The organism is Catenulispora yoronensis (assembly GCF_039531695.1).
GTDB classification, from domain to species: Bacteria; Actinomycetota; Actinomycetes; order Streptomycetales; family Catenulisporaceae; genus Catenulispora; species Catenulispora yoronensis.
In genome coordinates this window covers 1-57671 of the sequence record NZ_BAAAQN010000017.1, presented here as the reverse complement: position 1 = coordinate 57671, position 57671 = coordinate 1, and the positions used below count along the sequence as shown (strand labels likewise).

27 protein-coding genes and 1 pseudogene (1 of these 28 running past the window's edge) are annotated in these 57671 nt (G+C 66.5%); 11 read left to right on the top strand and 17 right to left on the bottom strand.

All coding sequences use genetic code 11. From position 1 onward, the window contains the following. Both ABD481_RS16295 and ABD481_RS16290 read right to left on the bottom strand, forming a co-directional pair. Positions 1 to 46, bottom strand: partial view of a ferredoxin gene (locus ABD481_RS16295; RefSeq protein WP_344666506.1) — the 5' end (the start) only. It extends 152 nt beyond the left edge of the window; only the first 46 of its 198 coding nucleotides appear in the window; the start codon lies at positions 44 to 46; the stop codon falls past the left edge of the window. Positions 47 to 50: 4 nt separating this feature from the next. Further along, a complete protein-coding gene (locus ABD481_RS16290) occupies positions 51 to 1256 on the bottom strand; it encodes a cytochrome P450 (protein WP_344666505.1) in 1206 nt (401 codons plus the stop codon). Positions 1257 to 1704: 448 nt separating this feature from the next. On the opposite strand from ABD481_RS16290, the gene ABD481_RS16285 reads away from it, so the two are divergent. Continuing rightward, a complete protein-coding gene (locus ABD481_RS16285; protein ID WP_344666504.1) occupies positions 1705 to 2871 on the top strand; it encodes a 3D domain-containing protein in 1167 nt (388 codons plus the stop codon). On the opposite strand, the gene ABD481_RS47390 is transcribed toward ABD481_RS16285, so the two are convergent. The 4 genes and pseudogenes from ABD481_RS47390 to ABD481_RS16270 form a co-directional block, all read right to left on the bottom strand. Beyond that, positions 2784 to 3548: a DUF72 domain-containing protein gene (locus ABD481_RS47390; RefSeq protein ID WP_425559189.1), complete on the bottom strand. Its 765-nt coding sequence runs from the start codon at positions 3546 to 3548 to the stop codon at positions 2784 to 2786. The two genes, ABD481_RS16285 and ABD481_RS47390, sit on opposite strands and share 88 nt — an antisense overlap. A 517-nt stretch (positions 3549 to 4065) precedes the next feature. Continuing rightward, positions 4066 to 5232, bottom strand: a pseudogene (locus tag ABD481_RS16280) (alginate lyase family protein); the annotation flags it as partial. A 213-nt stretch (positions 5233 to 5445) separates the two neighbouring features. After that, positions 5446 to 5658 carry a hypothetical protein gene (locus tag ABD481_RS16275; RefSeq protein ID WP_344666502.1) on the bottom strand — a complete coding sequence of 71 codons (213 nt, stop codon included), beginning with the start codon at positions 5656 to 5658 and terminating at the stop codon, positions 5446 to 5448. 148 nt (positions 5659 to 5806) lie between these two features. Beyond that, a complete protein-coding gene (locus ABD481_RS16270; protein ID WP_344666501.1) occupies positions 5807 to 7381 on the bottom strand; it encodes a glycoside hydrolase family 75 protein in 1575 nt (524 codons plus the stop codon). A gap of 489 nt (positions 7382 to 7870) precedes the next feature. On the opposite strand from ABD481_RS16270, the gene ABD481_RS16265 reads away from it, so the two are divergent. The 5 genes from ABD481_RS16265 to ABD481_RS16245 all read left to right on the top strand — a co-directional run bounded on the left by ABD481_RS16265 (position 7871) and on the right by ABD481_RS16245 (position 15642). After that, positions 7871 to 11824, top strand: a complete 3954-nt coding sequence (locus tag ABD481_RS16265; RefSeq protein WP_344666500.1) for a SpoIIE family protein phosphatase — start codon at positions 7871 to 7873, stop codon at positions 11822 to 11824. Positions 11825 to 11897: 73 nt separating this feature from the next. Next, positions 11898 to 12230: an STAS domain-containing protein gene (locus tag ABD481_RS16260; RefSeq protein ID WP_344666499.1), complete on the top strand. Its 333-nt coding sequence runs from the start codon at positions 11898 to 11900 to the stop codon at positions 12228 to 12230. A 131-nt stretch (positions 12231 to 12361) separates the two neighbouring features. Next, entirely contained in the window at positions 12362 to 12778 is a 417-nt protein-coding gene (locus tag ABD481_RS16255; protein WP_344666498.1) for an ATP-binding protein, read from the top strand. After that, on the top strand, positions 12771 to 13097 hold the full coding sequence (locus ABD481_RS16250; protein ID WP_344666497.1) for a hypothetical protein: 327 nt from the start codon (positions 12771 to 12773) through the stop codon (positions 13095 to 13097). Before ABD481_RS16255 ends, ABD481_RS16250 begins: the two co-directional genes overlap by 8 nt. Positions 13098 to 13854: 757 nt before the next feature. After that, positions 13855 to 15642: a DUF6461 domain-containing protein gene (locus ABD481_RS16245; RefSeq protein WP_344666496.1), complete on the top strand. Its 1788-nt coding sequence runs from the start codon at positions 13855 to 13857 to the stop codon at positions 15640 to 15642. Between the two features lie 69 nt (positions 15643 to 15711). On the opposite strand, the gene ABD481_RS16240 is transcribed toward ABD481_RS16245, so the two are convergent. From ABD481_RS16240 to ABD481_RS16220, 5 genes are all read right to left on the bottom strand, one after another. Further along, positions 15712 to 19026: a TIGR03767 family metallophosphoesterase gene (locus ABD481_RS16240; protein ID WP_344666495.1), complete on the bottom strand. Its 3315-nt coding sequence runs from the start codon at positions 19024 to 19026 to the stop codon at positions 15712 to 15714. 327 nt (positions 19027 to 19353) lie between these two features. After that, a complete protein-coding gene (locus ABD481_RS16235) occupies positions 19354 to 20643 on the bottom strand; it encodes a DUF2399 domain-containing protein (protein ID WP_344666494.1) in 1290 nt (429 codons plus the stop codon). Then, a complete protein-coding gene (locus tag ABD481_RS16230) occupies positions 20640 to 24878 on the bottom strand; it encodes an SbcC/MukB-like Walker B domain-containing protein (RefSeq protein ID WP_344666493.1) in 4239 nt (1412 codons plus the stop codon). The genes ABD481_RS16235 and ABD481_RS16230 overlap by 4 nt, the downstream gene beginning before the upstream one ends. Beyond that, positions 24875 to 26278: a DUF2398 family protein gene (locus ABD481_RS16225; protein WP_344666492.1), complete on the bottom strand. Its 1404-nt coding sequence runs from the start codon at positions 26276 to 26278 to the stop codon at positions 24875 to 24877. The genes ABD481_RS16230 and ABD481_RS16225 overlap by 4 nt, the downstream gene beginning before the upstream one ends. Continuing rightward, positions 26275 to 27813 carry a DUF2397 domain-containing protein gene (locus tag ABD481_RS16220; RefSeq protein ID WP_344666491.1) on the bottom strand — a complete coding sequence of 513 codons (1539 nt, stop codon included), beginning with the start codon at positions 27811 to 27813 and terminating at the stop codon, positions 26275 to 26277. The genes ABD481_RS16225 and ABD481_RS16220 overlap by 4 nt, the downstream gene beginning before the upstream one ends. A gap of 289 nt (positions 27814 to 28102) precedes the next feature. Here ABD481_RS16220 and ABD481_RS16215 point away from each other — a divergent pair, with 289 nt between their 5' ends. The 3 genes from ABD481_RS16215 to ABD481_RS16205 all read left to right on the top strand — a co-directional run bounded on the left by ABD481_RS16215 (position 28103) and on the right by ABD481_RS16205 (position 32717). Next, positions 28103 to 29788, top strand: a complete 1686-nt coding sequence (locus ABD481_RS16215; RefSeq protein ID WP_425559188.1) for an alpha/beta hydrolase — start codon at positions 28103 to 28105, stop codon at positions 29786 to 29788. Between the two features lie 715 nt (positions 29789 to 30503). Continuing rightward, a complete protein-coding gene (locus tag ABD481_RS16210; protein WP_344666490.1) occupies positions 30504 to 32228 on the top strand; it encodes a condensation domain-containing protein in 1725 nt (574 codons plus the stop codon). A gap of 276 nt (positions 32229 to 32504) precedes the next feature. Further along, on the top strand, positions 32505 to 32717 hold the full coding sequence (locus ABD481_RS16205; protein WP_344666489.1) for a hypothetical protein: 213 nt from the start codon (positions 32505 to 32507) through the stop codon (positions 32715 to 32717). A gap of 103 nt (positions 32718 to 32820) precedes the next feature. Here ABD481_RS16205 and ABD481_RS16200 read toward each other — a convergent pair whose 3' ends face one another. The 5 genes from ABD481_RS16200 to ABD481_RS16180 form a co-directional block, all read right to left on the bottom strand. After that, positions 32821 to 35553: a cell wall-binding repeat-containing protein gene (locus tag ABD481_RS16200; protein ID WP_344666488.1), complete on the bottom strand. Its 2733-nt coding sequence runs from the start codon at positions 35551 to 35553 to the stop codon at positions 32821 to 32823. Between the two features lie 772 nt (positions 35554 to 36325). Further along, positions 36326 to 36619 (bottom strand): hypothetical protein, encoded by a 294-nt coding sequence (locus tag ABD481_RS16195; RefSeq protein WP_344666487.1) that lies wholly within the window; start codon positions 36617 to 36619, stop codon positions 36326 to 36328. An 814-nt stretch (positions 36620 to 37433) separates the two neighbouring features. Next, positions 37434 to 37814 (bottom strand): hypothetical protein, encoded by a 381-nt coding sequence (locus ABD481_RS16190; RefSeq protein ID WP_344666486.1) that lies wholly within the window; start codon positions 37812 to 37814, stop codon positions 37434 to 37436. 52 nt (positions 37815 to 37866) lie between these two features. Continuing rightward, positions 37867 to 38427, bottom strand: a complete 561-nt coding sequence (locus tag ABD481_RS16185) for a suppressor of fused domain protein (protein WP_344666485.1) — start codon at positions 38425 to 38427, stop codon at positions 37867 to 37869. A gap of 78 nt (positions 38428 to 38505) precedes the next feature. Beyond that, entirely contained in the window at positions 38506 to 46398 is a 7893-nt protein-coding gene (locus ABD481_RS16180; RefSeq protein WP_344666591.1) for an RHS repeat-associated core domain-containing protein, read from the bottom strand. Between the two features lie 479 nt (positions 46399 to 46877). Here ABD481_RS16180 and ABD481_RS16175 point away from each other — a divergent pair, with 479 nt between their 5' ends. Then, positions 46878 to 54686, top strand: coding sequence for a LamG-like jellyroll fold domain-containing protein (locus tag ABD481_RS16175; protein WP_344666484.1), 7809 nt, complete (start codon positions 46878 to 46880; stop codon positions 54684 to 54686). A gap of 364 nt (positions 54687 to 55050) precedes the next feature. Here ABD481_RS16175 and ABD481_RS16170 read toward each other — a convergent pair whose 3' ends face one another. Then, positions 55051 to 55221 carry a hypothetical protein gene (locus ABD481_RS16170; RefSeq protein WP_344666483.1) on the bottom strand — a complete coding sequence of 57 codons (171 nt, stop codon included), beginning with the start codon at positions 55219 to 55221 and terminating at the stop codon, positions 55051 to 55053. Between the two features lie 148 nt (positions 55222 to 55369). Here ABD481_RS16170 and ABD481_RS16165 point away from each other — a divergent pair, with 148 nt between their 5' ends. Beyond that, the gene (locus ABD481_RS16165; RefSeq protein WP_344666482.1) at positions 55370 to 57556 is read left to right on the top strand and encodes a tetratricopeptide repeat protein; all 2187 of its coding nucleotides are present in this window, start codon (positions 55370 to 55372) and stop codon (positions 57554 to 57556) included. Positions 57557 to 57671 lie beyond the last annotated feature (115 nt).

Below are 57671 nucleotides of genomic sequence, written 5' to 3'. Positions count from 1 at the left end.
AGTTGCCAGCCCCGGTGCAGACCTCACGGTCCGCCTCGATCCGCATCAGCTCACCACCTCACCATCATCCGTCGCAGCCCGTACACGACCGCATCGTCCCAAGCGTCCGCATCGCAGACTTCTTCGGCTAGCGCCAGCGCCGGGAACCGCTGGATCAGTTCGGTCAGCGCGACGCGTATCTCGATCCGCGCCAGTGGCTGGGCGATGCACTGGTGCACGCCGAAACCAAACGCCAGATGGGGATGCGGCTCCCGGTCCACGTCGAACTGGTCCGGGTCGGAGTAGACAGCCAGGTCGCGATTGGCCGCGCTTGTCATGGCGATCGCCCCTTCGCCGGCCCGGATGAGTTGGCCGCCGATCTCGACGTCGGCAGTCGCCAGCCGGGGCACGCCGGTCCGCAGAATGGTCACATATCGCAGCAGTTCCTCGACCAGATTGTCCACCAGCGCGGGACGTTGCCGCAGTCGTTCGCGCAGCTCAGGATACCGCAGGAGCACCAGAGTGGACAATCCGATCATGTTCGCCGTCGTCTCGTGCCCGCCCATGAACAGCATCAGCGCCACGCCGACGACTTCCTCGGTCGTGAGCTCACCGGCGGCGACCCGATCAATCGCGAGCCGCCCGATCAGGTCATGCGATTCGCCCTCGCTCTGCTTGCGTGCGACGAGGTCGGCCAGGTAGTCGTGCACCGCCTGGGAAGCGTCGCCGCGCTGCTCGGGCGAGAAGGAACGATCGACTATGACGCGGCTGCGGCTCTGGAAGAAGTCATGGTCCTCATACGGGACACCGAGCAGTCTGCTGATGACCATCGACGGAGCGGGCAGAGCGAACTCGTTGATCAGATCGGCCGGCTGCCCGGCAGCGCGCATCGCGTCGAGCGCGCCGACCATGATCTCGCGGATCGATGGCTCGAACTGTCGCATGGTCTTGATCGTGAAACCCGGGATGAGGATCCGGCGCAGGTGCGTATGTCCGGGCGGATCCATCCCGACCATGAACCCGGTCGGGGACGTCGGAAGCGCCACACGGCCATGGAACCGGGGGAAGCCGGGGGCGAACACGCAAGACGAAAACGCCGGGCTGCGCAGCAGCTGGCGCACGGCCTCGTACCCGGTGACCAGCCATGCGGTCTGACCGGTCGGCAAGAGGACGCGACTCACCACCGGATACCCGGATGCGTCGGGCGGACTGATCAACTCACCGATGGGGCGAGGAAACGGATAAGCGGGTATGTCAACGCCTTCCGGCGTCCGCATGCTCCACCATCGACCTCCCCCTGCCGAGAAACCCTTACTGGCAGATCGCGTCGAGCGACGGCTCGACCAGTGCTCTGAGAACGGTCTGGTGCGGTGATCATTCTGGTGCGGTGATCGGCCTGGTGCGGTCCGAACCTCTGTGCCATTCGCATACTGCGCCGACGCATTGGGTGTCTAGAGCCAGCTTTACCCTGAATTGCCGTCCCTGGGCGTTAGAAGCCGTGACGTGCAGCCGCCTGACACAGGCTGTCGGCCGGTTGCTAAAGAAATAGCAACGCCTCAGCCATGAATTGGTCTAGACCCTTGAAGGGTCTAGACCAATTCGAGAGGCTGCGCCACGCAGTACGTCACCACGGCTCAGCATCGTCGGGCCGCCGCGACACGACCGGTTCCGCCACAGTTCCGTCAGTCCGTATCAGGAGACGTGATCACCAGCATGATCAGTAAATTGTCCAGCAGATTCAAAGCAGGTGTCGTCGCCGCCTGCGCCGCGGCTCTGGGGGTCGCCGCGCTGGTCGCCGCCCCGCTGATCCCCACAGCGTCCGCCGCCGGGGCGACCGGTCCCGCCGCGAACCTGCCGTCCTGCGGTTTCTGGGCTCCGGACGTCACCGCGCCGGCACGGTCGGTCACTCCGTGGACCAAGCCGCTCCAGACGGCCGGCGCCGTCAACTTCTCCACCCGTCAGGCCGCTCCGACGATCACCAGCACCATGGCCAACGGCCAAGTGACGATCACCGTCGCCCCGGTGGCCAACGCCGTGGCCTACAAGGTGTGGCGCGACGGCGTCACCATCGGCTACATCAGCTACTGGGGCCAGACCACTCCGTTGACCGTCACCGACACCACGCCGTGTGCGAGCTCGTACTACGACGTGATCGCCATGTATGACACCAACAACAACGATGCTTCCTACGGTCAGCTCTCGGTGCCCTACTGGCTCAACAACGACGGCAGCATCTCTCCCGGGACCGGCAGCGTCGCGCCCGGCACCACACTCAGCAACTTCATGGTCACGTCCTACGACAACCTCGGTCCGACCGCCACCGGGTTCAACGCCCAGATCGGTGTGTGCGCCACGGACCCGCGGTACATCCCGTGGGGTACGTACTTCACCGTCCCGGACTACGGCACCTGTATGGCCGGGGACCTGGGCACCTGGATCCAGGGCAACATCGTGGACATCTGGCTGCCGTCCGGCCAGGCGAGCGACTGGGGTGTCCAGAAGCGGAACCTGACGGTCATCGCGAACCCCTACGGCGGCACGCCGCAGCCTCCGACCAGCAGCGGGCCCACGACGTCCAGCTCGGGTGGGAACACCTCCACGAGCCCGGGTGGACCTTCGAGCTCAAGCCCGACGAAGACGACCCCTTCCAGCTCGACCCCAAGCTCGACCCCGAGCTCGAAGCCAAGCTCGACCGCAAGCTCGACCTCGAGCCCGTCTCCGAGCGCATCGGGCACCTGCGCGACCGCGTGGAACGCGAGCACTTCGTACAACAACGGCCAGGTCGTCTCGTACAGCGGCCACAACTACACCGCTACTTGGTACTCCGCTGGTGCGGTGCCGAACGCGTCCACTTCGTGGGCGGTGTGGAAGGACAGCGGAGCTTGCCACTGACGGGCCGATGGCAGACAGCCAATAGCTGACACAACAAGCACGACCGGGACTGGTGCGAATGGCACCGGGACCGGTCGTGCGCCACGTCGACGCCTATCATAAGCCTGTTGTACGTACACTGACTCACCCCCGACCGCTGAGAGCCCAAGGCATCCTGGCGCGCTACGCTCGGCCCAAGCCGCCAGCTCAGGATCCGAGTATTCGTAGCGGTAGCGCTCCTCCTTTCCGCCTCGTTCCCAACCCGGGCTGTGACAGTGCAGCCGGTTGACCACCTTGTCCGCGGTAATCGCAAGCACCGGGGGTACCGCGGCGGGAGCCTGCTGCGGCATATCAGCACACACATAGGCGGCGTTGTGCGCACGAAGCATCTCCCACGTGCGCTCCCGCTGCCCCGGTTCCAGCCAGGAGCTGTCCCGGAACTCCACCGCCGCTGGCAGCGGTTCGCAGTACCGCGGGCAGAGTGCCGCCGGTTGCCCAGGCTTTGGCCGATCATGTGCGTCGGCACCCGCAACGCCGAAAGGTGTCGCCGACGGTGCACCCTCCCGAGGCCCTCCCCGCGGATCTCGGCCTAGCGCTAATGGGATCCAAGGCGAACTTCCGCGAAGCGCCTCACTCCCGACTGAGCCGCTCAGTGGGCTCGCGACCCCAGGCCCTCCTGGCCTGAGGTCGCGACTCACCTCCAAAAAAGGCTGACGGTGGCGGGTCTTAGCAGGCTCCGTTGTCCTGCCAGATGTTCCAGGCGACGGCCGAGCCAGGGGTGACGCCGGTGCTCCAGTACAGCGCGGTGTAGTTGTGGCCGCCGTAGGAAGCGTTGTCGCCGGGGACGTACGACGCGGTCGCGCTCCACGCCTTGAAGCAGCTGCCGCTCGGGCCGGCTGTGACCGTAAGGGTGTAGGTGGCGGTATGGCTGCCGGAGGCGGCCGTGCCGGTGACGGTGACCTTGTAGGTGCCGGCGGGGGTGGTCGAGCCGGTGGCGATTGTCAGGGTGCTGTTCGAGCCCGAGGTGACCGTGGCCGGGCTGAAGGTCGCGGTCGCGCCGGTGGGCAGGCCCGAGGCCGACAGTGTCGTCGACTGCGCCGCGCCGGTGGTCACCGCAGTGCTGACCGTGGTGGTCACCGCCGATCCGGCCGTCACGCTTCCGGACGCCGGCGAGGCCGCGACGGAGAAGTCGTTACCGGCCGGTGCCGTGCCGGTGTCGCCGTCGGTGAGAGTCTCCCAGGCGATCCAGTGGTCGTCGGTGCCCTCGGGCCGGTGGGCCTGTGTGTACTTCGCGGTGTTGGTCATGGTCAGGCCGAGCCGGTTGTGCAGGGCGTTGTAGCCGATTTCCGTGATGGCGCCGAGCCCGGTGTTCACGCTCCCGCCGCACAGCGACGACGGGACGGTGGCGCCGTTGTCGTAGTTGGTGTGGAACTCGTACGTGGCGCGCATCCTTGTCGCCAGTTGCGACCAGAGGTTGGTCCCCTGGAGGCCGACGGTCTCCGCGACGTGGGCAATGGCGTCGAGGCCCCAGCCGGTGTGGCCGAAGTCGCGGCAGGTCTCCTGAGCTATGCCGTTGGGGAACGTGGACTGCCCGAACCAGTAGCTGATCAGTTCACTGGTGGTGTTGACGCTGGAGCGGGGCGGATAGGCCGGCTGGCTGCCGTCGGCGGTGTTGTAGACGTACGCCGGGACGCGGCCGGTGAAGACGGACATGGCCTTGTTGTAGTCGGCGTCGTCGTCGAGGTGGACGGAGATGCCGACCGCGGCGTCCATCATGATCAGCTCCCAGTTGCCGTTCTTGTCGGGAGCACCCTGGATGACCACCGGGAGGTAGACGTTGCGAAGCATGGTGTCGAACCGTGCGGAGTTCGCCCAGCCGCCGCTGTAGGTGTACTTGATGATCTCCGAGCTCTCCGACCACACGGTCCCGGCCCAGCCGGTCTGCAACGGGGCGTTGGAGTTGGTGTGCTCGGTGATGGTGCCCGACCAGGCGTCCATGATCTGGATCGCCTTCTTGGCATAGGCGGTGTTCCCGGTGACATACCAGGCCAGCGCGTCGGTGTACGAGGCGATCGCGTCCTCGCGCTCGGCACTGCAACCATTGTCAGGGTTCGAGGATGATCCGCAGTCGACGTCGGCGCGGGGATGCGGGGTGTATGACGAGGACGCGTAGGAGCTGGCCGTCATCTGGGCCCACGCGGACTTCTGCGGCTCGACGCCGCCCTGGACGCGGGTGCGGATCATATCCAGCTGGGATTTGCCGAGCAGGACTCCGGGATGGGTGAAGCTGGTCGGAGCGACGACGGCTTGGCCGACGGAAGCCGTGGATGCGCGGATGGCCGGCGCCGCGCCGGCGCCGGGGGCGGCAACGCCGAGCAGCAATCCGATCCCTGCGACGAAAGCCGCCGCACCGGATACGGCGTGACGGGAGCAGCGGTTGTACAGGCGCAGACGCGGGGTGGGGACGCGAAGCGACACTGCGGAGCCATCCTTTCGTTAGTAAGTTTACTTACATAAATTGACTGAGACTGGCACGATCTGGGTCATCGATCCGGCCAGTCCATGGGCCTAAGCGGCTGGATCGCCGCAGAGTGCTCAGCGCATCTGACGCCGAATGTGTCTCAGGAAACTGTCGGCCCGCGTGAAGTCCGGCTGGCTGCCCTTGATGCCGACGTCGCCACGGGCCACAGACCACAGACCACTGTTCAACCGGCGAACGACCAGCGGGATGATGACCGCAGCCCCGATGAGGTGGCCGACGCCGAAGCAACGAGGCATCGAGAGCCTTTGCCGCGCGTGGATCTGCATCAGGATTCGGAGTGCGCGGTTCGGCGATTTCGCCGCTCGCGTGACCGCTGCGACACACCGCGACACGCCGCGATACGCCGCGGCCCCCAGCCGCTTACGGCAGCGGGGGTCGCGGCTCAGCCTCGGGTGAGACTGCCTGAGGCAGGTGTCAGCAGGCTCCGTCGTCCTGCCAGATGTTCCAGGCGATGGCCGACCCGGGGGTGACGTCGGTGCTCCAGTACAGCGAGGTGTAGTTGTGGCCGCCGTAGGACACCTTGTCGCCGGGGACGTAGGACGCCGTCGCGCTCCACGCGGTGGAGCAGCTGCCGCTTGAGGGGGCTGTCACCGTGATGGTGTACGTGGCGGTATGGCTCCCGGTGGTGGCCGTACCCGTGACGGTGACGTTGTAGGTCCCGGCGGGCGTGGTCGAGCTGGTGGTGATCTTCAAGGTGCTGCTGGCCCCTGAGGTGACCGTGGCCGGGCTGAAGGTCGCGGTCGCGCCTGAGGGCAGGCCAGAAGCCGATAGTGCGACTGTCTCCGCCGAGCCGGACGTGACCGCGGTACCGATCGTCGTCGTGGCTGAGGCGCCGGCGGTGACGGATCCCGAGGTCGGCGAGGCCGAGACGGAGAAGTCGTTGCCAGTCGTCGAACCTGTGGTGACGGTCAGCGCATAGGTGGCGCTGTGACTGCCGGAGGCCGCGCTGCCGGTGACGGTAACGGTGTACGTTCCGGCCGGGGTCGACGAGCCGGTGGCGATCGTCAGGGTGCTGCTCGCCCCGGAGGTGACCGTGGCCGGGCTGAAGGTCGCGGTCGCGCCGCTCGGCAGGCCGGAGGCCGACAGCGTCACCGACTCGGCCGAGCCGGAGGTCACCGCGGTGCCGATCGTGGTGGTCGCCGCCGATCCGGCCTTGACACTGCCGGACGTCGGCGAGGCCGAGACGGAGAAGTCACTCGTCGTACCGGCCATGGCCGAGCCGAGGGTGTCCAGGGCCTTCTGGACCAGTGCCTGGGCGTTGGTGTTCAGGGTGGAGTTGGTGCCGTTGACGACCCAGGAGGGGCCGGAGAACATGACCACGGTGACGCCGTTGTCGACGCCGCCGGTGGTGCCGCTGCTGGGGATGCCGAGCAGCTGTGCCGCCTTGACGGACGCCTCGCCGAGTTCACGGGAGTCGTTGTCGGAGGTGGTCTGGTTGTTCGCGGTCTGGGTGTCGCCGAAGATCGAGCCGATGACCTTGCCGTTGTAGAACATCAGCGCGAACTGTCGCGCGGACATGCCGTGTTCTTTGTAGAAGAAGTGCGGGCAGGGGGTCTTGCGGTCCCAGCAGTCGTCGCCGAGCACGTAGAACGGCACGTGGTGGGCTCCCAGCTGGGCGCCGTTGCTGTCCTGCCAGGTGGTATCACCCTGGTGGTCCGGGTCCGGATCCGGGTCGCTGCCGTCGTCGTCGATGGCCATGCTGGAGGTGTAGGCGTAGACGCCCGGTGCGGGCTGGTACACGTTCACGTTCTGCGCCCGCGTCATCGTGTTGATGTGGGGCTTGGAGTTGACCTGCGTCGCCGCCGTCGAGTGCTGCTGGACGCCGGCCAGGACCTGGGCGGCCGTGTACGAGGTGCCGGCCGGCGCGGCGGCGGCCCGGGCGACGGCACTGGACGTGGTGGCCGCGCCGGCGTTCGCGGTGGCCAGCGGGCCGGCGAGAGTGAGGGCCGTAGCGAGCGCCACGGCGAGGCGGGTACGGATCGATGACATGGCGGAGTGAGCCCTTCCAACGATTAGTAAGGGTGCTTAACCAGATTGAAGCACCCGCCTCACCACCCCACAAGGGCTCTGGTAAATATGGTTAACGAGAGTCGGCTGAACGTGGGCACGCGCCGCCGCTGCCGATGCCCCGCCGAGAGCGCCGCAGAGACGTCTGACGCGGCTACCGGCAACTGCACTTACCAGCATGCTTACATAGTTGTGGTTCGCCGAGCGCGGTAGGCGGCTGCCTTCGCCTTATCTCCGCGTCCTCGCGTCCTCGCGTCCTCGCGTCCCCGCGTCATACCGATCGGGAATCCGGGAAGACCACAGATGTCGCCGTCGACACGTATGCCATGCCGTCACACCAGAGCGCTCTTAGCCGATCTGGAATTTGCCCAGAGGCCGCAGGCGAGGCAGATTCGGCTTTACGCTGGTGCTGGTGATCACCGGTAGCGAGGTTCGCAGAAGGGGCTCGTGGAGCGGGGACAGGAGGCGGTGATGAATCCATCGGCACCCGGGACCGTTCCGGAGTTCCCGCCGGAGCTGCTGGCCGCGGACCCCGGCAGCGCGGTCAACGCGCTGATGCGGGAAACGGCGTGGTCGGCGACCGCTCTGGGCCCGGTGCACACGTGGGGTCCGGAGCTGCGGACCGCGGTCGGAGTGTGCCTGAACTCGCCTTTCCCCATGCTGGTGATGTGGGGCCCGGAGTTGGCGATGGTCTACAACGACGCGTTCGTGCCGATCCTTGCTGCCAAGCACCCCGCCTTGGGGCAGCCGTGCGCGCAGGTGTGGTCCGATGCCTGGCCGGTGGTCGGGGAGATGCTTGGGGAGGTCATGGAGCACAGCCGGTCCACCTACCACCAAGACCTGCCGCTCATGTTGCAGCGCCACGGCTTCGACGAGACCGTGTACTTCACCTTCGCCTACAGCGCCATCCCCACCTCCGCAGGCGTGGGCGGAGTGTTCACGGTAGTTACCGAGACCACCGCCCAAGTACTGGGGACACGGCGGCTGGGCACGTTGCGCGAGCTCGGTGAGGCCCGGTCGGCGCAGGTCACCGACGCCGGGCAGGTGTGCGCCACGGCGGCGGAGGTCCTGGCCGCGCACCGCGAGGACACTCCTTTCGCCGTGATGTACCTGCTGGACGCCGATGGTGATGTGGCGCGCGCGTGCGGCGGATTCGGGCTGGCCGGGCCGGCGCTGTCAGCGGCTGGTCCCCTACCGCCACGGGTGACCGCCCCGGCCGCCGAGCCAGGACAGGAGGACGACTGGGTCTGGCAGGCAATCGCCACCGGGGCGCCGCAGACCCGCACGGGGTTGCTCCAGGTTCTGCGGGACATGGTGGTTGACGAGGCGGGAGCGGAGCAGGCCATGCCGGTGGACACCGCGGTGGCGTTACCGTTGTCCGCCCCCGGAACCGGCCGGGCGCACGGCGTTCTGGTCCTGGGCGTGAACCCGCACCTGGCGCTGGACGGGCCCTATCGGGAGTTCCTTCAGCTGACGGCCGATCACCTGGCAGCTGCGGTCACCGATGCTCGGTCCCGGGAGGCTGCGCTGCGCCGCGCGGAGGAGCTGGCCGAGCTGGACCAGGCCAAGAGTCGGTTCTTCGCCGGAGTCAGCCACGAGTTCCGCACACCGTTGACGCTGATCGCAGGACCGGCCGCCGATGCCCTGGCCGACGCCGACGATCCGCTGACGCCGGCGCAGCGCCGCCGCGTGGAGATCATCGGGCGCAACGCCGGAAGGCTTCGGCGCATGGTCGACACCCTGCTGGATTTCAACCGTATCCAGGACGGCCAACTGTCCCCGGAACCGGTCGCGGTGCCCCTGGGCGCGTTGACTCGCGGCATCGCGCAGTCCTTCGCACCGGCGGTACGCCGCGCCGGCCTGGAGCTCACGATCGACTGCCCCGCCGACGCCGATGCCTTTCCGGTCCTGGCCGACCCGGGCATGTGGGAGCGCATCGTGCTGAACCTGCTGTCCAACGCGGTGAAGTTCACCCCGGCAGGCAGCGTCCGGATCAGCCTGCGTATCACCGGCCAGGAGGTCGTCCTCACGGTGGCTGATACCGGCGTGGGCATCGCCGAGGACGAACTGCCCCACATTTTCGAACGCTTCCGCCAGGCCCGAGTCCCCGGCGGACGCTCCCACGAGGGCTCGGGCATCGGCCTGGCCTTGGTCAAGGAGCTGGCTGCGCTCCATGGCGGCACCGTCGAGGCTGCCAGCCGTCTTGGGGTGGGCACGGTGTTGACGGTGCGCCTCCCGGCCCGCCCAGCAGGCGGGGCGTCCCCGGCACCGGCGAGCCACAGCGTGGTCCAGGACTACATGGCCGAGGCGCTGCAATGGACTTCGGCGGTTCCTGCGGACTTGCCCGCCGGCGCCGGCTCTCCGGCGGCGGGTACCGCAGGCGGCGACACGGTGCTGATCGCTGAGGACAACGCCGATCTGCGGACCTACCTGGCCACGCTACTGGCTCCTCACTATCGCCTCGCCGTGGCTACAGACGGCCGCGAAGCCCTGGATCTGGCCCGCTCCCTGCGGCCGGACCTGGTGCTGGTCGACGTCATGATGCCCAGGTTGGACGGGTTCGAGCTGCTGGCCGCACTGCGCGCGGACCCGGCGACCTCCAGCACCCCGGTGGTGTTCCTGTCCGCGCGGGCCGGCCAGGAGGCCGCCGCCGAAGGCCTGGCCGCCGGCGCGGACGACTACTTGGTCAAACCGTTCACCTCGGCGGACTTGCTGGCCCGTATCCGCTCCAACCTGGATCTGGCCCGGCTGCGCAACCATGAGTCAGCCTGGCGCACCGCCCTGGTCAACGCCATGCAGGACGGGTTCTTCGTCGCCGACCGCGACCTGACGGTCATCGAGATCAACGATGGGTTCACCCGGCTGCTGGGCTATCGGGCCTCGCAGCTGCCTTGGTCCGTGCCGCACCCTTGGTGGCCCAGCCCCGACACCGATCCCGAAGGCTACGCCCTCCTGGAGACCGCCCTGGAGGTCATCGGTACACACGGGCGCGGCAGATTCGTGCTGCCGCTGCGTCACCTGGACGGCCACCGCCGGTGGATCGACGTGGCCGTGGATTCGGTCCGGGACCGTGACAGCACCGGACAGCTGCTGGTCGGCACTCTGCGCGACGTCACCACCATCCAACTGGCCGCCGAACGCGACGCCGCGTTGGCCCGGCTGGCCCGGCTGCTCAGCGGAGCCAACGACAGCACCACCATCCTGCGGCTGGGGCTGGCCGATCTCCGGGAACACTGGGGTGCCCAGCAGGCGACGCTTCTGCACTTCAACGACATGCAGGTCAACGAGGTGCAGTTCAACGAGGTGCAGTTCAACGAGATGCACTTCGATGACATGCACTTCAATGACACCGTCACCGACGGTGATCCCGGCCCTGTGCCGGTCGCCACCTCCGGCTCGGCCGGGCTGGCCGACGCCGGCCTGCCGCCGCCGGAGGCCCTGACCGCCGCCCGCGCTGGCCGCCTTTTCATGCGCCGCCCGCTCGAGCCGGACGCCGAACCCGAGGACGGTGGCGGCGGTGGTAGCGGCGGCGGTGGCGGCGGTGGCAGTGGCGAGGCACTAGCGACTGGCATCGGGGTGCCGCTGTTCGACGGCACCGACCAGGCACTGCTGTGGCTGGAGTTCGACCGGCCCCGCCCGCTGTCGGGCGACGACCGCATCCTGATGGTTCAGCTCGCCGCCCACCTGCAACGTGCCCTGGGCCGGGCCCGGGCCACCGACGAACACCGCCGGGTCGCCCTGGCGCTTCAGCGGGCCATCCTGGGACCGGCACAACTCCCCGAAGGGTTCGCCGTCCACTACGAACCGGCCGGCGCCGCCTTGGAAGTCGGCGGCGACTGGTACGACGTGGTGGAACTGCCCGGCAACCGCTATGGCGTCGTCGTCGGCGACGTTGTGGGCCGCGGTCTTGCCGCAGCCACCACGATGGGCCAGTTGCGCAGCGCCGCCCGAGCGCTGCTGCTGGAGAACAACGGCCCGGCGCGGGTGCTGGAAGCCTTGGACCGCTTCGCCGAGCTACTGCCCGGAGCCCTCTGCACCACCGTGTTCTGCGCCGTCATCGACCCCGCCACGCACACCGTGACCTACAGCAGCGCCGGACATCTGCCGGCCCTGCTGGCCGTCCCCGACCAGCCCGGCTGCCGCCTGATGGGCGCCCGGTCCACGCCGCTGGCAGTGACCGCCGGCACCGCACGGCCCCAGAGCACCACCGCCATCCCGGCCGGATCCCGCCTGCTGGTCTACACCGATGGACTGGTGGAGCGGCGCGGGGAGGACATCTACATCGGCATCGCCCGCGCCCAAGCGGCCCTGGCCGCAAGCAGCGGCGCCGATCCCGGCGCCGCCATCGACCATCTGTGCGCCGTCCTGCTCGACAAGGACCAGCGGGCAGACGACGTGGCACTGCTGCTCTACCACCAGACCTAGGGGCACCCGCGCCACATGCCGTCCCAGCCGGCGGCGATGACACGCCGCGGCACCCCGCCTGCAAGGAGGCTTCGTGACCCACGAGTTGACCACCGCCGTGCACACCGCCCCGGACGGCACCGTCCACCTGGCCGTGACCGGAGACCTGGACTTCCGCACCGCACCCACCCTGCGCGCCGCCGTGGACCAGGCCCCGCTGCTGCCCGGCACGACCCTGGTCATCGACCTGACCGAGCTGGAATTCTGCGACTCCAGCGGCCTCACCACGCTGCTGGCCGCCCGCCGCCGCGCTGAGACCGCCGAGGCACGGCTCGCCTTGGCCGGGGCCTCGGCGCAGCTACTGCGCACCTTTGAGCTCACCGGTTTGCAGGAGCTGTTCACTCTGCTGCCTGCATCCGGCTCATAACCGGGCACCGCTGCGGGCCTGCCGCCACGGCAGCCGCGACGAAGGTTGGTCCCTGACATGCCTGATCGGATCGGCAACAGGAGCCGGAACATTCACCGCTTGGATCTGCGGGCGCTGGGTAGCCGGAACCGATGGACAGGCAACGCGGGCACGATACGAAGCATGCGGTCCTACACCTGCCCGCTTCCTCCGACGCCCCCGGCAAAGCCCGGGACTTCCTCGCCGATTTCGCCAGCACCCACGACGGCGCCGCCGAAGCGTGCCTGCCGCAGGGAAGCCTGGTGGTCAGCGAACTGGTGGCCAACGCCGTGATGCACGCCGGCACGCCGGTGTCGGTCGGCCTCACAGTACGACCCGACGCCTTGGAAGTAGCCGTCGGCGACCTGGATCCAGCTCCTCCCAAGCTGCTGCCACCGGACCCACACCGAATCGGCGGATTAGGCCTCCACATGGTGAACCAGCTCGCCGAGGCCTGGGGCGTGCGGACCATCGGCCAGAGGGGAAAGACAGTCTGGTGTCGGCTGCGGCCTCAAGCTCAGCTTGGCTGATCGCGCCCATCCCGCTGCTGCGGCCACCGGCCAGCGCTTCGGGCCGTGCGGCAAACAGCAGGCCAATCTCGGTTCGGCCCCGCCGATTTCGCCGGAGGCTCCCGACCCGGATCTGGCCGACAAGGTCAACGCCGCATGGCTGCGGATGGTCAGTGAGCACGGCTTACTCAACGCCGACTGCGAGTTTCTGATCGCTTGTCAGGAGTGGATGGAGCAAGGCCAGCCAACGGCGGCGGTTCGGGAACGAACCGAAGGAGAGTTGGGCATGGATATGTCGGGTTCGGCGAAACCGACGAGGTGCGGCAGCGGCGATAGGTAAGGTGGCAGGTCCGGCGGTGTGGTCCCCGCGCGAGCGGGGATGGTCCCGGGGACAAGGTGACGCAGCCGTGAAGCACGCAGTGGTCCCCGCGCGAGCGGTGAGGGCCGTTAGGGGCGACAGTAGACGACCCGCCGCTGAGTACTCGCGCTACCCGGTCGACAAAGGTCAAGAGGTCGCAGGTTCAAATCCTGTCAGTCTGACGGTGACGTCGCAGGTCAGGACCTTAGCCCGAGTGGTCGGATTGAGACCCTTGATACGCTTTGGGAGCCGATTGGGGCCTTCGGCAGCATCACGACACTTCCATCCAGCACGCTTACGGCGATCTCGATCACCATAGCCAGGGCTTCCTGACCAGCGGTCAAGGGCGGCAGCGGGTTCACAATGAAAGAAATTCTGCATTCTGCGTGCGTCGCGGGCCCGGATCCAGGAAGATGGAGTCCGACGGGCTCCTGGTTCAACGCCTCGGAACTGACACCTCCCGACGCGCCGCCAGGAGCCTGTCGCCTTCATCAGGTTGTAGTGCCTCCGAAGCTTGGTCGCTGCGCGTGACCTGGCCTTTCAGGCGGCTATTCGGTGCTCGTTGATCAGCTTGCGAAGAAGTGGTTCGCGCTGAGTTCGGTCTGGTTGAGCTGGAAGGTCAGCGACGCCGATGCCGCCGGCCAGTTGAATCAGGGCCCGATGACTTCGGGGCGGCGGCGGTGTCGGAGTCCTCTGTCATCCTGAGCCGATCAAGGGAATCAGCGGGGGTGGTGGGGCGGTGTATGGGACGACTGAGCTTCCGGCGGCCGTGATCGACGAGATCGCGCGGGTGGTGGCGGCGGAAGTGGAGCGGGTGGCGCGGCTGGTGCCGTTTGCGGCGGCGGCGGAGTTGGGTCGGTTGAGTCAGTCGCATGCCGACCGTGGGGTGTGGCTGCGGGGGTCGGTTGAAGCGCAGCTTGCGCCGGGAGTGCGGCGAAGGTTGGCGGCCGAGAACGGGCTCGCCAGTCTCCCGGAGTCGGTCGCTCAGCGGCTGCTTGATGCCCTGGAGATGACGGTGGCAGCACTGGATCCTTCGGTGCCGCACCTGCTCGAAGCGTTGCCGGAAGCGGCTCCGGGATCGGGCCTGGTGACCATTGTCTCGGCGGGGAGCCGGAGCGAGATGGCCGCGAAGCTCGCCATGCTGGACGCCTTCGTGCCTGGCGCCACCGACATGGTGGCCTGTGTCGTGGCCGCTGTCGCCGCGCATCCCTTGGTGGCTCCCCAGTTGGTCGGTGCCGGTTCGGACGAGGCGGCCATCGCCGCGTCGCACGGTTCACGACACCTGGCGTTGGCCGTCATCGTCACCACAATCGTGCTGCGGACACTGCGGACACAGCGGACACAGCGGACACAGCGGTCGCCGCAGCCCGACGTCACAGCCGCAGCGATCATCGGTACAGCGCTCGGGGTCGTGGCGCCGATCCTGCGGGACGCTCCGATGCCCGCCGGGTATGCAGAAGCCGCACTGGCCAGGCGCCAGGCCGAATACCTGATGCCGCGGCACGCCTATGGTCGGGCTGTCGTCACCGATCACGTCTTCACCCTCACCGAAGGTCCGCTGGAATCGGCTGTGGACTTCTCGGAGAACGGCCTGATCGCGGTGCTTCCGGACGGAATCGCCGTTCGTGCCGCGCGAGAATCCGGCCCCGTCTCCGTCGCGTTGCATGTGGTGGAGAAGCCGCCGGTGCTAGAGGCGTCCAGAGGAGACGAGATCGTTGAGGTCAGCTGGCGAGCGCCGGCCGGCGGCAAGTGGTTATTCGGCCATGACGAGATCGAGCCGACGCAGATCACGCCTCCATGGCCCGGCGACTACCGCATTCGGGTCTTCGCGAGCGGTCGGGACGAGGGGAACGGCCGTGAGAACTACGAGTTCGTGATCTGGCGGGCGCAGGCTGCGGATCCCGTGGTGCACAAGCAGACCGACCGGCTCGGCTACACGCTGCGCAGCGAGCCGGTGCCCGCCGCCGCCCCGGACGCGGTCTACCGCTGGGTCGAGTCCAGCAGTCTGTCGCAGGCCGCCACGGTCACCTTCGTCGCCGACAAGTCCAGTTCCGAGGTACTGCGCGCGTTCGGCGCCGATGAGTCCGCGCCGTCTCCGATCGAGGAGCTCCACGAACGGCAAGATCGCTTCGACGATCCGTGGGTCTGCGTCGTGGAGGTGGCCGGCGGCACGGTCGCCGTGGAGTTCAACGGCTGGAAGAGTAGCTACACGCCGGTCCTGAGCACGCTGTCCTCGCCGGAGACCCGCGCCGCCAGCTTGTTCTGGAACATCAACTCGATGACCCGGTTCTCCTTGGCGCGCAATGGAGAAGTGCTGACCAACACCGAGTTCTACCGGAATCACATCGAATCCTCGGAGGCTTTGGAACTCCTGGCCGACCTCGAATTGGAAGGCCGGCACCGAATTGCCGTGGGCCTGCTGGCCGCCAGCCGGTTCACCGGCGTCTGGCTGTCCGCCGAGGACCTGGCCCGCATCGAAGCCGCTGATATCGGGTATCCGATCTTGCCGACGCCGCCCGCACAGTAGAGGGCGACGTCGACCGAGCCCGCGCCGATCCGCGCCGATCCGCGCCGAGGCGACCATCGCAGGTAACACCTACGACGACGACATCCCAGTCACCACGTTCAACTGGTACGCCAGACTGGCCGCGCCCTGTCCGTTCGGCGCCGCCGCCGTGACCGTCAGGGCATAGACCCCCGGCACCGCACCCGCCGACACACTGAGGCTGAGCACCGAAGGTACGCCGGCAGTCGCGGTCGCCGGACTGAAGGAAGCAGTGACGCCGGCCGGCAGGCCCTTGACATTCACCTTCGCAGGCTGCGACGAGCCCACGCCGCTCACTCGCAGGTCGGTGGTGGTGCCGTTGCCCTGGGCGACGGTATCGGATTGCAGGCTCAGCCACAGTTTGAACGCCCCGGCGGTGAGGATGTAGGGCTGAGCGTGGGCTACTTCGCCCGATGCCGAGGTACCCCAGATAGTCAGAGGGTAGGTGCCGGCGGCGTCGGTCAGGCACGTCAGCCGCAGCACCGGAGAGGGTGCCGTAGCACTGGTCGTGGCCGGTAGAAAGGTCCCGGTGACGCCGGCCGGAAGCCCGGCGACGCTCATGGTCACCGGCTCGCTGAAGCCGTTCTTCGGCCACACCGAGACCTGGGTCGTGGTGGACGTGCCCATACCGACGTTCCCGGCCGCCGCGCTGAGCGTCAGGGAGAAGTCGGCGGGCGGCTGGGCGCTGAACCCTGTGCCGGTCCATGGCGTCCAAGCGAAGCTGCCGACGGTGGGCTGTGCGCTGCGGTACACGACGCCGGTCTCGTCCATGATGAACAGTTCGATCGTCCCTGTCCCGTTGCGTTCGGCGGCGATCTGCTTGACCCGCAGCGGCGCGACGCCCACTTGTGCCGGTATCAGGGTCCAGGGATCCCACAGATCGGTGCCCGGCGTCGTCTCGTACCGCTGCCACAGCTGTCCGTCGCCGGTGACGCCGAACAGCGCGAGCCGGCCGTCGGCGGTGCGGGTCAGCGCCAGCGAGTCCAGGTTGCCGTTCAGCCCGACCGGAGTACTGAAGTCGGAGGCTGTCTGCGGGTTCGCGCGCGCCGCAGTGGTACGGAAGAGGACTCCGTTCTCGTCAACTCCGATGATCACCGGCACGCCAGCTGCGTTCTGCTCGGCCGCGAGCTGCGTGGCTGAGGCGCCGGGCAGCAGGCGCCATGATCCCCAGCCCCCGCTGTTGTCGGAGTCCTCGAAGCGGAAGTAGACCTCTCCGGTGGGCGCGGACGCGACGAGCATCAGGCCCGAGCCGTCGTTCACGGCCGCCATGGCGGACCAGGTGCCGTCCAGTGCTGCCGACGGGGAGTACGCCGAGGTGCCGGCGGCGGTCTGCGCACGGTGCCAGATGACGCCGGCCGGGTCCAGCGTGAACAGCTCGACCTTGCCGTCGGCGGCACCGGTCCCGGTGCTCACGGATCGCCACGGCTGGAGGTCGAGCTGCTGCCAGGGCAGCACGGCTCCCCCGGCGGCGGCCTGAGCCGAGTTGAACACGGTGCCGTCACCGCTGACGCCGAACAGCTCCAGGCGGCCGTCGGCGTTGCGGGACACGGCCAGCTGTGCGCCGACCTCGTGCGGGGCGTTGATCGGGAACGGGGCGGGCAGCAACAGCTGAGTGTTGCGGTCGCCGGCCACGCCCATCCGGCGCCGGATGCCGGCGCGCACCTCCTGCGGATCGTTGGTGGCCAGCTCCCTGGCCAAGGAGGCCAGCTGCGAGGTGTTGCTCAGGTCTCCGTTGTAGGCCAGAGGGGCGGCTGGGTCGAGCATGGTGGTGAAGATGGAGAGCGTCGCGGGTCCCGCGTTGCCCTCCTTGCTCGCGGCGATCTCCAGGATCCGGCTTTGGATCGGCCAGTCGATGTGCGAGGCGGTGGAGATCTCCCAGAAGCCGCCGGGCACGGCGTTGCCCTGCGGCCGGGCGTACGGGGTGATCTTGTTGGCGTGGGTGTGTCCGTTGACCAGCGCGATCACGTTCGGGTAGCGGAGCAGCAGGGCTTTGAGTTCGTCGCCTCGGTGCCGGTCTCCGAACCACTGGCCCAACACTCCGGCGTCCAGGTTGTCCATCGTGTCCAGGGTGTGGTGGCAGAACAGCACGAACATCTTGTCCTGAACCGGTGAGTCCGGTGCCACGACGACAGGGTTGCCGTAGTCGTCGAGGTAGCGCCGGCTGTTGGCTTGCAGCTGGTTCTCCAGCCAGTTCAGCTGGTCTGTGTCGATCGACCCTCCGGCGTTGCCGGAGCCGAACCCGTCGGTGTTGGTGTTCGTGGAGTCCAGCGTGATGAACCGGACGAGGTCGTTGTCCGTCCAGGGGATCGCGTAGTACGCCCGGTCGTCGTCAGCGCTCATGAAGCCGTGCCCGACCGGGGTTCCCTGGGTGTCGAAGTGGTCCTGGATGAACTCGGCGCGCGTGACCATTCGCCGGGCGAGATCCGCGACCACCTGCGTGAACTCGATGTGGTACAGCGCCTTCAGCAGGCCTGTCTCTCCGAGGTCCTGGTAGTCGTTCGGCAGCTGTTCGGTGGTGTCGTAGACCTTGCCCCGGCTCACCGCGACCGATCCCGCGTCGACGACACTGCTGTCGAGCGGAATGTTGCCCTGCCACAGCCCGTCGTGGTTGCCGTAGGCGGCGTACCAGGGCATCCCCAGGCCGTGGGACGTGTACGGCCGCCGCGCGGCGCCGACGTCGGTCAGGCTCAGCAGTCCGGGAACGTAGGGGAAGCCCAGTGACGTACCTGAGGTGCCAGTGAACTTGTTGTCCGACGTCCTGCCGCCGAGAATCGACGGGTTGTAGTAACCCCGGTCCGTGTCATTCGGGTCCGGCAGACCTCCGCCTGAGTAGCTCTGGTCCAGCCCGATCTGCCCGGAGTCGGGGACGATGTTCTGCCCGCCGTCGAGCAGATCAATGTACCAGCGGTTCTCGTTGTGCTGGCAGTTGTCGACGGCGTCCCCGGTCACGATGGTGAACTTCAACGGCAGCTTCGTGCGCGGCGCCTTGCTCAGAGACCTGATCGCCAGGCACATGGCGTCCACCACCTGCGTCGACAGATACTCATGCGACCGGTAGGCGGAGTCGGTCGGGTAGTTCACGTACGGCGGGTCGGCGAAGTTGTCCAGGAACTCGACCCGGGCCGGCGACTGGTCGTCGACGATGTGCAGATCCGTCATCTGCGCGAAGGCGACCAACGGCAGGGTGACATGCCCCTGATTCGGCCACAGGTCGGTGCGGACCACATGCGTCTCGCCATCCCCGGCCGTCAGTGTCGTGTACCCGCCGGCGTCATAACTCGATCGCTGCACGGTGAAGTCCCACGATGTGGTCCCCAGGTACACCGACGTCGGGCTGATGAGCGACACCTCGGCCGCCGGCCGCACGGTTGCTCCGGCGGCTGGCGCTGTCCGGTCCGCAGCCGCAGGTGCCGCAGGTGCCGCACCTGCTGCGCGCGCAGCACCGGCTCCGCCCGCATCCAGGGCAATGGCGGCCACGCCCGTTCCGGCTGCGGACAATATCCGCCTCCGCGAGATCGTCATGCTTGCTCCCCCTTTGAACCCTTTGAAGCGGCACCGCAGTCGGAGCCGTTCATCGAGGTTCGCCGAGACGACCGTGGTTCCGACTCAGTGCTCGGTACTGAATACGGGGTTTCCGTGCTCACCACGGAGATCAAAGGGAGCCCATGCCGATCGAGGCTTGAGCCATCGCCCTCAGCACGCTCCGGGTTCTCCGGAGCAAAGATCGCCGATCAGCTCGGAGAGCTGGTCTTCCTCGTAGGCAGGTGCTCCGCGCCTCGTCATTGCCGACGCCAGGTCCGGGTCCCACGGCGTGTCGGTCACCGCCACCTCAAGTGCCCCGGCCGAAGCAGTCACGCAGTGGTCTGTGTACGCCGCGGTGTCCATGCGCCACGGAGCTGCGTCCGGCGTGGCGTTCAACAGTGCCCGGACATGGGCCAGTCCCGATGGGTCGAAATCGGCCCGCACCGCCACCCGCCATCCGACGGCTGTCAGGAGGCTGATCGCGGTTGTCTCAATGTCGGAGGGTGTTCCGGCGGTGCAGATCAGGTGGGCTGTTCCGTCGGTTCCTGGACCATCGCCAGTCGCCGCCAGCTCGGCGGCCGCTGTCATCACCGACGGGTTCTCGGTGACGAACGCCCACGCACCGGGCTTGGGCGGGGCCTGCCACTGGACCCTCAGCAGTTCCCGCGGCGGTAGCGTCAGCACGGCGTCGCCGGGCACCGACCATGACAGTGGCCTGACGCCGAGCACGAGGAGTCCGCCGAGCAGATTGTCGCAATCGACGCCGAGCAGGCTCCAGGCCTCCCGGGTCCGGCGGCCGGCACCGGCCACGCCGGCCACCGCGAGGACGAGGCCGGCCAGTACCGTTCCTTCGTCCAGGGCGTGAGGGTCGCCGGGAATGAGGACGCGGCGGTCCACGCGCGCCGGAGGCCTGGGCAGTCGGGCGAGAACACCAGCAGCCAGAGTGATCCGCTTCTCCCGGTCGTCGTCGGCGATCAAACGTGAGATCCATCCGGCGCGGTGGAGCCGGGTCCAGACGGCATCCGGATCCATCTCGCCGGGCAAGTGTTCGGGCAGACCGCTGATCGCCGCCGTCAGGCTCCTACGCAAGCCGGCTGTCGCGTCGATCTGCTCAGCTCGGGAGCGGGCCCGCTGCGCGAGCCGCCGCCGCGCACCGTGAGCGGCCGCCACGCCCGGGGTGAGCCGTGGATGACGTCTCGCGAGCACATCGCCCAATCGGACCAAGTCGACGCGACGGACCTGCCCGGCGCTCAGCGGTCGGCCGCCGAGGAGCCCGACGGCCGCCGACCGTTCCTCGGGCGCCGACGGCATCTTCAGGCCGACCGATCCCGAAGTGAGCTCGGGATCGCCGCGCCGATCCGCGCAGTCGGCAAGTTGGTTCCACAGCCAGGCCAGGTCCGGGTGGAGAAGTGGCGCCAGATCGGTCTCCTGGCAGACGCCGTCGCACCATGGGCACGTCATGGTGTGCCGTCCGGTCCTGGATCGCCGGGAATCGGCGCTGATCCGCGGATCAGCATGGGGAAGGCGACGACCGTGCCGTCGGGTCCCGCCTCCAGGTCGTGCGCGTCGATCCCGTCCCAGGCCCCGGGTGCGCCGTCCCAGAGATAGCTGGTGCACAGCAGGTCCAGGTCGAGCTCGGCGATGAACCGGGCCAGTCCTTCGCGGCCCCGCTCGTCCACTTCCGCGGGAACCTCGTCCAGCGGCACGAGGCGCAGACCCGTCGTCCCGAGCCGGTCGTAGGCTGCGGCAACGGCGGCGAGCATCGGGGCCAGGACGACGAGCCGACGTTCCCCGCCGGACAGGCCGGTGCGGCTGTTCCACCGTCCGGTGGTCGTCTCGCCGGTGCGGGCGTCCGGACGGGTGACCTGGTAGTGGGTGTCCACCCACTCCCGGATGTCCACGGCCGCCGTCAGCCGCTCCAGCATCGTCGCGCCATCGGCGGCTGCGAGCAGCGCCTGAATCGCGGCCCCCACCTCAGTCTTCTGCTGTTCGGTCCGATCGGCGTCGCCGACTTTGCAGGACAGCTCGTAGACCGTCCGCGCCGCCGGCGATAGATCCGGGGCCAGATCGACTTGGACCTGCACACCCACGCCGGAGCTGGCCTGCGCAGACCGCATCTTCTTGTTGACCTCGGATTTCCAGTCGTGCAGCCGGGTCCAGGCGGCCCCGATCGCTGCGGGCAGGCGGCCGACGACGAAGTCGGTCAGTGCCTGTTCCTCCGCCTGCGCCAGGGCCTTTTCGGCCCGGTCCGTCAGATGCGCGGCGCGGGCCGCTGCGGCCGGCGGTGTGTACTCCCGCTCGGAATGGGTCAGTACGAAGACGTCCAGCTCGTCAAGCCCTGGGCCTGCGTCACCCCGGGCGAGTGCCCACGTTCCAGCGAGCGCAGCGCGGGCTTGGTCGTAGCGTTCGCTGAGGTGCCGGCGGCTGTACGTTCGCCGACCGGCCAGCAGCGTCTCCGTGCGTTTTGTCAGTTCTTCGCCGGACGGCGGCTCGGGGCCGACGGCCAGGACCTCGGCGACAGCGGGCTGTCTCAGCAGCGTGCTGAGACGGCTCGCCGTGGCGTGTTTGGCCGGCAGGGCCTCGTCCAGCTCCTTGCTCGCCGAGTCCAGTTGGCCTTGGAGCGTGGCATGGACCGTGGCGGTCCTGCCCTGCTCGGTCCGGGCCGGTGCGATTCTCCTACGACAGGTAGTCAGTTCGTCTGTCAGGGTCTTGTGTCGCCGGACCACGTCTTCGCGGTCCGTGTTCGCCCGCCGGACCTCCTCCAGGAGAGCTTTGGTGGTCGCGGCCTTCCCCTGGGACATCGAGGCCTTGGCTGCTTGCTCGGCCAGTTCGGCAGCGAGTGCCGGCTCGTCCGGGAGGTCGTCGAGGGTGTGCCGGAGCCGAGCCGCGACAGGTCCGGCGAGTTGGGCCGCTGCCGTCCTGAGTTCGCGGGCTTGGCCGTCCGCCACGGAGATCAGGGTGTTGAGCTGTTCGACACTCGGCGGCAGACCGAGGGATTCAACGCGATCGGTCCACGCGCCGGACAACGTCCGGTACCGGTCGCGCGCCTCTGCCAAGCGTTTCCCCAGCTCGGTGGCCTTAGTCTCTAGGTCAGGAGTCTGTGACACCTTCGCCGCGCGGTGGGACTCTGCTTTGCGGAGCGTTTCCCGAGGCGGGAACGTCGCTGCCCGAACGCGTATCTCCGAGGCTTGTTCGCGATGCCGGACAGCTGCCTTTTCATAGCCGTCAGCGGACTCGCCGAGTTCCTTCGCGACTTGTTCCAGTCGGTCGGCTTCGGCGAAAGCGGCTTGCTGCCTCAGCCGAGCGCCGATGTGCTTGGCCGGGGGGATACCGTCGGCTTCCGTAAGCAGGGCCGCCGGCCGGCCGGTGAGCACACCGGCTCGGAACGTGCCGTCGCGGCCAATGGTGAGTGTGGTGGGGTCGTGCGGAAGGTCAGCCGCGGTGTCGGCCAGGCGAATTCGCGAGAGCACCTGCGCCGCGACGTCGGCGTGCGGGTGTTCGGAGTCGACAGTGAGGATTTCCGTCAGGCTGGGTTGTGTGCTCGCCCCGGACGCGTCGACCTGCCACGCCGGGGTTTGGACGCCGCTCGTCGCGAGCGTCGCGCCGAGCAGGCCCGCCGCGGCCATCGCGACCTCCACGCGGGCTCGCAACTGGCCGTCCATGACATCGGACCGCCACTCCAGGACAGTGCCGAAGGCAGCACCGTCGTCTCCTGGTCCCGCCCACGCCGGCCGTGGCAACGGGAGGACCTGGCCCGAACGGAGTCTCAGGGCGTCCGCCCGGAGGCCGGCCGCCTCACGACGCTGGGCCTGCGCCGTGTCGCCGGCCTGTCGAGCGCTGTGTTCGTGGGTGACGGCGAGCCGCTCACCTGCACGGTGTGCGAACAGGGCCCATTCGTCGAGCCGATCAAGGGCCTGAGCCGGTTCGCCGGCGGTCAGCTCGCTCAGCTTGGTCAACTTGGCTAGCTCGGTCAGCTCGGTCAGGTCCTCGATCGACCATCCTTCGTCCGTCTCCGCGCGATCCGAGGCGCTGTCGGCCGGCTGCCGAAGATCCCCATGTGCCAAGGCCCAGCGGTGGACGGCGTCCAGGGCTTGTACGAGGAGGTCCGACGCGGCTGCTGTCGCCTGGATGACGCTCTGCTGGTGAAGGGCGAGCGCTTCCTGCGCGGTTCCAGCGGCACGCTCGGCGTCGAGTGTTTCGGTCTGTGCCCGATCGACTTCGACCCGGTCCTTGAGCACCAGCCGGGCCGACGCGGCACGGGTGGCGGTGCTAGCCGCAAGAGACGTCCAACGCATCGCCGTTTCGTCGATGCGCTCCATATAACAGTTCACTAATACACCGGTGCCGGGTTCGGCCGCGCTGGCACCTACTCGGTGGCCATGCCGGTCGAACTCCTTCCAGCTCAGGTACGCTTCGACGGTTCCGGGATCAGCACCGGCGGCGGCCGCCGAACCGAGAATCTCCTTGAACGCGAGCGCATGGTCGCGCAGTTCCCTGAGATGCCGCAGGCTGTCGCCGGCGGCGCGGGTCGCACTACTGAGGAGTGCGTCCAGATCGGCCTTGGCAGCGCTCTGCTCGGCGGCGAGTTTCTGGTCCAGATCAGCGATCCGTCCTACTGACTTGTACGCGTCGGAGAGCTCCAGCGCGCGGATCTGGTCGACCAGCGTCGTTTCCTGTTCCTCCAGTTCCTCGACGGCTCCCTGGGCGGACTTCGCCTCCAGCTCGGCATCCCGAGCCCGCCGCCCGAGCCCTCTGACCTCGGTGGACCGCCTGGTGACGGCGGCCTCGGCCTGGGCGGCGGCCGTGCAGGCCAGCCGGACGACGTCGACGACGTGTCCGCCCCAGGCGGTGGCGAAGTCGGCGAGCACCGTCGCCGCCTCCCGATCACGGTCGAACGCCTTTCGGGTCGCCTCCGACTCGGCGAGCGCGTCGGCAGCCGCGGTCAGTACCTGTTCGGAAACACCGGGAAGGGACGAGCGCAGCGCGCTCGCGGCGGCCTGCGGCGACACGTCGCCCAGGAGCGTCGGGTTGCGCACCTCTCGCAGACGGCTGGCCAGAAGGCGTAGTTCGGTACCTCCGGTTCGCCAGATCCGGGCGGCCAGATCTTCGACGTATGCGTCCTCGGTGTCGAAGACCTGGCCGTCCGCGTCCGTGATGAGCGCGGTGAAGTCGTCGAGTTCCAGGGCGGAGCGCCGGTCTCCGTACAAGGGGACGTCGGCCAGCGGACGGCCCGGTACCCGGAACGGAACGACCTTCACCGCGGGCGAGCCGGTCACGGAGTATTGCAGACGTGCCCCGTAGCTGAGGACACGCTGGGCCGGACCGGCCCCGGCGGCGGCCGTCGGTGGTGCGAACGTCAGCCACAGGTAGCCGTAGCGTCGCTTGCTGGTGGCGCCCTCGCTCATCAGTAGTTTGAGCGTGGTCGGGCGGGCTTTGCCGGCGGCGAGTTTGGCCGGATTGAGGTCCAGCAGATAGGGCCACAGCGCTTCCAGCGCCGTGGTTTTGCCGGTGCCGTTGGGACCGCGCATCAGCAGGCGGCCGGATGGCGCTGGCAGGTCGAGATCACCGTAACGCCAGATGTTGGACAGCCCTGCCTCAATCAGGCGCCACCGGCCACCGAATCTGGGATGCGCGGCCGGGTGTGGCGGCAGGCTCGTGCCGTTGGCGTGGGACACGCTGTTCGCTGAGTCGGTCACGCGGTTGCCCCGGGGACGGGGAAGTTGAACAGCGCAGGTTGCTGATCCACCTCGCCGCTGTAGGCGAGCGCGGACAGTCCATGGCTCCGCTTCGCGGCCTTCGGCGCGGCCGTTCCGGGTGCGGCCCAGCGCGAGGTCGTCGGTGCGAACCACCACTGAGCTCGGGTGGCGTCGTCACCGTGCTCGCTGCTGCCGTCTGATTCCACGCGCAGGATGTTGAGCCCGTTCAGTAGCCTCGCGACACGGTCGGCCAAGAGGCCGATATCGTCGACGTACTCCCGGCTCCAACCGCCGCGACCCGTGGCGTTCGCGTCGGCGAAGGCCCGCAACGCCTCGTGCACCCGGCTCGTCGGCAGTGCTCGCCAGCCCGAACCGGGTCCGCCTTCCACCCGGCCCGACGCTTCGGCAAAGTCGCAAAGCAGCAACGCGGCATGAGCCACTGTCCCGGTCGCCGGGAACGCCAGCGGCCCCAGCTCGCGGGGATGCCGGAACGCGTCATCCGGAACCACGAAAGCGGCTCCCTCGCTGCGGCGTTCCAACCGGAGGCCGAAGGCTGACGCAAGGGGTGTTCCGTCGTCGCCACGGACCCGTTGCGACAGCCACTGGGCCTCGGGCTCGTCCAGTTCGCAGACATGGACGCAGGTGTCGTCGACCAAGCGCCGGCGCATCCGGCGCGCCGGATCGTTTTCTCTCTGCACTTGTACGAGCCAGGCCGCCGGGTCCGCGGCGGGGTTGAGGGTGCCCGGGTTGGCGATGACGTGTGCCAGACGGGTGTGGTGCACCGCGATCAGGACCGGCGCTTCGCCGCTTCGCACGTACACGTCGAGATCGCCGTCGACGGTCTCCACGACGCCTCGCTGGTCCAGCAGACGCAGCGCGGCAGCGATCGCGCGGCGTTCGGCGATATCGCCGACGTTCGGCAGCCCGGCCTCGGCAGCGGCCGCGCGGGCAGCCGTCACCAGCCGGCCAAGACCGACCCGAGGGGGCATGGCCTCCGCTGCCGCGACCAACAGGAAGAACCACGAACAGGTCGCGGGCGGCGGACCGTCGACGGCCCACGCGCCGGGTCGGACCGGCGGACTCTTTCGGAGGCGGACGAGGTCGTGCTCCACGACGAGCACCCAGCCGAGCCGGCCGAGCGTGTCCCGGAGCGCGGTCTCGTTGCGGCGGACGGCCGCTATCAGAGCGTCGTCCCGGCCGCCGACGAGCCAGGGCACGGCGGACAGGTGACGCAGCAGCGCGGCGGTCTCGGCGTCGGCCTCCGGTGTCCAGGCCTTGCGGGCGCGCGTCGGCGCCTCATCGGGTTCTGTTCCTGTCTCTGGTCCTGTCTCTGGACCTGTTTCTGGACCTGTTTCTGGACCCGTCGCTGAACCCGTCTCCTCGTCCAGGTCCACGCTCATGACCGGTCCCCCGATCCCGGGTTGCCGGTCACCACGGGCAGGTCTCCCGGCAGATGGAACTGCGGGATCCGGCCGGGAAGCAGCACTGTCCAGCTCGCGGTCCGGAGCTGTCCGACGCCGTCCGCGACGGAGATCAGGCTGCACGCGAGACCGTCGCGGACGGCCGTGCGAGGCGATCCGGTCGACGTCGCCCGGGCGGCAGCCATCAGAGCTGCCAGCGCTGCGCGGGCCCCGGTTTCGGAAAGTACGGCTCCGGGTTCGGCCGCCAGTACCTCGGCGATCGCCGCTTCGTGCTGTAGCTGCCTGGCCCGCCGCGCCGGTGCCACCTGCGCCCGGGCCAGGGAGTCGTCGCGGGCCGTTCCGCCTCGCCCTCTCGGTCCGGCATGCCCGGTGCTGCGGAGCAGTTCCGGCACCGGCACCTTGGGGCCGCCGCGCCACGATGGGTTGTGCAGGGATTCGTCGTCCGTCGCGCCGTAGAGCTTGCGCCAGGGATGGTCGCCGAGGGCGGCCTGCCAGATCTGCGTTCCGAGCTCCGGGTCCGCGGCGGCTTTGGCCAGCGCCAGCGCCCGGCCGCGGCTGTTCGCCGTGCTGGTGGACGTGTGCAGCCGCCGCAGATTGGCGTGCATGCCGGGCAGGGAGCGGACCAGTCGCAGGGAGAACCTGGCGGCGCGTCCGACATCGGCATGGAACCAGGCCCGCAGTTCCTCCCAATCGGGAACGCGGCCGCCGCGCGAGGCGGACAGGGCGCCGCGTTCGATGAGTGCGCGGGCTTGCGACGTCGCCACCGCGGCCTCAGCGAGCAGCGGAAAGTACGGCGCCAGAAGGGCCAGAGCGCGTTCGGCACGGGCCGCGCCGGAGTCCAGCTGCGCGGCGACGCTGGTCGCGTAGTCGACGAGCAGCCCTTTGAGCTCGGCTGTGCGCTCGTCGTCCAGGTCGAAACGATCGGCCAGGCCGGCCAGGGAGTCCTCGGCGCCGACGAGCGCGCCGTCGAGGTCGTCGTGGCTGGTGAACAGGACGCCGATGCGGTCCACTGCTTGTTCGTCCGCCACTCCGGTTTCAGGAACCGTCGAGGCGAGCGCTTCCAGAGCGGTGACGATCCGGTTCAGGCTGGTCAGCGGGATCTCGCGCACCGTGGGGGTGTCGGCGAGCACCGTACGGTAGAAACGCTGCACTTGGCGGCCTGCGGGCGTCGCGGTGTACCGCCAGTTCCGCGCCATCAGGTCGGCGTATCGCAATATGCTGGTGCTGTCGGTCCGTGCTGAGACTGCTCCCCAGTCCCGGAGCCGGTCCAACCGGTTCTCGACCTGAGACGGGTCGAGAATCAGCCCGGCGGCGGACAACGCCGTCGCGACCTCGATCGGCGTCTTGTCCGTGACCGACGACTCCAGCACCTCCATGATGGCTATGTAGTCGTCGGCCTCGGGAACGACGAGGTACACCATGACGCGACGGCTGTCCGCGACGCCGATCGTCACGCGTTCGCCGTCGCCCGGATCGGCCGCTCGCACCGTGCGGTCAGTGAGTCCGGAATCCACTGCCCCTCCCACCCCGGGTTCGATCCGAGCGCTTCGCCGAGTTTCAGAATCCTGTTTCAGAATCCTGACGGACACGAGAATTCTGGTGGACGCCAGTCTAGGACTCCTACGTGGCCGTTCCCACGTCATCGTCAACGAGCCGAGACATCCGCATGAACGCTCCTCCCGGGACAGGTAACTCTTCGCCGTGAATACATGGTCTGACATAGAGTGGCCATGCCGGTGATCGCAGCCGGCTAACGGGAAGAAGGGTTGTACCTTGACCAGCAATGACCAGGGAGCGGGCCGAATGCCGACTCTCGACTCGTATCGATCGACCCCTGATACGCATAAGCGCAACGGCTCCGGCAGCCGCCTCACCGCGATCCTCGCCGCGGCAACCTTGTTCAGCGCGGTGGGAACGTCCATGGCGGCGGCCGCCCCCGCCGGCCCGCAGTGGAACGGGGCACCGGTCCCGGTGCTGAGCTGGTCGGACTGTACCGGCGGCTTCGAATGCAGCGACGCGGCCGTGCCGCTGGACTACCGCGATCCCGCCGGCCGCACCATCACCCTGCACATGATCCGCCACCGTGCCGCGGACCCGACTCACCGCGTGGGCACCCTGTGGATGGAGCCCGGCGGCCCGGGTAGCAGTGGCCTGAGCTTCGCGCGGGACAACTACGACGACCTGCCGAGCGCGCTGCGGGACCGGTTCGACATCGTCAGCTTCGATCCTCGGGGGATCGGCACCAGCTCCCAGGTCGAGTGCTACAGCGACGCCCAGTACGACGCGGCTGTCGGCGCGGCCAAGGGAGTTCCCGGGCCCGACGCCTTCGACACGGCCGTCAAGGTCGCCGCGGACTTCGACCAGAACTGCGTGACCAAGCTCGGCGACACCGCCGGCCTGTTCGGCACCCAGTACGTCGCCCGTGACATCGACCTGCTCCGCCAGGCCCTGGGAGAGCAGCAGCTCACCTTCTACGGCCGGTCGTTCGGCACCTACGTCGGCACCGTCTACGCCAGCATGTTCCCCCGCCGGGTCCGCGCCATGGCTCTGGACGGCGCCTACGATCCGAAGCACTACGCCAACCAGCCCTACGCCTACGACGAGCCGCAGTACCTCGCCCTCGACGCGGCCATGGACGACTTCCTCGACTGGTGCGCGCAGAACCAGACCTCGTGCGGCTTCGGCGACGGCGACCCCAAGGCCGCCTTCACGGCGCTGAAGGCCGACCTGGACGCCAACCCGGTCCAGCTCCCCAGCGGCAAGCAGGCCAACGGCTTCACCCTGGCCTACCGCCTCCTGTTCAACATGGACGCGGGCAAGGTGATCTGGCCCTCATTCGGCCAGGCCCTGCACCAGGCCCAGCTGCGCGACCCGAACAGCTTCCTGCTCAGGCCACCGTCCCCGGCCAGCTACGACCAGCTCAACCCCAACACGGTGGTCTCCTGCAACGACCGTGACTTCCCGACCAGCCTCGCCAAGCTCCAGCGGCACGTCACCGCCAGCGCCGCGGAGGCCCCGCTGCTCGGCACGCCCTGGGCCTACGCCCCGCCGATGTACGACCAGAACAGCGCCCCGGCCTGCGTCCAGTGGCCGGTCGAGCGGGTCAGCCGCTACAGCGGGTCCTACCGGGCCGCGGGCTCCGCGCCGATCCTGGTCATCGGCACCACTCACGACCCTGACACCCCGTACCAGGACGCGGTCGCGCTCTCCCGGACCTTCGACAATGCCAGGCTGCTGACGTTCGACGCCGAGGGTCACACCGCCTTCGGCCGCAGCGCGTGCGCGACGGACGCGGTCGCCACCTACCTTGCTGATCTGACGCTGCCCAAGGTGGGCACGGTGTGCTCGGACGAGGCGCCGCCGGTTCCGGTGCAGGCTGCGGCGGCTCGGACGGCGGTCGCTGGGTCGGGGACCGGGTCCGGCTCGCAGTACAGCGAACTGCGGGACGGCGTTCGGGACGATCACGAGCTGATCCGCGCCGCACGCTGACTGCTGGACACTGATTCCCGCAGGCTGGCCTCTGCATGCTGACCTCTGCACGCTGACACAGCCGGGGATCCAGGCCGGTTCGCGGACCATCGCGGTTCGTGAACCGGCCTTCGCCGTGTCCGGACGTCGGAAGCAATGGGGCTCGTTGGCTGGCTGGCCGCCTGGCTGCCTGTGGCCGATTCTCAGACAGCTGATGGGTGTGGGTGAGCCCTCAGGCCATCACTATCGAGTCAGGGCAATCCCCTATGTGAGCCGTGGCGGGAGAGTCCGGCTTCTCTTGCCACGGCTCCCGGCACTGCGTCAGACTTCTTACCAAGATTCGCAAGTGAGCTCTGAAGTGTTCGGATCGCGATTGTCCGTTCCGGGTGAAGTCTGCCAAGTTCGGGCTTTCCTCGACCACGAAGTGGCATTGTTCGGGTGAACCCTGCCAATGCACACGTCGCGGCTACTGTGGCGCACCTCCCGACAATCCGGACGGCGGACGTCTCCCGAAGTGGCAAGGCGAAGTGGACAGCCTCCGCCCGGAAGTTCGAAGAACAAACACCTTACCGACTCGCCGCCCGACGCAGGGGCCCTCACGCTTCATAGCCCCTACCTACCAAGGGCGTAGCGGAGGGGCGTGCTGGCGTTGCATGCTCCGATGCCGATCCACGTACACGTTTCACGATCCATCAGGGAGGACCGGCGCATGACTGCGACGTCGTCAGGTGTACAGGTGCGTGTGACCTACCGCGGCAGCCGCCGGGAGCCGGGCCCGCTCACGTTCGGGCAGGCCAATGTGCTCAGCTGGGTGAGTCAGGACTCGAACGAGTGGTCGGCGGTGATCCCGGTCATCCATCCCGTCGACGGCAACGTGCCTGTCGAGCAAGTCGCGGAGGCGATCGGCGTCGTGATCGGGCGGCACGACTCGCTGCGGACCAACTATCTGCGCCAGTCCGGTACCGCGACCCAGGTCGTCCGCGAGGCCGGAGACCTGACCGTGGACGTGCACGAGAACGTCGACGGTGACGAGCAGTTCCCGGCGAAGCTCGCTCGGCAGATGTGCGCCAAGCCCTTCGAGCTGACCGAGGAGCTGCCGGTGCGGGCCGCGATCGTCACCGAGCGCGGAGCACAGGACGGACCGCGGACGACGATCGTCATGGTCATCACCCACATGGCCATCGATGTGGGCAGCGGCGTGATCCTGACCGAGGAGCTGACCGACCTGGTCGGCGGCAAGAGCCCCGCCGACCTGCCGGACCCGGGCCTGCAGCCGCTGGACCAGGCGCAGATCGAGCTGAGCCCCGCCGGCCAGCGGCGCAGCCAGAACTCGCTGAAGTACTGGCGCTCCCGACTGGCCCACGGGCCGCTGCGGCTGGCGGTGCCGCCGCTGGCCGAGCCGGGCGCGCCGTACCAGCTGCGCATCACCTCGCCGGCCGCGGCCCTGGCCATCACCCGGATCGTGGACCGCACCAAGGTCGGACACTCCAGCGTCGTGCTGGCGGCGGTGGCCGCCGTGCTGGGCCGGTACACGGGCGACGAGTCGACGCTGTTCGCCTCGCTGAGCGCCAACCGGTTCAGCAGCACACTGAGCCGATACGTCGGCGCCCTCGCGCAGGACGCCCTCATCCGCCTGGACCTGACCGCCCCGAGCTTCGACGCACTCGTGGAACAGGCCCGATCCGCCCAGCTGACCGCACTCAAGCACAGCCAGTTCGACGCCAAGGCCGTGTGGCCGGTGATCGACGAGACCTTCGACCGGCGCGGCGTCGGCTTCACCCGCGACTGGGTCTTCAACGACGTCGCGGCCAACATCGAACCGGACCGGCAGAACAACGAGCCGGCCCCGCTGGAGCTCGTCGACCAGGCCCGGCCGCAGACCCGCGTCAGCCGCAAGCCGGCCGACTCGGAGCTGCCGGTGATGCTGTTCTTCCAGGTACTGCGAGCCTGCGGCGAACTCGAACTCGACGTCAACGCGAACGGGAACTTCTTCAGCGCGGACACGGTGGAACACCTGCTGCGCGAGATCGAGCAACTGCTGATCGACGCCGCCGCCGGCGACACGGCCCTCCCCCACTCCGAGCCGACGGCCGCCCGCGGCGGCACGTGGTGGCAGATCGCCGACTGCCAGGTGCAGCCGACCGCGGTCAACGAACTGCTGGGTTCGGCCGGCCGGGCCTTCCTGGACGGCGACGAGTTGGTCGGCTACCTCGCCCGCCCCGACCTGACCCCCCGCTCGGCACACCTGGCCAGCCTGGCGGGGCTGCGGTGGCGACCTACGGCTGTGACGCCCACGCGCTACGTCATCTGCGCTACGGCGCCGGACGACTTGGATGACCTTGCCGCGTGGCGCCGGCAGGAGGTCATTGCCGAAGGCGATGGGCGGCCTGGGATCGACGAGGCTTTTGCTGACCATTCGTCGACTGTGGTTGAGGGCGAGTCGGACGAGGACGATCTGTAGGGCTTACTGGCTCACTGGCTCACTGGGGACGAGGGCTGCGGAGGGTGCGGTGGCTGCCGCAGCTGCCTCGGTGGCTGCCGCGGCTGCCGCAGCTGTCATCTCGATGTCGACTTCGGTCGGCTTCGAGATGACAGCCGAGGCGGAGCCAGGCCGATCCGATCACGGGTCGATCCGTGTTGAACCTGCGCAAGTCGCGTAGGAGCTGTTTGATTCGCAGGTCAGTACCCACGTACGGTCATTCTTGGTACGCCACTCCCCCGGGACCAAGGAGAAGCCGTGAACAAGAAGGCCGGCGAGCTGAAGCCAGGGATGTTCGTCCTCAAGCCCGGCGCGGTGGCCCAGGACTGGATCGAGTTGAGCGACCCGGCGCTGGATTTCAGCCCGTCAGGCGCGCAGGTTTCGCTCCGTTACGCAGACGGCTCGCAGTCGCGACCGATGCCGGTAGACACGCTGATCGAGCTGTGGATTCCGATCGCGCGGACGTCCTGAAGGAGCGCGCCGTGTTGGTCGCCGCGCCCCTTTCACCGATGTACCAGAACCGGGCCCGCCCTGCCCGTCAGGACGTCAAACCCGTTCACAGCGCCGTGGCGGGCTACTTCTCCACGCCGTTCACCGCCCGGGTGATCTGGCCCTCAGCAGCCTGCGACACCACAGCCGTGCCACCGAAGATCTCGATGTTCGCCAGCGTCGGGCCGAAGCCGTGCAGCGTGGTCAGCAGCGAAGGGTCGGCCGAGGCGCGATCGGTCAGCAGCAGCGGTTGGCCTGCGGTGGCGGCGTAGGCGCCGCCGGTCAGGGCGTCGGGGAAGTTGAAGGCGTAGGCGACGCCGGCGCCGGTGAAGGGATGGCCCAGGGTCGCGGTGAGCGCCCGGGCGACGGCCGCGGCGGTGGCGAAGCGATCGGCACCAGCGTATTCGTGCACGGATATGCCTGCCAGCGTGTGCGCGGCTTTGACCGACGCGCCACCGACAGCGTCCACGATCTGCTTGCCACGCAGGTACGCTGCGGTCGCCGAGTCCACGGTCGGCCCGTCCGACAGGACGATCGGGGCGTCGCGCTGCGCGGCGAACGGGCCGGCGGCCAGCGCGTCAGGAAAGTCCAGGCCGGTGGCGAGGATCGCTTCCTGGCCGGCCGGGAACTGGCCGGCGATGGCGAGCGCGGTGCTGTAGCGGTCGGCGCCGGACAGGCGGTGGACGTCGTAGCCGGCGGTCCGCAGCTGCCTCTCGATGGCCGGCGACACCGCGCTGTCCCCACCGAGCAGGTAGATCGGCTTCTTCGAACCCGGGCCACCCAGCACTCTGTCGATCTCGGCCCTCGTGGCGTCGTCGAGGGCGCTCGGGTCGGTGAGCAGCAGCGGGCCACCCTTGCGGGCCGCCAGCGGGACGCCGGCCAGGGCGTCAGGCGCCTTGTCGCCGCGGGCCAGGACGACCGCCGCGGCCCGGCCGCTCCCCCACTGGGCTGCCGAGACAGTCCGGGCGGTTCCGTAGCGGTCGGAGCCGCCGAGCCGCTGGACGACCGGGCGGCCGGGCGCGGGGGTCGAGGGGGGCGGTCCCCCGTTCGGGGGCGGTGGGTTGCCGCCGCCGGGGTTGCCGGATCCGCCGGAGGGCGCCCCGCCGACGATCCATCCGCCGGACGAGGGCGGGGTGGACACCGGCGGGTCCTGCTGGTCGGTGCGCGGCGTGTAAGTCCACTTCCACTGCCACCCAGCGTTGTCGATAAGGGTGATCGTCGCAGTGGGATTGATCGCGGGGTCCTGATACGTGTGCCCGTACCCCTCGGTGTGAGCGAAGCTGTTGCTGCCGCCGTGCCACAACGGGGTACCGTCACCCCAGTCGATGGTGTAGTCGCCCTGGGGGACGTAGCCGTTCAGCCCGGACGGTGACTGCGCTTCCATATAGAAGTAGCCGGTCGGGCCGATCGGATTCGACGCGACCACGACGTCCGGACGTGCTCGCGGCAGCACGATGACGCCTGTGGCCGTGGTGGTGGTCCGACCAGCGGCAGTCTTCGCCGTGACGGTCACTCTGTAGTCGCCGTCCGAGGCGTAGGTATGCGTGATCGTCGGCGAGCTCTGAGCCGCCGACGTCTGGCCGTCGCCGAAGTCGAAGGTGTAGGTGACGTCACCGCCCCACAGGTCTCCGCTGCGGTCGGCGGTGAAGGTCCGGGTCTTGTACCCCGCCGGATCGCTGACCGGCGTCATCGCCAGGTAGATCGCCCCAACGCCGTCATTCTCGACCGCGCCCCGGTCGCGGTAGGCCACTGGTCCGGCGCCGGTGTTCGCCACGGCCGGTGCGTCGGCTGCCGCGTTGTCCGACGCGTCGGTGTCCGTGATTCCCGGGGCACTCGAGTCGGCGGAGTCGATGGCCGCGGGCATCGCGGGCATGTAGTAGCCGGCCAACCCCGAAACGCGGGTGACCTGCGTGGTGGCGAACGGACCACCCGTGTCATGGACACCCTGCCCGGTGGCGGCGACGAAGTCGGCCTGGTCGTAGCCGTGGCCGCCCCAAAAGTAGGCGTTCGTCGTGTCGACGGCGTGAACCACGTGGTTGTAGTCGGCCTTGATCCCGGGCTCGGCCGTGGCATCCACGGCGAGCGCGGAGATGATGTTGTTCTCGACCACGGATCCGGTGGAGCTCCCGCCCAACCACACCTCGTTGCCGGCGAAGGTATTGTTGACGATCTTCGCTCCCGGTGCGTCCTTGAAGATCAGCTGCCCGGGCGCGACATCGATATTGTCGGCGAACAACGTGCCGGACGAGCCGCCGTCCACGGTCACAGGGTTCGCGGCCACACCGTTCTGAGCGAGAACGCACCTGGTGAAGGAAGAATCCGTCGCTCCGCTCAGGTGCACGGCGTCAGCGATCACATCACCATCGAACGCCACCCGGCTGGTCCCGGCCGCGCCGGTGGCGACCGTGCCGCCGTCGAGCAAGAAGCCCTTGATCACGACATCGTGCACGTTGTCGAGCAAGAACGACGGCTGCGTGCCAGGCGCGTGGACGGCCAGATCCGGCACCGCGGCCTCGATCGTCACCGGATCGCCCGGCACGCCTGACGGCGGCACGATCGGCGTCTGGAGCCGATACCCGACGACGTTCATCGCGGGGCTGAAATCACCGGTCTGGCCGAAGACGAGCACACGGCTGCCCGGCCCAGCGACCGCGACGGCCGCGTTGATGCTGCAGAACGGGACCGTCCTGCTCCCCGCGCCCGTGGCGGTGTCGGAGCAGCCCAAACCTGGAGTGTTGTCGACGTAGATAGTGCTCGCGGCAGCCGCATGCGCGGTGACAGGCGCCAGCCCACCCATCGCCGCGGCCAGGGACGACAAGGCAAGCGTCGTAATACGACGAGGCTGCGGCATGGACCCCCCACTCAGACCGGAAACAGCGCGCAGATCTTAGCAGCGGGTGTGTCGCTGCCCTAGCGTGTGGGGCTCAGCGGTGGTCGATGGTCGATGGTCGTACTCTGACGCTTGGACTCCGGAACCCGAGCTTCTGCTCACCGCCAACTGCACCGCTCAGAACACGGACTTGTGGGGCTTCTACGACGCCGAGTGTGTGTCGTTCATCGCCTGGCGGATGAACAACGAGGGTTCTCGGCTCGGTTCTCGGTTCGGTTCTCGGTTCGGTCCCCCCGCGAATTCCCGACCCGATTTCGCCGTGAACTGAGCCACGGCCGCGTCGATGCCCGCCCGGAGGAGATCATCGACCTCAACGACCCGACCGCAGGCATGCGGTGTTGACCTTGTCGGCCAGATCCGGCCTCGGGACCGTGAGCTCGATTCAAGGACAGCCGCGACTGACGCTTTAAGAAATTCCGCGGTTTGCCGGGCGGCGCATGCCACCGTCTGAGAAGATGGAGGCCGACGGGCTCCTGGGCCATCGCGGCGGACTGACACCTTCCGACCGCGACATCAGGAGCCTGTCACCATGCCTCACGAGAGAACCATCTGACCAACGCGACACTGACGCGCCGCCAGCAATGGAACGTGGCCGCGATAGCGACCCCCACCGCGGCTGTGGTCCTGGCCGCCATAGCCGCCCTGAACGCGGTGATCGTGACCGGACGGGAAGCCGCGCCCCTACCGATGACCCGTGGCCCTACTTACTGCTGCCCTGGATTCCCTGGGGCTCGACATGCGACTTGTTGGTGCCCCCGATGCCCTGCGGATCGACACGCGCGCGGTCCCCGCCGCCGATGCCCTGGGGGGCGACGGTCCAGGCCTTCTGGCCCGTACCGTATGCGTATTCGACGGCGGTCGGGTTCTTGGACATCGTGCCGTATTCGATAGCTGACCAGGCGTTCGCCGCTCCCGCAGTGGCCACAACAGTGCCGAGTGCGGCCGTGAACGCCACCGTGACGCCGATGACGCGCCGCTGCCGAGGTCGGATCATGAGTGCTGAGCCTCCTGTGTCTTCACCGAGACGGACGTCTCTATCGGACATGGTGCGCCCGGCGGGCTTGCGAAACGTTTAGCAATCCGTTGGAGAGCAGGTCGGAGTGCGGTTCGGGACGCTTGTCAGACACCACCGGACCGCTAACCGGGCCACAATAGTTGTTGAGATCCTGCCATCACGATGGCGCTGGTCAGGATGCTCGCACGACAGGGTTCGTGGGGGCTCGTGGCCGCGCTTGCGATGGCGTTCAGACTCATCGGTTCCACCCAGGACCGCCGGCGCCCGGTCAAGGCACCGCACCTCGCGGCAGGCGCAGTAGTAGCGTTCCTGAACTGCGGTTGCGGGCACCCACGGCCCTAGGGGTTGTAGCGTCGCAGTTTCAAATCCTGTCAGCCCAACAGAGCCAACCTGGAAGCCGCTCATCGGAGCTTGCAGGAGCCAGCCGTTGGCCTTGCGGTGATCAGCCCATTTCGCTGGTCGACTTGACCAAGGTCGGCCAGTCACGCACCACGACAATACTCTCCCTTGCCATTCCCGGTCGGCGATTCGGACTCGCTGTCGTAAGTGGCTGATTTCGGGTGTCTCCGCCAGCGGTGGACCTTACCGTGTACAGTCCCGGGGCCAAGATCGGACCGCACGTCGGCGTAGCGCTGGTTTCGTCAAGGATCTACGTCCCGTGGGCGCACTGCAGGTGCAACCTCGCCGGGGTCGGGAGCGATGCCGCGCTGAGTCCACAACCCAGGCCGACATTTTGAAGGTGTGTCCTCGATCGGCCACCATGCCGAGATCTCTCTTGGGCCAGCCGTAGTAGTCACGCCGACTGTTCCCATCCCCAGTCTTCGTCCCCGCTCACCACCGGGTCACGATCCATCCACGCCTTTCCCTCGGCGGCGATGCCCTCGAGGATGTGCAAGGCGTGCACGAAGCCTGCAGCCTCAAGATTCAGGTTTGAGAGTTCGTCGTCGGTTTCTTCCGGCGCGCTGTAGTTACTGTTCACCGGCTCGGTAATAGTGATCTTCCGGGCTGGGCCGTTGGTCAGGCTCAGTTCAAGGAAGTTACTGGCGCGACTGACAACATCCACACCGATCGACGAGACTGCGTCGAACCGGTAGTTCAGCCGAAGTTGGCGGCCGAAACGTCCGCGTTCGAAGTCCACCTCGTCGCAGACCTCGCGGACGCCGTCTATCGTCACCAGGAACAGGCGGATCTTGTACTTCGAATAGCGACCTCATTTCCATTTCGGATCAGACAGTCGATGACCGCAATGGGTCGTAGCGATCCCAAGTGAGCGCCCAGAATGTATCGAATCCATTCTGGCCGATGAATTCCTTTTCTGACGCGTGAATAGGATAGGCGCCAATAATAGCAACAGCACCATCATCAATGGGAACTACACCACCATTCACCACGTCTGGCGATTCGGCGAGGAGGACGCTTGTCATCGACGAGCCCTCGACCAGTGCCCTGGAGCTTCCAATCACTCGACCCACCCGAAAGGAACCGATACCCCAAAGCGCACTTACCATACTCGCAGGAACCATCGCCCATTGCGTGTCTACGGAGCGCACCGTCATGGAAATCTCGCACCCCATCGAGAAACCATCATGTGGATCTACCTCAGAAAGCCCATAAGTGAACCCAGTGACGTACCCAGGAGCGGGAACGTCAACGTACACGACGGCGGTAATCACAGGAAGCCCCGCTCGCCGTGGTGGAATCTCATGGACATCAGCCCGTACACCAATGAGGCGATCCAAGGCTGCCAAATAGCAGCCCCTACGGTCACGAACTATGCGATGATCCATATTGAGTTCCTTTCCTAGCGAGACTTCTTAGGTCAAAAAGGCGCCCTTTCAGGGTACCAATAGCGTGCGATAATACCATTATGGCTCCTGGAACCAACCTCTAGCCGCAGGCCACCACTCGGTTTGATCATGGTCGATATACGAGTTGAACTCGTCGAAGTCGTCGGAAGATATCCGCCACTCAGTTGTTCCCTCGGGAAGTCCGTTTGTATTTTCCAAGGGGAATTCATATTGGCCGAATCGCTCCCGAAATCCTGGCTTCATAGTATACACGTGAAACCCATCATCATGCCCATTACCTGCATAATCCGCTGCACCCTCCGGCTTATTTGACAGATATGCAGTGGGATGATCTCCTTCGTGATTGGCTGCGTTCAATCCGGAACTCTCGCTGTCTTTGTTGCCCAATCCGGGAGATCGATAAAGCTTGACAGGATCATCGCAGTTGTGCACCAGCACCGGCGTGTCGCCCGCGACTACATAGTACGTGTGGAGGCCATCTATGGTCAGGTCGTACGTGACCATCGACGACGTGTAGTTGCGTACTGAAAGCACGGTCACCGTGTCGGAGCCGGCGGTCTGCAGCCGATCGCCCGGCTTGAGCTCCGAAGCATTCACGAAGCGGTGCTCTGTGACGTCGTAGTACGGATGGTTCTGGGTTCCGGTGATGACGTGGGAGCCCGATGATGTTCTGACAGTCAGGTCAGTGAAGTCAGTATCCGTTAGTGTTTTGTGGACCTGGTCAACCTTGTGCCGCTCCTCGCCCCCATCAGGCTGAGCGTTTTCGATCTCGTCACCGACCTTGACGTCCTCGATCGGCTTCGTCGCGCCATCGGCCATCAAGATCCGAGTATCGCCCTCGAAGCTGTGGCACTTAGTAGAGATTTTCTCAGCAGAATTGACAAGGCTATTCTCGGCGATATCAGCGCCTTCTTCTTTACCAAGCGGCGTCACTATCGTCACGACGTCAATTACCTTCGAGACAACGCCCATCTGCCTCTTCGTGGCAATACCGTGAACAGACATCCAGGTGTCATAGCTGTCGACCATCGAGATCGGCTTCGTGGCTACCTGGCCAGAGGGGGCGTTGGCCCCACCACTGACGATGGTCTTATCTGCAAACGACGTTGCACCTGCAGAAATAGCTTGGTTAATGGGAGTTGCCTGGAAGACAGAGTCCGCTTGCTTGGCGACCCAATGACCCGCGCCCGCAATCACGCACAAAGATCCACACCCGTCGCCGCTATGGCGGTCCGGACAAGCGCTTGGATTGCATGGATCTCGATACAGAGGCGCGTAGCTTGCGGTCGGATCGTTGTTGACAGTACGAATCAGTCCCGACGGATCCGATCCGTTGACTGGGTCGTTCCCAGAATAGGAGTATCCGCCGATTCCCTGTGGATCTGTCAAAGTAAAAACGGGGTCGATGGAAATAAAGCGACCGATACTCGGGTCGTACTTCCGCGCCCCGACATCGGCGAGCCCAGTGGAAGCATCGGTTGTTTTGCCGAGGAATGTGTGGTCGTCCGGGAAAGTGCCGAAGACGCTGGGCTGTCCATTGCCGCGGGGGTTGTTGAAGGGTGTATAGGCTCGGCGTGCGGTGATGGCTTGCGACGCCTGCGTGGGACTCGCAGCGATCGTGGTGGAGGCGGTTCCCTGGGGGTTGCCTGCCTCGTAGCTGAGGGTGGGCGTGCTGGTGCCGGTCTCGACGATGGTCGGGCCGCCCGAGACGGAGAAGTACCGTGTTCCCGTAACCGTCTGGCTGCCCGTGCGAGCCATGTGGAGTTCTGTACTGCCCAGGTACAGCGTGATGGTGGTCTGATCGCGGCGTATCAGCTGGTTGCCGTCGGCGTCGTAGACGTATTCGGCTGCGATGCCATCGGCGCTGTCGGAGTCTGATTGCAGGCGGTTTTCGGCGTCCCAGGTGAGGGTTTGGGTGCCGGCCTGGCCACTGATCGTGCGCTGCTTGGTGTTGCCCGTGGCGTCGTAGTAGTAGAGGTTACTGGTGCCGCCGGAGTGGCTGACGCTGCTCAGCGTGTGAGGCTGGTTCGTGTTGTAGGTATAGGCGTCGTTGGTGGTGATAGTGCCGCTGGCCGAGTAGTCCTTCTCACTCTTCCGGTTGCCGGTGGCCGGGTCGTATGTGAAGACCTGCCCGTACGGCTGCGGGCCACCTATCTGCCAGGTCGCGTTGTTGACGTTCTCGGTGGGGGCGGTACGAACGCAGCCGCCCAAGGCGCCAGTCTTCGGTTTTGCGCTCTCGGGAATCTGAGTGACGTCGGACTGTCCGCCGACGCCTGGTGCAGTAGTCGTGCCGAAGACAGTGTTGGTGACAGTCGTACTGATCTGCGCCGGGCTGTTTCCGGGCACTGTGTCTGACCAGGCGGCGTCAAGACGGCTCGCATAGTCGTAGTGATAGCACTGCGCATCGATAGCCAGCGAGGCAGACACGATGCCATTGACCGACCCCGCGGCCGCACCCTGGATATCGACAGCCGCAGTGACGTCGCCTGCTGCGTTATAGGTGTAGGCGGTGGTGTCGATCGGCGCGTTCCACGCCAGCTGCGAGAGTGAACTCGAGAAGACCCGTCGGGTGGGAACGTCGTAGCCGGTGTCCTGGACGACCTGATTCGGGTAGTCACCCACTACTCGGCGCATGATCTCGCCGTACTGCGTGTAGGAGGAGTCGCTGACCAGGTCGGCATAGGAGTCGGAGCTGCCGACCATGAGGCCGTTGGCGTTGTAGCCGTAACCAACCGTGTCTGGTCGGAGGTCGCCGCCGATCGGCAGATCTGTGCTGGTGAGCTGACCCAACGCGGTGTAGTGGCTGGTGGTGGTGTACTTACCAGCCAGCGCCCCGTTCGTGCCGTCGGTCGGGATCGTGACGCTCGCGCTCAGGGGATGCCCGGTCGCGTCGTAGCCGCCGACGCTCTCCTTGTACTGGTTCGCAGCGTTGGTATTGCGGATCGTTCCCGCAGCGCGACCAAGATTCGCCTTGGTGTCGGAGCCTGGGTTCGCCACCGATTGAGCTGCGGTCAGTGCCGGCGCCGTGTCATAGAGCCATTGGGCCAACGGGGTTCCGGTCGGCGTGTCGCCTGAGTACTCGGCAGTGCGACGGTTGAGCAGGTCGTAGACGTAGTTGAGCGTCTTCGCGTCTGCGGTGCCGAACGCCGTATTGGCCTTCTGCAGATTGCCGTTGACGTCGTATTTGTACGTACTGGTTCCGGCGTCCGGGTCCTGCGATGTGATCCTCTGGCCCAGGAGGTTGTATGCAGCGGTCCATGTGTTGCTGGTAGTTGTGCTTATGACCTGGTTGACCTGGGTCTGATTTCCAGCCGCGTCATATCCGTACGTAAGCGCATCAGCGTTCAGCGGGTCAAAGGTCCCGAACGGCACCCCAGCGTGGTACGTATACAGCGCTGTGGTCTGACCGTGCGAGTTGGTAACGGTGGAGGTGCGCATGCCACCAGAAGGTGGGGTGACGTCGACCCGGTCAGCTCCGACGTAGTCGGTATGGCTGCGCCACAGTTCATTGGCACTGGCAATGGAGATTTGATCGGTAGGACGGCCCAGCCCGTCGTAGTCCGTCTGGGTCTGGCGTGGGATCGCAGACTGCGCCTGGACCACCCAGTAGTTGCCCGAGGGCGACGAGGTTGAGTCGTAGTAGGGCCCCGATACAAAGTCTGATCGTCCTGAACTGTCGTACGTAGTGTCAGTGACGATCCGGCCGGCGTCGTCCGAAGTCGGCACTGTCTGCGTTTGGCGAGTCCGACCGAATGAGTCCAAGAGGGCGGTCGATACTGCATAAGTACCGTCTTCCCGCAGAGCGTCCGACTCGACAATGGATGGAGCAGCGCCACTGTTAGAACCGGAGACATGGCCGTTGACGGTGTAGGCGAACTTTGTATTCGGCTTGACCGTCGACGGCGGCGGATACGCCGTGCTGGTGGTACGGCCCGGCTGCCACACGGCAGTGGTGCGACCGAGAGCGTCGTACGTTATAGACGTTACTCGACCATTGACGTCGGTAGCCGTCAGCGGCAGGCCTCGGGTGGGGTCCAGGTGCGTACGGCTGATCCACGTCTGCGCGCCGGTCGTGGGGTCGGGACCGGTAACCGTGATGTCGGTCGGAACTTCCATCGACGGGGTGGATGCACTAGCTGGCGTGTAGGTGGTTGTGGTTTTAGTGCCAGCGGCATCGGTGGCCCACAATTGGCGTCCGTACACGTCGAAGGACGCGGTGTTGCTCATCTGGAACGGACCAGGAGCAGCCGACGTGCCGGTCTCGACCTCGGTACGGGTGACGTCTCCCTTACTGACCACGGTTGGCCAGCTCGCACCGTTGTCGTAAAAGGTTCGGGTTGCGGACAATACGGAACCGGTCGGCCCGGGACCAGGTAGCGGATCACCATATACAGGTTGCGTATACGGGCAAGGCGCCGCAGTAGTGGTGCTAGAAGCGGCATATGCCGTCATCCACGGCCTGCTTGAGTCTGGCTGAGCATAAGCGATGGACGTACAAACCTCACTCGTGCCATCGGCCACTGTCGGCGCGAGCACACGAGTAGCAACAACTCTGCCGTCTTGGAGTTTGTCGTGCCAGTACTGGGTCTCAGTCACCTGCGGAGCACCGGTAGACAGAGTGGCCCGGGTAAAGGTTCGCGCCGCCCCCAGCTGACGTGAGCGCAGATAGGGGAGAGTGGTCGGGAACCGCTGGTGCTCTGCGACCGGAGACGACTTCCACGGGACGGTGGAAGAGGTGATTACCTGGCCAGTAACTGTGTCAACCGTCTGCGTCTCGATGGCCGTGCCGGCCAGCGCGTTGTCGTCGACCGTCGAAACCCCGGAGATGTCATCGGTAAAAGCAAATGGGGTGCAGTCAGCGGCAGGCGTGATCGTAGTGCCCTGTACGCATGTCCCCGCAGTCGCAGCGGCCTTGTCCGGGTCCTGGTCCATCCCACGCAGATAGGTGGTGGTGTTCTGAGACGTAGGGTGGCCTGCCTCAGTGTTGTCTCCGATGGTGGTCGTCACCACCGCGAATCCGCGGTACTGGTCATAGGTGCGACTGGCCGGATCGGTGACGAGCTCCGAGTCGTTGGAGTGCCATGCCACGCCAGCCCCGTTGGACGCGGCTGTGTTGTAGATGGTGCTCGTGCCGCTGCCGTAGGTGAAACTGGTCGTGGTGTTGTGTGCGCCGCCGTTCCAGGCGTTGGCCTGCCAGGTGTTGTCAGTGGCCTGGATCGACGTCACCACATACTTCTGGAACCAGTCGGTGAAAGGTTGCGAGTATCCGTCGCCGGTCCAGTACTCCGGATAGCAAAGCTTGGTGTTGTGCCAGTCCGGCGCGACGGTCGGAGGCGCGATGCAGCCCAGCGGATCGTAGTTGCTCTTGCCTGACTGCGGGTTGACGGTCGGGTCGTCGTACCCGACAGTCGTCGTGGCCCCGAGCTCGTCAAAGATGGTGGCCAGCCGGTCTCGCTGATAGAGCGGCAGGTTCGGCGGAACATTGGTCCCGGTGACACCGGGGACACGCTGGTTCATCGACTTCGCGCCGAACTGCACGTCGGGCATGGACGACTGGCCGGCGACACCGTTCTGTGCCGGCGGGCACGCCCCGTTGGTCTTGACCACGGAGGCCGCACAGCGCCGAATGGCCGCGAGCCACATCGCCGAGCTGCTGTTGTGGAACTGATCGAACAGGTCCCAATGGTCCACATTCTGGTAGCTGCCGTTGACCGCGACCTGTGTCGTGATCCCGGCCAGGCGCCGCGTCGACCAGAAGGTGGGCGATGTCGTCGGGCACTGGCCGTTGGTCACACCGCCGGAGGGACAGTTCTGGTCGTAGGGAGTGTCGACAAGTTGTGCGCTCGGCACCGATGCGAGTGCCGCGTTGGCGCAACCCGACGTGCCGACCCCATAGCCACCGCCCGAACTCGACGCACTGTCATAGCCCTCATCGATCGCCGGGTCGACACAGCGATTCACCGTATTGAAGATCACCCTCGAAGCGGGCTGGTGCTGGCCGCCGGCGACGATATCCGACCATTGCCATCCGTAGTCGATCTTGTTGAGTACCGCGCCACGGGTATACGCCGTTGGCTTCAGGCTGGTGCCGCGGCCATACCAGTTCTGCTCAGATGTGTAGCTGAAGCGAGTCACGTTGCTGTGCGGATCGGCCACGAAAGCCAGGTTCCAGCGATATCCCTGCTGGCAGTTGGTCCCACTGGCTGCCGGGTCGGTGACTTTCGTCGGGTCCTGGCAGCCTGAAGCCACTGAGTCGTTGAACACTGGCTCGCGCAGTGTGGAACCAGTGCCCACGCCTGTCGTGACCGCGACGGTCGAACCTGCGGCTGCCGTCATGGCTGAGACGTCGGGAAGGGTCTCCGCGCCAAAGAAGGCCACAGCTCCATCAGGGCTACGTACACGATAGAACTCGCCAGTACGTGTGCCGTTGCCCAGCTCCCCCTGCAAGACATCAACCTGGGTGCCATCGTCAGTCGGCAGACGAAAGGACGTGTTGGTACTGTCGGTCGGCACCAATACACCGCCGTGGGACCCGAACGACAGTGAGATCGCCGGTAGCAAGTTGCCGTGGCTGTCGCGGGCGAAGCAGCTGTCGCCGGAAGTCGGGTAGGTGGTTGGTTGAGCCTTCGCGCACGGCACGTAGCTGCGCTCTATAAAGCCAGGGCTGTAGTCCCAGCCTTCGCCAATCCACGAAGGCTGAGAGTTCTCAACCGCGGTCTTGCCGTCAACGCTTCCTGAGTCGTAGCCGAGGTCGACGCTCGGTGCGCTTCCAGCCAGGCTCGCGGGCAAGGTGATCGGGTAGGAGTAGGTGAACGAACCATTATTGGCGCCTTCGCCCCACTGGTTCGACGCCGACAGCGAAGTCGCGGTGTAGTTCCCGGTCGCACCGCTCGGCGCGGTTGTCGCTGCCAACACCATCGTCGGCATCGCGCTCTGGCCCGACGAAGGTGACGGAGTCGATCCCGAAGGTGCCGACGGCGACTGCGTGGGGCTTGGCGAGGACGAAGTCACACTCTGCGTCGGCGATGGCTTTGGCTTGCCATTGGCCGCCGCAGCGTTCGCAGCAGCATCAGGTCTGGTCGCCGTCGATGTGGGTGCGGGAGTGACAGGTGCCTGGGACGGTTGGGCGGACGTGCTGAAGGACGCCGGCGGATTCGGTTCCGCTCCCGAAGCCGCCGCCGGTAGCGTCACCGTCGCGACCAGCTGCTTGGTCGTCGGATCGTTGGTGTAAGTGATCGGTGTCTGCACACGACAGGCAGCAACCTGTGGCGTGGTCAGCGCGCAGGTCGGCAACTCGACCAGCCGCATTCGGTCCGACATGTCCCCACCGAACGCCTGGTAGAACGAGGAGTAGTCGACCGCGACGTCGACCGACGCCGCCGAAGACTGCCCGTCCGCCCGCGCCAGCGACACCAGTACCCCGGCCGTGCCGGCCGCCGTTGCCGACGAGTGGTCGCTCACCGACACCGATACCGCATCCGGTGATGCCACCGTCGCGGCTGTGGTTCCACCACCATCATGGACGGTCGCCGCGCCGGCACTGGGAGTAGCACTCATTGTGGCCGGACCAATGAGGACCGGAGTTCCGGTCGCCCGTACCAACTGCGAACGCAGGTCCCGCGCCAGATCAGTGCGCGTCTTAGGCAAGGTCACCTGAGCACGCGCAGGTGAGGGGAAGTCTTTCGCTTTGAGGACCAGTTGCGGCGCGGTAGGCGGCAGAGCAATCGGTGAAGACTTCCATGGCGCGCCGGGCACCGACGCTTCCAGCGCCATCGCCTTGCCGTTGTACTTGCCTGGTTTGGGCTTCGAGTCGTGCGGAACGGCGGCGCCCTGTGTCGGGGCAGCGAGCACGGTCACAGCCACGGCGACCGTGGCCACCAGTCCGACCCACCGGCTGCGCCGGCGTGAGCGCTGGCGAGAACGCGTCGACGCATCAGCAAAGCCGAACATGGCCACCCCCATGATCCCCGCACCGGACGCGCCGACGCACCCTGTGGTCCCGATAGCAATCAGCGCGCACTGTAGTGGCGGTTCAGCAGCGGGAACCAGACCCCTGTCACAACCTCAACAACCCGGACCCGACGAATCAGAGTTCTGATAATTTTTCCGTCGACTCGAACAAACGATCTACGTGCCGCTAAACGGATCACGACGTGGCAAAACCGTTCTCGCATGTGACACATATCACACCCCCTACCTTCAGGGTGAACATCGCTTCACAGACAGTTACTTGTCGAAGGCTGACTCCGCCGTCTATGTTTCGATCGCCCGTTCGACTCGTGATCACAGCGGTACGGACCGCGATCGCAACCACACAGGGGATCAGAACTATGCCGACGGCGACGCCCCCATCCCTTCCGAGCAAGCGACTCAGGAATCGACGACAGAGACCATGGGTCCGGACGGCGACGTGGTTGGGGACCGCGTCGTTGATCGTCGCGACGATGCCCGGCTTGGCGCGTGCGGACAGCAACAAGCCGCCGGAACCGCCTGGGCAGGCCAAAAAGCATCACAATCCCGGCGTCACCATCCCCGACCTGGTGCCGCGGCCGACCCTGGACAAGAAACTGCCGCCCGGCACGAATACCGGCCCCACCGATCTCTCCCCGGATCCATCGAAGACTGATTCACAGAACGCGGCGAAAGCCGCCACCGGCGGTGATTCCAAGGGTGCTGACGAGAGCTCGGTTGCCAAGCATCGTGCGGCAGAAGCCACCGGAATCGCAGCGGCGAAGAAGGCGGGGAAACCCACCGCGGTACCGGACCTGACCACCGAGAGCTCGACCACCGTGGCCAATCCGGACGGCTCTCTCACGGCAACGATCGCTCCCGGACCCGTCCGCACCGCCATCAATGGCACCTGGCAGCCCATCGACACCACGCTGACCAAATCCTCGGACGGCAGCCTGAAGCCGAAGGCCGCCACCGCTCAGATCATGCTGTCCAATGGCGGCGACGGTCCGCTGGCCAGCGTCGCGCTGGGGGGAAAAAAGACCACTGTCACCTGGCCGCTCGGCCCGCTGCCCACACCGCAGGTCGACGGCGGGAACGCCACCTATCCGCAGGTACTGCCCGGGGTCGACCTGCGGGTCACCGCCACCGCCGACGGGATCCGTGAGGTCCTGGTCGTCTCCGACGCCAAGGCCGCGGCCAACCCGGCGCTGCGGACACTGCGTTTCGGAATAACCGGCGACGGATTGACGATCAAGGCCACCGACGGCGGTGGCTTGAGCGCCGTGGACGAGCAGGGCCGCCAAGTGTTCACCGGCCCGGTCCCGCAAATGTGGGACTCCAGCGGTACCGACCAGGACGTCGCCGGCAGTTCCGCGATCGCCGCGGTGGGTAGCGGCGCCCTCAGTGCGGCCGACGGGCCACGACGTGGCGCCAAGAGCGCGGTCATGCCGCTGAAAATCGCCGGCGGCGATGCGTCGTTGGTCCCGGATCAAAGTCTGCTCACCGACCCCGGGACAAAATATCCCGTGTTCATAGATCCGACTATCAACGGCGCCAACTACCAATGCGTTCAGATTTACAAGGGTAACCCTTCGCTGTCGGCGAACTGTGATTCCTACATGCGCGCCGGATACGACCCGGTAGCCGGGTCCGTGGGCGCAGTCCGCTCGCTGTTCTCTTTCGACGTAGTCAATCCACTGACAACGAACAACCCATATAATTCCATTCCAGGTAGTACCGTCACTAATGACCCATCGGCAAACTATGACAACATTACGAGCGCCACGCTCAAGCTGAGCGTGCACAGCGCACCGAGCTGTGGCTTCAATGGTTTTCGTATCTACCGGACCGGCCCCATCGGCGGACCGGTGACGTGGGCCAATGCCGTCACTGACAACACGAACGGGATATGGGGGCAGATGGCAATTCTGCTCAATCCCAATAGCGCAATCTCCGCCAGCAGCTGTGCTGACGGCGCGACCTTGAGCATCGACGACACCGCACAGGTCCAGTCCATCTTCGCAAACCAATATGATTCCCCCAATCCTTCGCCCTACGCAACGCTCGGGGTCCGGCTGGATCAAGAGAACAACACTTCCGCCACCTATTGGTCCTTCTACAGCCAGACGGCCGCCCTTACCATTACCTACCGTTCAACACCGTATGTTGCCTACGATGCGACCCACTCGATCTCCACGACCCCGCCGATCGTCTTCAACGGCCCAGTATCCGGCACGCCAAACTGTCGAAATGAGCTCAACAACGCAGCGGGCGTCCAGTCGCTGCCCGAGTACGGCGGCCCGCCGTCGACCATCGGTTACATCAGCAAGAACTTCGGCAATCAGATCACGCTGCACGCCGACATCGGAAACGTCGACCCTGTTACCGTCAATGGACAGTTTCAGTTCGCCGACGTCACCAACGTGCAGCCTCAGGAAGGGATCAACTTCGGCCAAGTCATTCCTGCGTCGGGATTCTATCAAGTCAACGCTGGCGGCCCGGCTGGCACCACCGACCCGGGAAGCATTGTCCTCGGATCGATGACCTCGACTCCCATCACTCAGAACAACACTCTCTATCCATTGATCGACGGTCATACATATCGCTATAGCACCTATGTCTTCGATCCCGCCATCGGTGACGCCTTCACCGAGGAAACTGAAGCCTGCTATTTCAAAGTTGCGTTTAAGGCTCCCAAGGCCCCGTCCGAGACAGACCCCGGCGACTTCCCAGGGCTCGGCTACAGCTCAAAGAGCGGCATGTCCGCGACCAAAGCCGGTGCCGGCATTACTTTCAACGTCGACACTGACGGCGTGAACATCGATCACTTCGAGTACGTCATCAACGACGACCCGTCGACGATCCCCTCCACGCAGTCTGGCTACTCCTGCACCCGCACCAACACTCGCGGCTGCCTTTCCGCCGCACCTACCAGCTCAGGAAACGTAGGAGTCGGCGCCACGGCCACGGTTCCGATTCCAGCGGGTGTGACAACGATGGGCACGAACACCGTGTGGATCCGGGCAGTGGACCTTGCCGGAAATGTCTCCCCAGTAGGGGTCTACCAGTTCTACCTTCCGGGTACTACCGGCGCCGTTGCTGCTCTCGGCGACATCACCGGAGACGGGGTCCCGGACGTACTGTCAGTCGAGCCAGACACAAACAACAACGCCCGGCTGCTGACCTTCCCGGGCAACACCGACCCGAACCTGCTGGGCAGCAACGTCCACAACGCTGTCGAAGCCGCTCCGGCCACTGCCGCGCCGGACGGCGCATCCTGGGCCAATACCCTCGTCACTCACCGCGGCGCATTGCGCGGTATCGCAGTGGACGATATGTTCGCCTACTCAAAAACAAATCAGAGTCTGTACTACTACCTCAACAGCAATGTCTTCGGCGGCACGGTCAACACCGACATGTATGCCCTGAACCACAAAGTATTGGTCACCCGTCCGCCGTGTACCCCATCAACAGCCAACAGGTACTGTGCCGGCGGTGCCTACTCGCCGGACTGGTCGCACGTAACCCAGATTCTGGCCTTCGGTAATGTCGCTGGGAACAAGCCCGGCAACTTCGCTGGACGCACCAACCTCATTACGGTCGAAGACGACGGCAACCACGGTGGCAGCGTTTGGATGTTCTCTGCCGGCTCCGGCCTGGGTCAGCTCACCAACCCAGTACTGCTGTCCACTGACAACAGCAAATTCAACTGGCTCGACACCGACCTGATCACGCCCGGCGTCAATCCCGGAGGGTCCTTGCCCAACTTGTGGGCCCGGGACCGCACTACTGGCAACCTGTGGCAGATCACCAACACGTACGACCGCAATGGCGTCGAAGACCCCACCAGCCTGGGCAACATGGCCAACGCCGCCACCATCGGCGCCCAGGGCGGGTACGGCAAAGACACCCTGATCGCCGCCGGCAACCCCAGTTCGGCCGGAAGCGTCGCCCAAACGGGATACCCCGCGCTGTGGGACATCGAGTCCAACGGCACACTCAGGATGCTGCCAGGCTCCGCGAACGGCCCGATCACCCCGATCAACAACTCCTGGCCGTCGACCCGCAACTCCTGGACCAACGTCAACAACATCAGCTCGGTCGACGGCAGCCCGGTCACGACACCAGCTGGATCGATAGCGCTTGGCGAGGGCCAGACCAGCGGCAATCCGCAACTGTGCATTGACCTGCAGGACCCCGCCGCCAACGCGAAGACCATCGTGTGGAACTACACCTGCAACGGGCAGGTCACCCAGAGCTGGGTCATCAACAGCGACGGCACCATCCAGTACGCCGCCGACCGCGGCAAGTGTCTGGAAATAGCCCTGGACGTGCCCGGCTACAGGGTGCTGACCCCAGACCAAACCGCCGACGGCAACTACGGCGCCAACGCCGGCACTATGAACCACGCTCCCGTCCAGCTCAACGCCTGTACCCTCGTGAACGGGCTGCCAGCCGCAAATCAGCAATGGGTGCTCCGCCCTTCAGCCGGTGCGGCAAGCAACGGCCTGCACGGTTGGTACAACATCTACAACCCCAACTCCGCCCGTTGCCTGGCCAACGGCGGGGACACCACCAACACTCAGCAGCAGTTGTGGATCTACGACTGCAATGACGGTCAGGCACAGCAGTTCAAAGCTCCCGCCGCGGCCGGGACCTGGATGTACGTCAGTGCCGGAACCATAGCTCCCTGGGGTACCCACGCCACCGCGCCGACCAGTGTCAACGGCGACACTTACACCTTGAACGGCACCATCGGCTCCAGCTACGGACTGAACTGGTATGTCCCCTACGAGGGCGACTTCTACATCATGTCCGCCATCAATACCGGACCTGGTAACGGCACCATGCAGGTCAGCGTCGATGGCAGCCAATCGCTACCGTTCACTGTGGACGGCTACGCACCACAAGCAGGAACCGCCCAGGCCTACTACGGCGCCCGACACCTGACCGTCGGCAACCACAGCTTCGTATTCACCGTCAGTGGCAAGAACAGCGCGGCCTCCGGCTATCAACTGGCATTGAACAACCTGATCATCGGGCCTTCGCACGGAGTGGGACCGGCCAGCAGCCTGCAGATCACCGGCCCGGCGAATCCACAGCTGATCGTTCCCGCCACCGTCGGGTTCGACGCGACCAAGTCCTACCCGGGTCTGGCCCAGATCTCCAGCTACACCTTCGACTTCGGAGACGGCACGCCCGTATCGACCGGCACTACCGCCACAGCAAGCCACACCTACACCTCCGGCGGTGACTACACGGCGAAGGTCACCGTCACCGACACCGCGGGAGGAACCGCGACCAGTACACAGGTCCTCACCATCACACCAGCCACACCTGGGACGTTGGCCAGCAGCGACGGCACCACCACAACCCCGTGCGCAACATCAGCGGCCACCGCACCGACTTCAGCCTCACTGACTCCTACTCTGAGCGCCACTGTCGCGACTGGCCTGTCGGCACAGTTCGAAATCCGCGACCTCACCGACCCGTCGACCGGCCCACCGATCGCTATCGGCGACGCCAACTCCACAGGTTCAACGGGGCCGACATCGGCCCTTACCACTCCAGCTCTCACCAACGGCCACGAATACGCCTTCGCAGCGCGTACCACTGACGGCGCGGGCATCGTCTCCCCAGTCTCGGCCACCTGCTACCTCTGGGCGATCATCAGCGGGGCCAAAGCAACACCCACAGGCGCAGTAAGCCTGCCTCTGGACAACACCTCGTACCCGGCCGGCTCCCCACAGACCTGGACGGGGCCAAAGAGCACCCTCAAGTGGGTCAACGGAAACCTCGCTCTGTACCGCAACGGTGACAATACCCTGCTGTGGGGAGCGGTCAGCGGGACCTCCAACAACGTGCTTGTCCTTCAGAACGACGGCAACGTCGCCATCTACGGCGCCCCGCCATCCGTCACCAGCACCGGTACGGTCAATGGAAACCCGCTGTGGTCGACAAACGTCGCAGGGCAGGGAGTCAACGCACTTCTGCTCGCCGCCGACGGCAGCCTGAGTCTCCGCAGCGGCACCACACCGTTGTGGACTGCGCCTCAGCCCCACGACTGGACGCTCAACGACGGCCAGGGCACCGCTGCGAGCGATCGCAGTCTCGACAATCCGCTACCGGCCACCGTTTCGGGCGGCGCCAGCCTCGCTTCGAGCGGCTACGCACTGCTCGATGGCTCAACCGGATATCTCGCCACAGCGGCCGCGGCAATCGACACCACCAAATCGTTCACCGTCTCGGCGTGGGTCTACATCAACTCTCTGGCCAACTACCAGACCTTCGTCACCCAACAGGGCAGCCAATCCGGAGGCTTCCACCTCGAGTTCCAGAACAATGGTGCTTCGGGCAATGTATGGTCCTTCGGGCGCGCCACCACCGATGCGGCCAACGCCGGCTTCGTACGGGCGAACTCCTCTGCCGGATCGCCAAAAACGGACACCTGGACTCACCTCATCGCAAGCTGGGACGCGGCGACCGGCGCCATGACGCTCTATGTGAACGGGCAAGTGGTCGGCACCGCGACCGACACCACACCGATCGCCTCGACGGGCCCCCTGGTCATCGGACGCGGCTTCTACAACGGCGCAGCCAACAACTACGTCGGCGGCGGCATCGCTGACGTACGCGCCTACCAGCAATCCTTCAGCGCGGGACTGGCAAACGAGCTGTACCAGAAGACCGGATTCACTCCGCCCACCAGCCTCACTTTCCCCCTGTCCACTCCGACCGCGCTCACCAGCTCCGACGGCGCGCCAGTGGCCTGCAACACCGACCCGGCGCACCCGGCGGTCAGCACCACGCTGACTCCCAGCCTGGGGGCCACTCTGGCCAACGCCGCGTGGCGCGCCGACTTCGAGATGCGGGACGTCACCGACCCCTCCGCGGCCACCCCGCTTTACTACCGGGGGGCGAACTCCACCACCTCCGCAGGAACAGCGGTCAGCTTGGCCACACCGCAGTTGACCAACGGTCACGAATACGCCTTCGCAGCCCGCTCCGACAGCACCACCGGCGCCAAGTCGGCAACCACAGCCTCCTGCTATCTGCGGATCGCAGCCGGCGGCCAGACCGCCACACCGGCCACCGGGGCAGTCGGGACTTTCCTGGACGGCGCCGTGTACCCGGCCTCCGCCGGGCCGATCACCTGGTCCGGGCCGCAGTCCACGTTGACCTGGCAGACCGACGGCAACCTGGTCCTGAAGAAGAACGGCCAGGCCGTCTGGGCCTCCGACACCGCCGGCAACCCCGGCGCAACGCTGGCCCTTCAGCAGGACGGCAACCTGGTCATCCGAGCGGGCATGCCGCTGATGGACGCCACCGGGACACTGTTCGGCAGCTCCATCTGGAGTACCGGCACCACCAGCAAGAACGCCTTCACCCTGGTGGTACAGACCGACGGCAGTGTCACTCTCAACGGCGGCAGCGGGCCGCTGTACAACCTCATGGACGCTCCCGGCTCGATCAGCGGGACCATGGCCGACTTCAACCACGACGGCAAAATCGACCTGGTCGCGGTCGACCCGAACGACGTTCTGTACCTGTACCCCGGCACTGGCGGGACCGGCACCAACACGTTCGGCACCCGTGTTCAGATCGGGTCTGGGTTCAGCACCACCCTGACCCAGGACGACCTGCTCGTCGGCGACGTCAACGGCGACACCTACCCCGACCTCGTCGTCGTCAATAGCGGCACCGGAGATCTGGTGATGTTCCCCGGCACCAACGGAACCGGCGCCAACACCTTCGGCCCGTCGGTCCTACTGGGCGTCGGCTGGGGATCCAACTGGCGCCACCTAATGCTCGGCGACGTCAACGGCGACGGCAAGGCGGACCTTCTCGGGTTTGCCAGCGACGGCGGCCTGTACGCCTACCCGAGCACCGGCGGCACGGGCACCGGGACATTTGGATCGTCCGTCCTGGTGGGATCGGGCTGGTCCACCTCGTGGACTCACATGATGCTCGGCGACATCACCCGGGACGGCAAAGCCGATCTCCTGGCCGTCGACAGCACGACCGGCAACTTGTATCTCTACCCAAGCACTGGAGGAATCGGCACGATCGCGTTCGGCGCCTCAAGCCAAGTCGGCAGCGCCTGGGCCGGCATGACCCAGCTGAACCTCGGCGATGTCACCGGCGACCAGCGCCTCGACATCGTCGCGGTCGCAGCCGACGGCAACATGTACGCCTACCCCGGCACCGGCGGATCGGGTTTGGGCACATTCGGCAACGCGATCCTGATCGGCAGCGGATGGTCGAATATGCGCTCAGGCTTCTGATATAGACGCTACGTGGCTGGGCAGCGGCCTTGAGAAGGTCGCTGCCCAGCCACTGTTTGCAGCGGCCTGGATCGGACTGGGTACGGCGGCTAGAAGTGGACCTGAGCCAATAGAGCCAATAGAGCCAATGGACCTTCTGCCTGATGACGGTCTCAACTGCCGCAGCTCGTCAGCGCACATGGCGGGGCACCGCGTCCTTGGCCAGCCGATGAACCCCGTTGTTGGGCCTCCAGCCCGCGCCACGGCTCCGGCTGCCCTCGGGCCTTGTCCCGGCCACCATGGACAACTCGGCTCTGATTGGACTGCCCGTCAAGAACGGCCGGAAAGGGTCTATATGAGCCGAGGCCAGCTAAACACCCTCACCTCACCTCAGGATGGATGGCAATGTGGACAACACACCCCACGCGCCACCCCCTCCCGCCAGCAGCGCCGTCGGCCACGTGCTGCCGGCGGCCAGGGCCAGACTCGTCAACAGCGCCGCGACGATCAGCATCGCGACGAGGACGAATACGATCCTCTCATCAAAGATCTTCAAGGTAATCCTTCCCATTCGGCTTGCGGAAGCGTCCACCGCAGTGAAGACAAATGTGCCGCGACACCGACGGGAGGTGGCCCGATCCCGAACGATGTCGAACGATTCCAGACGCCGCATTGATCACAGAACCCTGATGTATGGTGCCTGCATGCGCGACGCTACGGATGGTGATCGTCAAGACGGCGAGTGGTCGGTGGCCTGGCTCTCGAGTGAGCTGCGTGAGCTCCGACGGCAAGCCGGACACCCGTCGCTGAGCGATATCAACAAGCTCACCAAGCACGGGCCCGCCAGAGCGACCATCAGTGAGTTGCTCGCCGGCCAGCGCAAATGGGCGCCGCCCTGGGAGACGCTCTCCAATGTCGTCCAGGCCCTAATAGCCCACGCCCGAGATAAAAACCTGGGCTTGGATCCCCGCCTGGCGAACTTGGAGGAGTGGAGAAGACTGCACGGACTCGTCGTGCGGGACATCGAGCGCAGCAAGCGCAACGCCAACAAAGCGCGACTGGAGCTGATCGAGCAGTTCTCCGTCCTGCCCCCCGGCCAGATGCGGCGGCCGCCGTTCCACACCCTCGACGATCTAGTCACCAGCTGGGAAGGCAGACCCCGACCCGCGCGCAGCGGCTATTTGCCGCGCGCGGACTTCGACGAGGAGATGTGGGCGGCGCTCGCCTCGCAAACTGCTCCGTACCCGTTCATCCTCGTGTACGGCGACGATGGCGTCGGCAAGTCAACCTCCGCATGGACCGCTGTCACCAGTGCACTCCGTCCTGAGACGAAGGTCCTCATACCGCGCGACAGCGCCGCAGTCGCCAACCTCGCCGATTCGGGCAGCGCGCTCGTCCCGGCGGCCGGGCCCAGCCTGATCTGGATGGACAGCTTGAGCGCGGCGGCCCTGGACCACCTTGCCCACGAGAAACTGGACGTTCTGACCGGGCATGCCGCCATCGTGGCAACTATCTCAGCAGCCGAGTGCGCCACGATCCTCAGCTCCCGAACCAACCGGATGTCGACCGCAAGAGCCGCGCTCAAGCGCGCGCATCTCATCCACCTGCCGCGTGACCCCGAGCTGGCCGAGCAGATCTGGGACGTGAGCGGTGGCGAGGTGGTGCCGGCCGAGGTGCACGGCCATCCGCAGCTGGCGTGGCTCCGGCTGAATACGGCCCAGGACTTGCCAGGAGTGGCTGTGGTGCGCAGCATCGTCGACGCCCGACGTGTCGGCGTGATCCGGCCACTGCTGGAGGATGAACTGAAGCAGCTCTTTCCCATTCACTTCGCGGAGATCCACGATCTTCCCGTTTCAGACGACCTCTTCGCGACGGGAATGGAGTGGGCGCGGAATCCTGGCCACGACGTTCCGCCGATGGTGGTCATGAGGCGCCATCGAAGCGGACCGTCATGGACTATTTCGGACCAGCTGAGCGAGGATCGCGCGACCTGGAGGATTCCCGACGCTCTGTGGCCCGCGCTCATCACGATGCTCGATCCCCATGAGTGCCTCAATCTCGCGCTCGCAGCCGAGACACAAGGGAAGCTTCTCCACGCGACGAAGGCGGCGGCCAAGGCGGCGACATCGTCGGAGCAGGCCACACTGGCGAACCTTCTGCTCGGACGCCTGCATCAGAAGCTGGGCAACGCATCCGCCGCCAAGAGTGCGCTGGTCGCCGTCATCGATATCGGACCATCCGATGAGGCCTGCGCAGCGGCCGACCTGCTGGGGCGAATGTTCCACAACGAAGGAGACTTCGACCACGCAATCGAATACTGGACGCTCGCGACCCAATGGCCGGGCGACGCGCATGCGCTCATGTCCTGGTTCGAACTAGGCCGCCTTCACGCCATGCTCGGCAACTGGGAAGAAGCTATCGACGCACTCAGCCGCGACTTCTCGGATGGTCCTCTGCCGGATTTGGCGCTGCGAGCAGAAACGCTACTCGCTTTTGCCCGCGGGTCGATCGACGATCTCGAACGCGTCCTCGAAGCCTGGGAATGCGTGAGCGGTGAGCATGGCGGCCACGTCGCAGCATCAGCGCTTCGCGAGTACCTCCTGCACGCTCGACACAGCACAGAACAGGCGCACCGATCCCCATCGCCCGATCCCACCGATATCGAAATGGTCCTTGCCGCTGCCCGAAGACTTCGCGACCTGGGGAAACGACACGAAGCCTTGGAAGAGTTCCGCAGGACAGCCGCCTCTGCGCACTCGGGTCTTCGGGCAGCGGCACTCTACGAGGCCGGATCGACCGCGGAGGACCTAGGACTCCTTGACGAGGCCCGGAAGGCGTTCGATGCGAGCATCTCCTGCGCGCAACCTGGTTACTCAGGGCTAGTGAGCTGAGTTGATGTTTGGCCGTCGCCACGTGAGTCGCGATTTGAAGCAGGGGTCGTGGCTCGGTGGTGGCGGTTTTCGTTGAGTCGTGACGGGGTCCTGATTCTGCGCTGTGCTGCGGGTA

What these genes read in the sequence shown, in the direction of transcription:
- ABD481_RS16290 (WP_344666505.1), bottom strand. Translation starts at nt 1,256, where the DNA reads ATGCGGACGCCGGAAGGCGTTGACATACCCGCTTATCCGTTTCCTCGC.
- ABD481_RS16275 (WP_344666502.1), bottom strand. Translation starts at nt 5,658, where the DNA reads ATGCAGATCCACGCGCGGCAAAGGCTCTCGATGCCTCGTTGCTTCGGC.
- ABD481_RS16270 (WP_344666501.1), bottom strand. Translation starts at nt 7,381, where the DNA reads ATGTCATCGATCCGTACCCGCCTCGCCGTGGCGCTCGCTACGGCCCTC.
- ABD481_RS16265 (WP_344666500.1), top strand. Translation starts at nt 7,871, where the DNA reads ATGAATCCATCGGCACCCGGGACCGTTCCGGAGTTCCCGCCGGAGCTG.
- ABD481_RS16255 (WP_344666498.1), top strand. Translation starts at nt 12,362, where the DNA reads ATGGACAGGCAACGCGGGCACGATACGAAGCATGCGGTCCTACACCTG.
- ABD481_RS16235 (WP_344666494.1), bottom strand. Translation starts at nt 20,643, where the DNA reads ATGACGTGCCCATGGTGCGACGGCGTCTGCCAGGAGACCGATCTGGCG.
- ABD481_RS16225 (WP_344666492.1), bottom strand. Translation starts at nt 26,278, where the DNA reads ATGAGCGTGGACCTGGACGAGGAGACGGGTTCAGCGACGGGTCCAGAA.
- ABD481_RS16215 (WP_425559188.1), top strand. Translation starts at nt 28,103, where the DNA reads ATGCCGACTCTCGACTCGTATCGATCGACCCCTGATACGCATAAGCGC.
- ABD481_RS16195 (WP_344666487.1), bottom strand. Translation starts at nt 36,619, where the DNA reads ATGATCCGACCTCGGCAGCGGCGCGTCATCGGCGTCACGGTGGCGTTC.
- ABD481_RS16185 (WP_344666485.1), bottom strand. Translation starts at nt 38,427, where the DNA reads ATGGATCATCGCATAGTTCGTGACCGTAGGGGCTGCTATTTGGCAGCC.
- ABD481_RS16180 (WP_344666591.1), bottom strand. Translation starts at nt 46,398, where the DNA reads ATGTTCGGCTTTGCTGATGCGTCGACGCGTTCTCGCCAGCGCTCACGC.
- ABD481_RS16165 (WP_344666482.1), top strand. Translation starts at nt 55,370, where the DNA reads ATGCGCGACGCTACGGATGGTGATCGTCAAGACGGCGAGTGGTCGGTG.